Source organism: Acidisoma sp., assembly GCF_035492295.1.
In the GTDB taxonomy this organism is placed as follows: domain Bacteria; phylum Pseudomonadota; class Alphaproteobacteria; order Acetobacterales; family Acetobacteraceae; genus Acidisoma.
Genome location: NZ_DATJJK010000198.1, coordinates 1 through 56,878, shown reverse-complemented (window position 1 = coordinate 56,878; position 56,878 = coordinate 1). Strand labels below are relative to the sequence as shown.

The 56,878-nt window shown below is 65.0% G+C and carries 53 protein-coding genes (1 of these 53 cut by a window edge); 32 read left to right on the top strand and 21 right to left on the bottom strand.

What is annotated here, in order from left to right; all coding sequences use genetic code 11:
- The 3 genes from VL752_RS15355 to ahpC all read right to left on the bottom strand — a co-directional run.
- A protein-coding gene (locus tag VL752_RS15355) for a LysR substrate-binding domain-containing protein (RefSeq protein ID WP_325356733.1) crosses the window boundary here: on the bottom strand, positions 1-316 show its 5' end (the start). The gene continues 605 nt to the left of window position 1, outside the view; 316 of the gene's 921 nt are visible here — the first part of the coding sequence; its start codon is at positions 314-316; its stop codon lies beyond the left edge, outside the window.
- 38 nt (positions 317-354) lie between these two features.
- Positions 355-1,950 (bottom strand): alkyl hydroperoxide reductase subunit F, encoded by a 1,596-nt coding sequence (gene ahpF, locus VL752_RS15350; RefSeq protein ID WP_325356732.1) that lies wholly within the window; start codon positions 1,948-1,950, stop codon positions 355-357.
- 90 nt (positions 1,951-2,040) lie between these two features.
- The gene (gene ahpC / locus VL752_RS15345; RefSeq protein WP_325356731.1) at positions 2,041-2,604 is read right to left on the bottom strand and encodes an alkyl hydroperoxide reductase subunit C; all 564 of its coding nucleotides are present in this window, start codon (positions 2,602-2,604) and stop codon (positions 2,041-2,043) included.
- Between the two features lie 322 nt (positions 2,605-2,926).
- Here ahpC and VL752_RS15340 point away from each other — a divergent pair, with 322 nt between their 5' ends.
- Positions 2,927-3,790, top strand: coding sequence for a GGDEF domain-containing protein (locus tag VL752_RS15340; protein ID WP_325356730.1), 864 nt, complete (start codon positions 2,927-2,929; stop codon positions 3,788-3,790).
- Here VL752_RS15340 and VL752_RS15335 read toward each other — a convergent pair.
- The 5 genes from VL752_RS15335 to VL752_RS15315 form a co-directional block, all read right to left on the bottom strand.
- Entirely contained in the window at positions 3,762-5,030 is a 1,269-nt protein-coding gene (locus VL752_RS15335) for a DUF763 domain-containing protein (protein ID WP_325356729.1), read from the bottom strand. The two genes, VL752_RS15340 and VL752_RS15335, sit on opposite strands and share 29 nt — an antisense overlap.
- Positions 5,031-5,092: 62 nt before the next feature.
- Complete coding sequence (locus VL752_RS15330) at positions 5,093-5,848, bottom strand: amino acid ABC transporter ATP-binding protein (RefSeq protein ID WP_325356728.1); 756 nt, start codon at positions 5,846-5,848, stop codon at positions 5,093-5,095.
- Entirely contained in the window at positions 5,808-6,515 is a 708-nt protein-coding gene (locus VL752_RS15325; RefSeq protein WP_325356727.1) for an amino acid ABC transporter permease, read from the bottom strand. Before VL752_RS15325 ends, VL752_RS15330 begins: the two co-directional genes overlap by 41 nt.
- Positions 6,515-7,186 carry an amino acid ABC transporter permease gene (locus tag VL752_RS15320; protein WP_325356726.1) on the bottom strand — a complete coding sequence of 224 codons (672 nt, stop codon included), beginning with the start codon at positions 7,184-7,186 and terminating at the stop codon, positions 6,515-6,517. Before VL752_RS15320 ends, VL752_RS15325 begins: the two co-directional genes overlap by 1 nt.
- A 28-nt stretch (positions 7,187-7,214) precedes the next feature.
- Positions 7,215-8,024, bottom strand: coding sequence for a transporter substrate-binding domain-containing protein (locus VL752_RS15315; RefSeq protein ID WP_325356725.1), 810 nt, complete (start codon positions 8,022-8,024; stop codon positions 7,215-7,217).
- 94 nt (positions 8,025-8,118) lie between these two features.
- Between VL752_RS15315 and VL752_RS15310 the strand changes: the two genes are divergently transcribed.
- From VL752_RS15310 to VL752_RS15275, 8 genes are all read left to right on the top strand, one after another.
- Positions 8,119-8,430, top strand: coding sequence for a (2Fe-2S)-binding protein (locus VL752_RS15310; RefSeq protein WP_325356724.1), 312 nt, complete (start codon positions 8,119-8,121; stop codon positions 8,428-8,430).
- On the top strand, positions 8,427-9,851 hold the full coding sequence (locus VL752_RS15305; protein ID WP_325356723.1) for an NAD(P)/FAD-dependent oxidoreductase: 1,425 nt from the start codon (positions 8,427-8,429) through the stop codon (positions 9,849-9,851). Before VL752_RS15310 ends, VL752_RS15305 begins: the two co-directional genes overlap by 4 nt.
- A gap of 11 nt (positions 9,852-9,862) precedes the next feature.
- Positions 9,863-10,996, top strand: coding sequence for an NAD(P)/FAD-dependent oxidoreductase (locus VL752_RS15300; RefSeq protein ID WP_325356722.1), 1,134 nt, complete (start codon positions 9,863-9,865; stop codon positions 10,994-10,996).
- A complete protein-coding gene (locus VL752_RS15295) occupies positions 10,993-11,937 on the top strand; it encodes a dihydrodipicolinate synthase family protein (RefSeq protein WP_325356721.1) in 945 nt (314 codons plus the stop codon). The genes VL752_RS15300 and VL752_RS15295 overlap by 4 nt, the downstream gene beginning before the upstream one ends.
- Positions 11,934-12,623 (top strand): GntR family transcriptional regulator, encoded by a 690-nt coding sequence (locus tag VL752_RS15290; protein WP_325356720.1) that lies wholly within the window; start codon positions 11,934-11,936, stop codon positions 12,621-12,623. The genes VL752_RS15295 and VL752_RS15290 overlap by 4 nt, the downstream gene beginning before the upstream one ends.
- Positions 12,620-14,062 carry a dihydropyrimidinase gene (gene hydA / locus VL752_RS15285; protein WP_325356719.1) on the top strand — a complete coding sequence of 481 codons (1,443 nt, stop codon included), beginning with the start codon at positions 12,620-12,622 and terminating at the stop codon, positions 14,060-14,062. The genes VL752_RS15290 and hydA overlap by 4 nt, the downstream gene beginning before the upstream one ends.
- Positions 14,063-14,428: 366 nt before the next feature.
- Positions 14,429-14,725 carry a hypothetical protein gene (locus VL752_RS15280; RefSeq protein ID WP_325356718.1) on the top strand — a complete coding sequence of 99 codons (297 nt, stop codon included), beginning with the start codon at positions 14,429-14,431 and terminating at the stop codon, positions 14,723-14,725.
- A 148-nt stretch (positions 14,726-14,873) separates the two neighbouring features.
- Entirely contained in the window at positions 14,874-15,533 is a 660-nt protein-coding gene (locus tag VL752_RS15275) for a hypothetical protein (protein ID WP_325356717.1), read from the top strand.
- Here VL752_RS15275 and VL752_RS15270 read toward each other — a convergent pair.
- Positions 15,500-17,269 carry a putative bifunctional diguanylate cyclase/phosphodiesterase gene (locus VL752_RS15270; protein ID WP_325356716.1) on the bottom strand — a complete coding sequence of 590 codons (1,770 nt, stop codon included), beginning with the start codon at positions 17,267-17,269 and terminating at the stop codon, positions 15,500-15,502. The genes VL752_RS15275 and VL752_RS15270 overlap by 34 nt on opposite strands.
- Before the next feature lie 280 nt (positions 17,270-17,549).
- On the opposite strand from VL752_RS15270, the gene guaD reads away from it, so the two are divergent.
- From guaD to VL752_RS15240, 6 genes are all read left to right on the top strand, one after another.
- Positions 17,550-18,989, top strand: a complete 1,440-nt coding sequence (guaD, locus tag VL752_RS15265) for a guanine deaminase (protein WP_325356715.1) — start codon at positions 17,550-17,552, stop codon at positions 18,987-18,989.
- 103 nt (positions 18,990-19,092) lie between these two features.
- Entirely contained in the window at positions 19,093-20,073 is a 981-nt protein-coding gene (locus VL752_RS15260) for an isopenicillin N synthase family dioxygenase (RefSeq protein WP_325356714.1), read from the top strand.
- 64 nt (positions 20,074-20,137) lie between these two features.
- Entirely contained in the window at positions 20,138-21,226 is a 1,089-nt protein-coding gene (locus VL752_RS15255) for a BMP family ABC transporter substrate-binding protein (protein ID WP_325356713.1), read from the top strand.
- A gap of 5 nt (positions 21,227-21,231) precedes the next feature.
- Entirely contained in the window at positions 21,232-22,791 is a 1,560-nt protein-coding gene (locus tag VL752_RS15250) for an ABC transporter ATP-binding protein (protein ID WP_325356712.1), read from the top strand.
- Entirely contained in the window at positions 22,784-23,899 is a 1,116-nt protein-coding gene (locus tag VL752_RS15245; RefSeq protein WP_325356711.1) for an ABC transporter permease, read from the top strand. The genes VL752_RS15250 and VL752_RS15245 overlap by 8 nt, the downstream gene beginning before the upstream one ends.
- Positions 23,896-24,834, top strand: a complete 939-nt coding sequence (locus tag VL752_RS15240) for an ABC transporter permease (protein ID WP_325356710.1) — start codon at positions 23,896-23,898, stop codon at positions 24,832-24,834. Before VL752_RS15245 ends, VL752_RS15240 begins: the two co-directional genes overlap by 4 nt.
- 3 nt (positions 24,835-24,837) lie before the next feature.
- Here the strand turns inward: VL752_RS15240 and VL752_RS15235 are convergent, their stop codons facing one another.
- Genes VL752_RS15235 through VL752_RS15215 form a run of 5 tightly spaced genes read right to left on the bottom strand, consistent with a single transcriptional unit; the run spans position 24,838 to position 29,769 of the window.
- Positions 24,838-26,130, bottom strand: a complete 1,293-nt coding sequence (locus VL752_RS15235; RefSeq protein ID WP_325356709.1) for an amidohydrolase family protein — start codon at positions 26,128-26,130, stop codon at positions 24,838-24,840.
- A 2-nt stretch (positions 26,131-26,132) separates the two neighbouring features.
- Positions 26,133-27,086 carry an isopenicillin N synthase family dioxygenase gene (locus VL752_RS15230; RefSeq protein ID WP_325356708.1) on the bottom strand — a complete coding sequence of 318 codons (954 nt, stop codon included), beginning with the start codon at positions 27,084-27,086 and terminating at the stop codon, positions 26,133-26,135.
- 43 nt (positions 27,087-27,129) lie between these two features.
- Entirely contained in the window at positions 27,130-27,930 is an 801-nt protein-coding gene (locus VL752_RS15225; RefSeq protein WP_325356707.1) for an ABC transporter permease, read from the bottom strand.
- Positions 27,927-28,535 carry an ABC transporter ATP-binding protein gene (locus VL752_RS15220; RefSeq protein ID WP_325356706.1) on the bottom strand — a complete coding sequence of 203 codons (609 nt, stop codon included), beginning with the start codon at positions 28,533-28,535 and terminating at the stop codon, positions 27,927-27,929. The genes VL752_RS15225 and VL752_RS15220 overlap by 4 nt, the downstream gene beginning before the upstream one ends.
- Before the next feature lie 10 nt (positions 28,536-28,545).
- On the bottom strand, positions 28,546-29,769 hold the full coding sequence (locus tag VL752_RS15215; RefSeq protein WP_325356705.1) for a CaiB/BaiF CoA transferase family protein: 1,224 nt from the start codon (positions 29,767-29,769) through the stop codon (positions 28,546-28,548).
- Between the two features lie 120 nt (positions 29,770-29,889).
- On the opposite strand from VL752_RS15215, the gene speB reads away from it, so the two are divergent.
- Both speB and VL752_RS15205 read left to right on the top strand, forming a co-directional pair.
- Positions 29,890-30,837 carry an agmatinase gene (speB, locus tag VL752_RS15210; protein ID WP_325356704.1) on the top strand — a complete coding sequence of 316 codons (948 nt, stop codon included), beginning with the start codon at positions 29,890-29,892 and terminating at the stop codon, positions 30,835-30,837.
- Positions 30,838-30,845: 8 nt separating this feature from the next.
- A complete protein-coding gene (locus tag VL752_RS15205; protein ID WP_325356703.1) occupies positions 30,846-31,457 on the top strand; it encodes a flavin reductase family protein in 612 nt (203 codons plus the stop codon).
- 40 nt (positions 31,458-31,497) lie between these two features.
- On the opposite strand, the gene VL752_RS15200 is transcribed toward VL752_RS15205, so the two are convergent.
- Positions 31,498-32,007, bottom strand: coding sequence for a hypothetical protein (locus VL752_RS15200; protein ID WP_325356702.1), 510 nt, complete (start codon positions 32,005-32,007; stop codon positions 31,498-31,500).
- A gap of 175 nt (positions 32,008-32,182) precedes the next feature.
- Between VL752_RS15200 and VL752_RS15195 the strand changes: the two genes are divergently transcribed.
- Genes VL752_RS15195 through VL752_RS15185 form a run of 3 tightly spaced genes read left to right on the top strand, consistent with a single transcriptional unit; the run spans position 32,183 to position 35,756 of the window.
- A complete protein-coding gene (locus VL752_RS15195) occupies positions 32,183-33,493 on the top strand; it encodes a paraquat-inducible protein A (RefSeq protein ID WP_325356701.1) in 1,311 nt (436 codons plus the stop codon).
- Positions 33,490-35,181 carry an intermembrane transport protein PqiB gene (locus tag VL752_RS15190; RefSeq protein ID WP_325356700.1) on the top strand — a complete coding sequence of 564 codons (1,692 nt, stop codon included), beginning with the start codon at positions 33,490-33,492 and terminating at the stop codon, positions 35,179-35,181. Before VL752_RS15195 ends, VL752_RS15190 begins: the two co-directional genes overlap by 4 nt.
- On the top strand, positions 35,178-35,756 hold the full coding sequence (locus tag VL752_RS15185) for a PqiC family protein (protein WP_325356699.1): 579 nt from the start codon (positions 35,178-35,180) through the stop codon (positions 35,754-35,756). Before VL752_RS15190 ends, VL752_RS15185 begins: the two co-directional genes overlap by 4 nt.
- A 41-nt stretch (positions 35,757-35,797) precedes the next feature.
- Here the strand turns inward: VL752_RS15185 and VL752_RS15180 are convergent, their stop codons facing one another.
- Positions 35,798-36,622 carry a sugar phosphate isomerase/epimerase family protein gene (locus VL752_RS15180; RefSeq protein ID WP_325356698.1) on the bottom strand — a complete coding sequence of 275 codons (825 nt, stop codon included), beginning with the start codon at positions 36,620-36,622 and terminating at the stop codon, positions 35,798-35,800.
- 10 nt (positions 36,623-36,632) lie between these two features.
- Complete coding sequence (gene iolG, locus VL752_RS15175; RefSeq protein ID WP_325356697.1) at positions 36,633-37,625, bottom strand: inositol 2-dehydrogenase; 993 nt, start codon at positions 37,623-37,625, stop codon at positions 36,633-36,635.
- A gap of 237 nt (positions 37,626-37,862) precedes the next feature.
- On the opposite strand from iolG, the gene VL752_RS15170 reads away from it, so the two are divergent.
- The 10 genes from VL752_RS15170 to VL752_RS15125 all read left to right on the top strand — a co-directional run bounded on the left by VL752_RS15170 (position 37,863) and on the right by VL752_RS15125 (position 50,356).
- The gene (locus VL752_RS15170) at positions 37,863-38,840 is read left to right on the top strand and encodes a MurR/RpiR family transcriptional regulator (RefSeq protein ID WP_325356696.1); all 978 of its coding nucleotides are present in this window, start codon (positions 37,863-37,865) and stop codon (positions 38,838-38,840) included.
- Between the two features lie 115 nt (positions 38,841-38,955).
- Positions 38,956-40,869: a bifunctional 5-dehydro-2-deoxygluconokinase/5-dehydro-2-deoxyphosphogluconate aldolase gene (locus VL752_RS15165; RefSeq protein ID WP_325356695.1), complete on the top strand. Its 1,914-nt coding sequence runs from the start codon at positions 38,956-38,958 to the stop codon at positions 40,867-40,869.
- A gap of 26 nt (positions 40,870-40,895) precedes the next feature.
- Positions 40,896-42,767 carry a 3D-(3,5/4)-trihydroxycyclohexane-1,2-dione acylhydrolase (decyclizing) gene (gene iolD, locus VL752_RS15160; RefSeq protein ID WP_325356694.1) on the top strand — a complete coding sequence of 624 codons (1,872 nt, stop codon included), beginning with the start codon at positions 40,896-40,898 and terminating at the stop codon, positions 42,765-42,767.
- Between the two features lie 52 nt (positions 42,768-42,819).
- Positions 42,820-43,704, top strand: coding sequence for a myo-inosose-2 dehydratase (iolE, locus tag VL752_RS15155; protein WP_325356693.1), 885 nt, complete (start codon positions 42,820-42,822; stop codon positions 43,702-43,704).
- Complete coding sequence (gene iolB / locus VL752_RS15150; RefSeq protein ID WP_325356692.1) at positions 43,704-44,504, top strand: 5-deoxy-glucuronate isomerase; 801 nt, start codon at positions 43,704-43,706, stop codon at positions 44,502-44,504. The genes iolE and iolB overlap by 1 nt, the downstream gene beginning before the upstream one ends.
- A 29-nt stretch (positions 44,505-44,533) precedes the next feature.
- A complete protein-coding gene (locus VL752_RS15145) occupies positions 44,534-46,027 on the top strand; it encodes a CoA-acylating methylmalonate-semialdehyde dehydrogenase (protein ID WP_325356746.1) in 1,494 nt (497 codons plus the stop codon).
- Positions 46,028-46,203: 176 nt separating this feature from the next.
- Positions 46,204-47,790, top strand: coding sequence for a sugar ABC transporter ATP-binding protein (locus VL752_RS15140; RefSeq protein WP_325356691.1), 1,587 nt, complete (start codon positions 46,204-46,206; stop codon positions 47,788-47,790).
- 165 nt (positions 47,791-47,955) lie between these two features.
- Positions 47,956-48,957 carry an ABC transporter permease subunit gene (locus VL752_RS15135; RefSeq protein ID WP_325356690.1) on the top strand — a complete coding sequence of 334 codons (1,002 nt, stop codon included), beginning with the start codon at positions 47,956-47,958 and terminating at the stop codon, positions 48,955-48,957.
- Between the two features lie 107 nt (positions 48,958-49,064).
- Positions 49,065-50,027, top strand: a complete 963-nt coding sequence (locus VL752_RS15130) for an ABC transporter substrate-binding protein (RefSeq protein ID WP_325356689.1) — start codon at positions 49,065-49,067, stop codon at positions 50,025-50,027.
- Between the two features lie 188 nt (positions 50,028-50,215).
- Positions 50,216-50,356 (top strand): hypothetical protein, encoded by a 141-nt coding sequence (locus tag VL752_RS15125; protein ID WP_325356688.1) that lies wholly within the window; start codon positions 50,216-50,218, stop codon positions 50,354-50,356.
- A 24-nt stretch (positions 50,357-50,380) separates the two neighbouring features.
- Here the strand turns inward: VL752_RS15125 and VL752_RS15120 are convergent, their stop codons facing one another.
- Positions 50,381-51,502: a Gfo/Idh/MocA family protein gene (locus VL752_RS15120; RefSeq protein WP_325356687.1), complete on the bottom strand. Its 1,122-nt coding sequence runs from the start codon at positions 51,500-51,502 to the stop codon at positions 50,381-50,383.
- A 119-nt stretch (positions 51,503-51,621) separates the two neighbouring features.
- Between VL752_RS15120 and VL752_RS15115 the strand changes: the two genes are divergently transcribed.
- On the top strand, positions 51,622-52,698 hold the full coding sequence (locus VL752_RS15115) for a threonine aldolase family protein (RefSeq protein ID WP_325356686.1): 1,077 nt from the start codon (positions 51,622-51,624) through the stop codon (positions 52,696-52,698).
- A gap of 76 nt (positions 52,699-52,774) precedes the next feature.
- Here the strand turns inward: VL752_RS15115 and VL752_RS15110 are convergent, their stop codons facing one another.
- Genes VL752_RS15110 through VL752_RS15100 form a run of 3 tightly spaced genes read right to left on the bottom strand, consistent with a single transcriptional unit; the run spans position 52,775 to position 55,938 of the window.
- A complete protein-coding gene (locus VL752_RS15110) occupies positions 52,775-53,605 on the bottom strand; it encodes a carbohydrate ABC transporter permease (protein ID WP_325356685.1) in 831 nt (276 codons plus the stop codon).
- Positions 53,605-54,525, bottom strand: a complete 921-nt coding sequence (locus VL752_RS15105; RefSeq protein WP_325356684.1) for a carbohydrate ABC transporter permease — start codon at positions 54,523-54,525, stop codon at positions 53,605-53,607. Before VL752_RS15105 ends, VL752_RS15110 begins: the two co-directional genes overlap by 1 nt.
- Positions 54,526-54,579: 54 nt before the next feature.
- Positions 54,580-55,938: an ABC transporter substrate-binding protein gene (locus tag VL752_RS15100; protein WP_408863139.1), complete on the bottom strand. Its 1,359-nt coding sequence runs from the start codon at positions 55,936-55,938 to the stop codon at positions 54,580-54,582.
- A 194-nt stretch (positions 55,939-56,132) separates the two neighbouring features.
- Here VL752_RS15100 and VL752_RS15095 point away from each other — a divergent pair.
- Positions 56,133-56,878: ABC transporter ATP-binding protein (locus tag VL752_RS15095; RefSeq protein WP_325356682.1), on the top strand; the 746-nt coding region annotated here is incomplete at its 3' end.

The following is a 56,878-nucleotide window of genomic DNA, read 5'->3' as shown; positions in this document are numbered from 1 at the left end:
GGAGATAGGGGCCGATGGTCGGGAAGACGCCAAGATGCACGGCGCCGGCTTCGGGCTGGCTCAGCCGCTTCGCCTGTTCGCGCATGGCCGCGACCTCGCTCAGGATCCGCCGGGCACGCGCGGCGGCATCCTGCCCCGCAGCTGTCAGCATGACCGCCTTGGGCAAGCGCTCGAAGAGATCCACGCCCAATTCCTCTTCCAGCTTCCGGATCTGGGTGGAGAGGGTCGGCTGGCTCACCAAACATGCCTCTGCCGCGCGCCGGAAATTCCGGTGTTCGGCGAGTGCTACGAGATATTGCAGTTCGCGTAGGTTCATCGGGGGGCGGGCGGCAGCCGGGGCTGCCGCCCTTGTCCTCAGGCGGCCCTCACCGCATGCAGCGCCTGCGCTTCCTTCTCGGTCGCGGGGGCCGAGGTACGGATCAGGTAGTCGAAGGCGGAGAGCGAGGCTTTCGCCCCTTCACCGGCGGCGATGATGATCTGCTTGTAGGGGACTGTCGTGCAGTCCCCGGCCGCGAAGACGCCGTGCAGCGAGGTCTGGCCGTGACCGTCGATCACGATCTCGCCGCGCGGCGAAAGATCCAGCGTGCCCTTCAACCATTCGGTGTTCGGCAGCAGGCCGATCTGGACGAAGATGCCTTCCAGATCGAGGGTGCGGTGCTGGCCGGTCACGCGATCCTCGTAGATGAGGCCGGTCACCTTCTGGCCGTCGCCCCTTACCTCGGTGCTGCGGGCGGAGACGAGAACGGTCACATTCGGCAGGCTGTGCAGCTTGCGCTGCAATACGGCATCGGCGCGGAGCTTGGTGTCGAACTCGATCAGCGTGACATGCTTGACGATACCCGCGAGGTCGATTGCCGCCTCGACACCGGAATTGCCGCCGCCGATGACGGCGACGCGCTTGCCCTTGAAGAGCGGACCGTCGCAATGCGGGCAATAGGCGACGCCCTTGTTGCGATAGGCATCCTCGCCCGGCACGCCCATCTGTCGCCAGCGCGCGCCGGTGGAGAGGATCACGGTTTTGGATTTCAGCACGGCACCGCTTTCCATGCGCACCGCGAAATGGTCGCCTTCGCGGTTCAGCTCGGCTGCCTTCTGAAGGTTCATGATCCTGACGTCATTTTCGCGCACATGCGTCTCGAGTGCCTGCGCGAGCTTCGGCCCTTCGGTATGGGGGACCGAGATGAAATTCTCGATGCCCATCGTGTCCATCACCTGGCCGCCGAAACGCTCGGCCGCGACACCGGTGCGGATTCCCTTGCGCGCTGCATAAACAGCGGCGGCGGCACCCGCCGGGCCGCCACCTACGATCAGCACCTCGAAGGGCGCCTCCTCGGAGAGTTTTTGGGCCTCGCGCGTTGCGGCACCGGTATCGAGTTTGGCGATGATCTCTTCCACGCCCATGCGGCCCTGGCCGAAGACCGCGCCGTTGAGGAAGATGGTGGGCACCGACATCACCTGCCGGGCCTCAACCTCATCCTGGAACAGCGCGCCATCGATCGCCGTGTGGCGGATGCGGGGGTTGAGCACCGCCATCAGGTTCAGTGCCTGCACCACATCCGGGCAATTCTGGCAGGAGAGCGAGAAATAGGTCTCGAAGGTGAAGTCGCCGTCGAGGCCCTTCACCTGCTCGATCACCGCCTGTTCGAGCTTAGGTGGGTGGCCGCCGACCTGGAGGAGCGCGAGGACGAGGGAGGTAAATTCGTGACCGAGCGGAATGCCCGCGAAGCGCAGATTGATCGTCTCGCCCGGGGTCGAGAGCGCGAAGGAGGGCGTGCGCTCTGCCGCTTCGGTGGTGAGGGAGATCTGCGGCGAGAGGCCCTGCAATTCCTGCAGAAGCTCCATCATCTCGTTGGATTTTGGGCTCTCATTGACGGAGGCGGTGATCTGGATGGGACGGACCACCCGCTCCAGATAGGCCTTGAGCTGAGTTTTCAGATTGGCATCCAGCACGCGACGATACTCCGGCTGCGAGGTCGGGGAGAAAGGCGAGAATCGGGAAGTGAAGCCGCCCAACCGGTCGGGGCCGGGCGGCGGGCAGGCTCAGATCTTGCCGACGAGGTCGAGCGAGGGAGCGAGCGTCTTCTCGCCCTCTTCCCACTTCGCGGGGCAGACTTCGCCCGGGTGGGCTGCGACATACTGCGCGGCCTTGATCTTGCGGACCAGGTCCTTCGCGTTGCGGCCGATGCCCTCGGCGGTGATCTCGATCGCCTGGATCACGCCCTCGGGATCGACGATGAAGGTCGCGCGGTCGGCGAGGCCCTGACCCTCACGCATCACGCCGAAATTATTGGTCACGGTGCCGGAGGGATCGCCCAGCATGGTGTATTGGATCTTGCCAATGGTGTCGGACGCGTCATGCCAGGCCTTGTGCACGAAATGCGTGTCGGTGGAGACGGAATAGACCTCCACGTCCATGCGGCGCAGTTCTTCGTAATGGTCGGCAACGTCGCCGAGTTCGGTCGGGCAGACGAAGGTGAAATCGGCCGGATAGAAGAAGAAGACGGCCCAGCTGCCGAGGACGTCCTGCTCGGACACTTCGATGAACTTGCCCTGCTTGAAAGCCTGGGTCTTGAAGGGCTTGATCTTGCTGTTGATGACGGACATGCGATCTCCTGTTGACGAGAGGGCGCCGTCTGGCGCTGCACCGCAACATAGTGCACTGCACCATATAGTCCAAATAGATAAATCTGACAAAATTGATAGCTTCTATCTATGAGCGCGACATGATCGCAGAACCGCCGGCGAAAATTGGTTCGGTTAAAGAATTTTAGTTGTCACGAACCACAACCTGCAGGACACCCGACTTTTGACGGAAGGAAACTCGCTGGGTTCGCGCGCCATCGCGGCGCAACGCCCAGCAGGGCCAGGGAGAAGCAGGCAGATCGATCACCCTTTGTTAAATCGCTGGAGCTCTGAGGAGGCGATTTTGCCTGACGGCCATTTCGTCGGCGTTGGGGCGTGGGAGTATGATCTGCGGGGAGATCGGCTGAGCTGGACGGGCGGTGTCTACGACCTTTTCGGCCTGCCGCACGGCGCACCGCTCGAACGCGCCGCCATCGTGGACATGTATCATGATGAGAGCCGCGACAAGATGGAGGCGCTGCGCGCCCATGTGCTGAGGCATGGCGGCGCCTTCACGATGGAGGCGCGAATCTGGACCGCGGGCGGCACGCAGCGTTGGATGCGACTCAATGCTGGCGTCGCGATCGAGAACGGCCAGCCCGTCCGTCTTTTCGGCACCAAGCAGGACATTTCGCACGAGCGGGAGGCTCTGGCGCGGCTGCGCGAACGTGCCGAATACGATGCCCTGACCGGCCTGCCCAATCGCGGCGCCTTCGAGGCGCAGTGGCATGACGTGATCCATGGCCGGGCGCCCGAGGTGACGGCGCTGGGCCTCGTCGATCTCGACCATTTCAAGCAGATCAACGACAATTGGGGCCACGAGGCCGGGGATGAGTGCCTGCGCGTGATGGCCGACCGCTTGCGGCGGAGCTTCTCCGGCCTCGCTTTCCTCGCTCGTTATGGCGGGGACGAATTCGCCCTGCTCTGGCGCGGGCGCATCGACCGGACTTTTCTCGACTGGCGATTCAGGCGGGCGGAGCTCGCGCTCTCCCAGCCGATCCCCTGGGAAGGCCATCTCATCCCCATCACCGCGTCGATCGGACTCGCCCTGCGGACGCCGGAGATGCTGCCGCGAGACCTGTTCCGTCGGGCCGACCAAGCGCTCTATCGCGCCAAAGCGGCGGGCCGCTGCGCGACCGTCATCGAAGCGGCCTTCTCCCCGGCCTGACGCTGGAGAGCGGCGGTTCCGGGCCAAAGACGCTCATGCCGCCGTAGTCGTGGGAGCGCGCGATGTCCGCGGCGATCACCGTCTCAACCAGCCTGTCATCGGCAGCCACCTCCAGCCGGCGCGCTTCGGCGTCCAGCCGGCGGAGCGCGGCCAGCTCGTCCGAATGGCCGAGATGAGCGCGGGTGATCGCCGATTTCAGCACGCGAATGGTCTGATCGTAGACTCTCAGCGGCACCGGGAAGGGGTGGCGATCCTTGCCGCCGTGGGCGAGGGAGAAGCGCGCCGGGTCACCAAAGCGATAGGGCGCGCCGTGCACGACCTCTGCCACCTGGGCGAGCGCCCGCACCGTGCGGGCGCCGACGCCGGGGACGAGCAGGAGATTGGCGAAATCGCGTGGCCCGCATTCGGCCGCCGCGCGCAGGTTGCCCTGAAGACGGCGTGCAACCACATCCTCGGCCCGGACGTCGTGATGGGCCGGCATGGTGAGATGCGGCAGGAAAAGCTCTCCCTGGGGGGCGGGAGGCGCCGGTTTCGCTTCCAGCTTCGCCGCTTCGCGTGCGATCCGGTCCGGCCCGAGATCGGCGAGCAGGTCGAGCTGCCGCTGGCGTGACGTGTCCGCCCGGCGGTCCGCGAGGTTGACGATCTCGCCTGTGCTCTGACCTTCGATGGCAGCATGAGGATCGTCCAAAAAGCTCGTGAGCCCTTCGGACAGCCAATGGTAGCGCCGAGCCTGGCGTGTCTCCTCGTTCATCCCTTGCTGAACCACAACCCACTGCCCGTCATCGGTCACGATGAAGCCGTGCAGATAAAGGCCGAAACCGTCCTGTACGGCCGCGCTGTCCACCTTCGCGACGAGGCGGCTCGCCCGGCCGAGGGCGCCGCCGTCCAGCCCGACCCGCTCGGCCACCGCCAGCAACTCGGCCGGCGTCTTGCGGGAATGGCTGCCGCGGCCGCCGCAAACATGGATCCCGAGATCCTTCGCTCGCGGCGCAAGGCCACGCTTGAGCGCGCCGATGACGCTGGTGGTGATGCCGGAGGAATGCCAGTCCATGCCCATGACAGCGCCGAAGGACTGGAACCAGAAGGGATGGGCGAGGCGCCGCAGCATCTCCTCCCGCCCGTATTCGATGACGATGGCTTCCGTGATGATCGCGCCAAGGCGCGTCATTCGCTCGCCGAGCCAGGCGGGCACACGCCCCCCATGCAGCGGCAGGTCAGCGCTGCCGGCGCGCTGAGCCATGGCAAGTGTCCCGAAGCGTCATGCGCCCCATCATGCCTGGGAGCGGCGGCGGGAGCCAGAGTTCAGGCGTCGGACGCGGCGCCGTGGCGCATGATGCGGCTGACGAAGGCCTGGGTGCGCGGCATCTGCGGCGCATCGAAAATCTGCGCCGGCGGTCCCGCTTCCTGAACGCGACCATCGGCCATGAACACCACCCGGTTCGACACCTCGCGCACGAAGCTCATCTCGTGGCTGACGATGAGGAGCGTCATATGCTCGGCCGCCAGCAGCTTGATGGTGTCCAGCACCTCGCCCACACGCTCGGGATCGAGCGCGGAGGTTACCTCGTCCAGCAGCAGGATGTCCGGTTTCAGGCAGAGGGCGCGGGCGATGGCGACGCGCTGCTGCTGGCCGCCGGAAAGCTCGTCCGGATAGGCATCCAGCTTGTCGCCGAGGCCAACCTTGCCGAGCAGCAGGCGGGCCTCCGTTTCGACCTCGGCTCGCGCCCGCTTCTTGATGGTTACGGGTGCCACCATCACGTTGCGCAGCACGCTCATATTGCCGAACAGGTTGTACTGCTGGAAGACGATGGCGAGTTTCTCCCGCGCGCGACGGAGCGAGCGGCGGTCGCCGTAGTCGATCGCCTCGCCGCCGATGGAAACCGCGCCCGCGCGCGGGCGCAGCAGGCCGGTGATGACGCGCAGCAGCGTGCTCTTGCCCGAGCCTGAAGGCCCGATGAGGCTGACGATCTCGCCGCGTTCGACGGTGAGGTCGATCCCGTCGAGCACCGTGGTGTCGTTATACCGCGCGACGAGGCCGCGAATGTCGAGTTGCGCCAAGGCGGCTCTCCAGATGGGTCCCGAGGCGGGCCAGGGGATAGGAAATCACGAAATAGAGGATCAGCACGGCGCCATAGACGAGGGAGGCCGAGAACCCCTTGGTGGTGAGGATCTTGCCGGCCTGGGTCAGTTCCAGCACGCCGGCCTGGGAAGCCAGCGCCGTGTCCTTGATGAAGAGCACGAAGTAGCTGAACACGGGCGGCAGGATGAGCGGCCAGGCCTGGGGCAGGCGGACCTGCCAGAAGCTCTGCCAGGCCGAAAAATTCATGACCGCCGCCGCCTCGATCTGCGCCGGTCTCACTGCCAACAATCCGGCACGTACGATTTCGGCGACGAAGGCGGTGGAGATCACCGAGGTTGCGATGAAGGCGGTGAGCAGGGGCGAGAAGTTGAAGCCCAGAACCTGCGCGCCGAAGAAGAACATCATCAGCGTGATCAGGAAGGGCACGCGGCGAACGATCTCGACATAGAGCAGCGCGAGGATCTTTAAGGGCCACAGGATCGGGCGGCGGGAGGTGCGCGCGAGGCTCAGGGCGAAGCCGAGCAGCAGGCCCACGACGCAGCCGACCGCCGAAAGGGCGAGTGTGACGAGCGCCGCGTGCAGCAGAAGGATGATATTGTAGCTTGTGAAAAGGCGCGGAATTTCCGCGAGCAGGAAGCTCAGCATCACAGCACCGGAACCCGGGCGCGGAAGGCGAAGCGGCCGAAGAGAGCAAGTAGAATGGTCGCGATGAAGGTGACGATCACGTAAAGACCCGCGACCGTCGTGAAGATTTCGATCGAGCGGAAGGTGGTGGAATTGATGTTGAAGGCACGACCGGTGAGTTCCTCCACGCCGAAAATCGCGGCCATGGAGGTGCCCAGCGTCATGAGAATGTATTGATTGGTCAGGGCCGGCATGGTGACGCGGAAAAGATGCGGCAAGATAACATGGTGCAGCGTCTGCCAACGGTTCATGTTGAGCGTCTCCGCGGCATCGAGTTCCTGGGTGTGAACGGAAGCGAGGCCCGCGCGCAGGATCTCGGTGAGATAGCCCGCCGCATTCAGCGTCATGCCGATGAGCACGGCGGCGAAGGGCGAGAACAGAATTCCGAAATCGGGCAGGCCGAAATAGATCACGTAGATCTGCACGAGCTGCGGCGTATTGGTGAAGAAGGCGACATAGCAACGCACCAGGCGGGAGAGTATCCCTCCTTCGTTACGTAGGATGGCGAAGAAAAGGCCGAGGACCATGCCCCCGGCGAAGGACAGGATACTGAGCGCGAGGCTGATCAGCATCCCGCCCATCAGATAGGGCAGGTAAGGCGCAATCTGGCCGTAGTGCAGAACGTAATGCATGGACCCGATGCGCCCTCCTTCGTCGCTCTTAGAAATATGGCGTGACGGGGATCGGATAGGCCGGCGCCATGCCGAACCATTTCTTATAGGTGTCGTTCAGGAAGCCGTCCGTCTCGATCTCGTAGAGCGCCACGTTGAGCCAGGATTTCAGCGCCGCATTGCCGAAGGCGAGGCCGATGCAGTCATAGTCCACCGACGCATTCTTGTCCGTCAGCACCCGGGTCTTGGCCGGATACTGCTTCGTATAGGTGCCGAGATAATCGACCACGTCCACGATCGCGTCGCCACGGCCCTGTTCGAAGGCGCGGACGGCATCGGGGTAGTTGTCATAGAGCGTAACCTGTGCCTTGGGCAGGTTCTGCTTCACGTAGTCGAGCGGCGTGGTGCCGCGCACCTCGACCAGCTTGACGCTGGCGGAGTTCAGATCGGACATCGTCTTGTAGGCTGCGCTGTCCTTCACCAGGGCGCTGATTGCTTCCGTCTGGATCGGCAGCGAAAAGTCGATGACCTGGGCGCGGGCCGGGGTGCGAGTGAGGGCGCCCATCATCACATCGGCCTTTCCGGTGACGAGATAGGGCACGCGGTCGGCCGAGTTCACCTGCACGAACTGCACCTTCACGCCCAGCATGGTGCCGAGCTTGTCGGCGAGGTCGACATCGAACCCCTGGATCTTGTTCTGAGCATCGAAGGAGCCGAGCGGCGGCAGGTTGGGATTGATGCCCACAACCAGCGTCTTGGCTGAGAGGATTTCGTCGAGGCTATGGGCTTCGGCGGCGGCAGGCGCGGCAAGAAGGCAGGCGAGGCCGGCAATTCGGCCGATCCAGGTGAAGGCACCCATGGTAGTCACCCCTTTCAAGGTTGCATCGCGTCGCTCGTCGGTATACCAATCGTATACCAATCGTATACCGTTCGTCGACAAAAGAACCATCGGAATGGAAGAAAGTCAATCATCGCGAAAGCCGAAAACGCTTCGTGCGGCCGGCGTGAAGAGAGGCGAGGCTGTTCGCTTCTTCTTCGATGGCAGGCCGATCGATGCCTATCGGGGCGAATCCGTGGCGACCGCTTTGCGGGCCGCCGGCATCCTGGTGTTGCGCCGTAGCCCGCGGATTGATGCGCCGCGCGGCAGCTTCTGCTGGATGGGTCTCTGCCAGGAATGTACCGTGGTCGCGGATGGCGTGCGCCGCCCGGCCTGCCGGTTGGAGGTAGCCGAGGGCATGGTGGTTGCGTCGGGGACCGTCCCGTGAGCGAGGCCGATCTCATTGTCGTCGGCGGCGGTCCGGCCGGCGTGGAAGCGGCAATCGAAGCGGCGCGGCATGGGCTTGCGGTGACGCTGATGGACGAGGCGCCCGAGGCGGGTGGACAGGTCTATCGCGCCACGCCGCGCGCCTTCTCCGGCGAGCTCGTACGGAAGGCCGATCCCACCGGCGTTGGCCTACGTGACAGGCTGCGGGAAAGTCGGGCGATCACGCTGTTCGACCATACCGTCTGGTCCGTCTCGCCGGGTTTCCGGGTCGATGCGCTGAGCCCCGAGGGGCCAGTCTCTCGCAAGGCCCCCGCGGTCATTGCCGCCTCCGGCGCGCAGGAACGGGTGGTGCCCTTCCCAGGCTGGACGCGGCCAGAAGTGGTGGGTCTCGCAGCTGCCACCATCATGTTGAAGTCCCAGGGTATTCTGCCGGGGCAGCTGACACTGCTTGCAGGGCAGGGGCCGCTGCTGCTGGCGGTCGCCATCGGAATCCTCAAGGCCGGCGGCAGGGTCGCGGCGATCATCGATCTCGCCTCCCGCAGCGAATGGCTGGCCGACTGGCCGGCGCTCGCCTCCCGGCCGGATCTGGCGCTGCGCGGCTTCCTCTGGCAGGCAAAGCTTCGGAACGCGGGCGTGCCGATCCTCTACCGTCATGCGATCCGCCTGGTGGAGGAGGTAGCGGAAGGCCAGGTGCAAGTAACGGTCGGGCCGGTCGCCGCCAATGGTGCGGCGCTCGACGACATCGACCGCATCTTTCAGGTCGATGCCGTCGCCGTGGGGAATGGGCTCACCGCCTCCACCGACATCACCCGCCTGCTCCGGGCCACGCATCATTTCGAAGCGCTGCGCGGCGGCTGGGTGCCCACGCTCGACGCCGAATACCGCAGTTCCGTGCCTGGCCTTTACGTTGCGGGCGACGGGGCGGGGCTGGCGGGTGCGGCGGCCGCCGCCTGCGATGGCAGGCTTGCCGGGCTGGTCGCAGCTCGCGACCTCGGCGCCCTTTCGCAGCAGGCCTATGAGACGGCGGCCGCGCCGTTGCGGCGCAGTGCGGCGCGCGCGCGGCGTTTCGGCACCGCCATGGCGCGGCTCATGGCGCTCCGCCCGGCGCAGGTGGAGGCGATTCCGCCCGAGACCGTGCTCTGCCGTTGCGAGGATGTGACGCGGGCCGACATCACGGCCGCCGCCGCCGAAGGAGCACGCACGCTGAACCAGCTGAAAGCCTGGACACGCTGCGGCATGGGTCCCTGCCAGGGGCGCATCTGCGGCGACGTGATCGGCGCGGCGCTGGCCGCGGAAGGTTGCAGCCGCGAACAGGCTGGGTACTTCACCGGACGCACGCCCTTCCGCCCGCTGCCGTTGGATCAGCTGGCGGGTACTGTCGCCTATGCCGATCTCAAATTGCCGCCCCCGGCGCCGGTATGAGGGGTTCGGGGATGGAACAGGAGGTCGATGTCGCGGTGATCGGTGCGGGCGCCATGGGGGCGACCGCCGCCCTTTGGCTCGCACGCGGAGGGATGCGCACGGCGCTGATCGACCGCGGCGAGATCTGCCGCGAGGCTTCGGGCGTGAATGCCGGCACGCTGACACTGCACATGACGCGCGCCGCCCTCATCCCCTATGCCATGAAGGGGCGGGAACTGTGGCTGGATGCGCAGCGCTGGCTCGGCCGTGACGTTGGTGCCCGTTCGGCCCCGGGCTTCTCCCTTGCCTTCACGGAGGCCGAGGAGGAGATGCTGTTCAAGCGCGCCGACGCGCGTTCCGCCATGGGAGCGCCCATCCGCATCGTGACCCCGGAAGAGGTCCGCGCGATCGAACCCGGCATCAATCCCGCAGTCCGCGCCGCCGCCTTCTGCGCCTTGGACGGGCATGTGACGGCCTATCTCACCGGCCGCGCCTATCGGGCGGCGCTGACCGAGGCCGGCGTCTCGCTTCTCGAAGGCCATGGCGTCGAAGGGATCGAGGTCTCCGACGCAGGCTACGTCATCCGCCCTGCCGGCGCGCCCGCGCTCCGCGCGCGCAGGCTGGTGCTCGCGGGCGGGGTCTGGCTGGAAACCATGCTCGCCTGGCTTGGATTCCATGTGCGGATCAAGTGCCTCGTCAACCAGCTGGTGGTGACGGAACGGATGCGGCCCGTGATGCGCTCTGTTGTTGGTATCGCCAATGGCCTTCTCTCGCTCAAGCAGTTCGAGAACGGCACGGTGTTGATTGGCGGCGGCTGGCAGGGAAAGGGAGACCCGGTGCGTGGCGGCGTGGAGCCGATCCCCGACAATCTCATCGGCAATATCCAACTCGCCCGCCATGCGATTCCCGCGCTCGGCGAGACGCGGGTGGTGCGCATCTGGCTCGGCCTCGAATCCGAAACTGCGGATGCCATGCCGATGATCGGTCCATTGCCCGGTCTGGCAGAGGCCTACGTCATAGGCTGCGTCCATTCCGGCTATACCAGCGCGCCCTATATGGGCCACTTGCTTGCGGAGCGCATCCTGGGACGCGAGCCCGAATTGCCTCTGTTCGACCCGGCGCGGTTGATGAAGCCCGCCCCAGCTAAGCTTGAGGAAACAGCGTGATCCCTTCCCACGAGCATCCCTTCCACGGCATCTATGTCGCGACGCTGACGCCCTTTCGGGCGGATGGCACGATCGACGAGCCGCTGCTGGCCACGCATTTCCGGAGCTTCGTCGGCATTCCAGGCATCGTGGGCGTGCTGTGCAACGGCCATGCGGGAGAGAATTTCCTGCTCAGCCGAGAGGAACGGCGCCGTGTGACGGAGATTGCGGCCGAGATGATCGGGCACCGGCACATTATCGTCTCGGGTGTGGTCGCGGAAGCGACGGAGGAGGCGGCGCGGGATGCACAGGATGCGGCCGAAGCCGGGGCGGACGTTGTGCTGGTCTTTCCGCCCTTTTCCTGGTCGCTGTCCCAGGACACGCAGATGGCGGTGACCCATCACCGCCGCATCGGCGAGGCCTGCGGCCGGCCGCTGATGCTCTATCAGGCGGGGGCTTCCTCCGCTATGGCCTATGGACCGGAGGTGCTGGAGGCGCTCGTGCAACTGCCCGGAGTTGTCGGCATCAAGGAAGGCAGCTGGGAGAGCAACCGTTACGACCAGAACCGCCGCCTGGTGCAGAAGGCGGCGCCGCATGTGGCGATGATGGCCTCGGGCGACGAGCACATGCTCTCCTGCTTCGTGGTGGGGAGCGACGGCAGCCTCGTCAGCCTCGCCGTCCTGATGCCGCGTGAGATCGTGGCACTCGACACCGCCGTGCGGGCGGGGGATCTCGCCGGCGCCCGTGCGCTGCATGCCCGCATCCAGCCGCTGGCCAATGCCATCTACGGCCGCGCGCCGACGGGGCTGGCGACCGCGCGGCTCAAGGCGTGCATGGCGTTGCTCGGCCTCTGGGATAATCCCCTGCCGCGCCCGCCCATCACGGCGCTTCCGGAGGCGGAAATCGCGGCGCTGCGAACGGCGTTGATCGAGGCCGGGCTTATTGCGGAGGGCAAAGCTTGAGCGGACAAACGGAAAGCCTTGAGGGCGAGGGCAGTCTGGCCGAACGCGCTTATGACGCGCTGAGCCGTCTCGTCCTTACGCGCAAGCTGCCGGGTGGCAGCCTTGTCGTGGAGGGGCGGTTGGCGGAGCAGCTGGAGATTTCCCGCACCCCGATCCGTGAGGCGATCCTGCGTCTGGCGGCCGAAGGTCTGCTGATCAAGCAGGGGTCGCGCTCCTATGCCGTGCGCCGCGTTCAGGCGGTGGAATTCTTCCAGGCTTTGAAGGTGCGCGAGCTGATCGAGGGCGAGGCGGTGGAGCTTGCCATTGGCCGTGTGCCGCAGCCATTGCTCCAGGCGATGCGCGATGAGGTGGTCGCACTCGGCCGGGAGGAGGTCCAGAACGAAGCCCATTGGGAGATGGACGACCGGCTGCATCTGCTTTTCCCCGAGGCGCTCAACAACGGTGTCATGGTCCGCATCATCCGCGAGCTGCGACGGGCAACACGGCTTTTCGAATTGACCAGCCCCTCGGGCCGTGTCGCACGGGATGCCGCCGAACATCTTGCCATTCTGGATGCCGTCCTCGAAGGCAGCGTGCGCCGCGCCCGCGCGGCGATGGTGACGCATCTGCGCAATGTGGCGGCCGAGATGCTGGATGTCATGAGCGGCCGCGATGCCGCCGCCCCCAAAAGGAGATCCCGTTCATGAGCTATGACATCGTCATTCGCGGCGGCACCGTGGTGACCGCCGGGGACACCTTCTGCGCCGATGTCGGGATCCGCGGTGAGACGATCGCCGCAATCGGCGTCGATCTCGACGGCGACCGGGTGCTCGACGCCACCGGCCGCCTGGTGCTGCCCGGTGGCATCGACAGCCACTGCCATGTCGAGCAGCTGGAAGGCGACGGCTCGGTGCATGAGGAGAGTTTCGCAAGCGCCGCGCGCTCGGCCTTCGCGGGTGGCACGACGACGCTTATTCCGTTCGCACCCCAGTTCAAAGGCCAGCCGATCGGCGCGCATGCGGCGGAATACGCTGCCCGTGCCGCCCGTTCTCCGATCGACTATGCACTGCATCAGATCATCACCGACCCGACCGAGGCGGTTCTGCGCGGCGAGCTGCCGGGCATCATTGCCGGCGGTGTGCGCAGCCTGAAGATGTTTCTGACCTACGATCCCTTCCATGTGACCGATGCGGAGTATCTGAAGGTCCTGGCCGTTGCGAAGCGCCTGGGGGCAACCGTCTGCGTCCATTGCGAGAACTACGAGGCCATCCGCTGGCGCTCGGCGGCGCTGCTGCGCGCCGGCCGCCCGGAGCCGGCCTCCCACGCCCTGTCACGGCCGAAGGTCGTGGAACGGGAAGCGACGCATCGCGCCATCGCGCTGGCCGAACTGGTCGATCAGCCGATCCACATCTTCCACGTCTCTTGTGCCGAGGTGGCGGAGGAGATCGCCCGCGCCCAGGCACGCGGCGTGAAGGTGACCGGCGAGACCTGTCCGCAATACCTGGTGCTGACGGCGGTCGAGATGGCGCGTGCCGGGCGTGAGGGGGCCAAATTCATGTGCAGCCCAAGCCCGCGCGAGGCCGGGGATGCGGAGGGGCTTTGGGCCGCGATCCGCGCCGGTACGCTCGACATTATTTCATCGGATCATTGCGGCTATAGCTATGAGGGTCCGAATGGCAAGGCGATCAACGGCGAGACGGCTGATTTCACCCGTATCCCGAACGGCGTGCCAGGGCTGGCCGCCCGCATGGCCATCACCTTCAGCGAGGGCGTGGCGAAGGGGCGCATCACGGCGAACGCGTTCGTGGCGCTGACCGCGACCACGCCGGCGAAGCGCTTCGGCCTCTATGGGCGCAAGGGCAGCATTGCGCCGGGCTTCGATGCCGATCTTGTGATCTGGGATGCCGGCCGCGCCGTGACGCTGACGAATGCCCTGATGCAGCATGCGATCGACTACACCCCCTATGAAGGACTGGAGGTCACAGGCTGGCCGCTCATGACCCTCGCCCGGGGCCGGGTGGTGATGGAGGATGGTCGGGTGACGGTCCCGGAAGGGCAGGGGCGCTTTGTAGCGGCTGAGCTTTCGCCGGATGCGCGGCCGCGAGGCCTGGTGCCAGGGGGGTTCGATGCCGCTCTGGTAGACTGAGGGAGACTGACGGCACTGTCGCGCCGGGACCGTCTGCCTCGCATCAAGATTTGACGAGACAACCTATGCGTCGATTTATGCTCTCTTGGGCAGAAGTGTCATGCGTCATGCCTGCGATGCGGCATCCCCCTTGTCTCCGGCCGCGGCAGATGTGCAGAAATTGCGCGCACCACCGGATGGCGGGTGCCATTTGGCGCATTTCGTCCTGCGGCCATCGCGTGGCGGTTTCACGCGGTTCGGGGATGCTCCCGCGCGGCCTTTGGCGGCTTGCCTCTGGCGGTTTTGTGATCGGCAGAGACCGGCCCGTGATGTTTTGCAACACGGCCGCAACATGAAGATGTCATCAGATGTCCGGGAGGAAGAAGCATGAGCACGATGAGACCTCGAGACGTCGCCCATATTGAAGGCCACTCCGTCACCAATCCCGTCATGGAACACGGCGCCTTCGCGGAACTCAGCCATATGGCTGCGCTTGCCGCACGCCGACTGCAGCCCGGGCGTGTGCCCTCTTCTGAAGATGTGAAGAATATCCTCATGATTTTGAGAGGCATCGAAAATCTTGGATTGGTCAGCTTTCTGCGCCGCCATGGCACGGAGGAGGACTACAAGGCGGTCGGCGAATCCGTCACGCGTCGCTATGCCGGGCCCGTTCGTCGTCAATAGGTTCGTGTGCGGGGCAATGACCAGGCCTGTGACATGAGACTAATGAGTTCGGACGCGGAAGCGGTTTCTCACCGGCTTCGGCACAATGACGACAAAAGAGCCAGTCACATAAAGCGACAATCACACGATGCCGAACGATCTAGATGATATGAGGGAGCTTCCTCTGCGCGATCCGAGCGAGGTGATCGGCGGAGGCGCCGGGGCTTATGCCTATGATGGCGCGGAGCCTTTCGCGGCCCTCGTCGGCCGCACCGTCGTCACCGCCAATGACGTCGTCGGCGCCTGGGCCATGCTCTATGCGACGATTTCCGGCCACAGCCTGCCTTATGTCGGATCGCTCTTCGACAGATGGGCACGCGAATCCGTGCAGCGCCGTCACCTCGCAGAGATGGCCCGCGACTTCCTCGGCAAGCTGCCGCACGAAATGGAGCAGGTCGACGCGCTGCTGGAGCGCGCGGAGGAGCTTGCACATGAGCGCGACATGTTGGTGGGCCAGCCCTGGAGCATCGGCCATCTGCACGCCGTGCCCATCGCTGGGGACGACACGGGTTCCGTGCGCTTCGCGATGCAGGAGGACGTCGTTCTGGAGCAGGGGGCGCAGTTCGAACTTCTGCTCTCGGCGCTGCGCGCCCTGCGTGCCGATGTGATGGAACTGGTGCAGGACTTCGCCCAGTCGCGGGATGTCGAGAAGGCCCGCGTGCTCAACCGCAGTTCCGTGCTGGCCGCCGAGCTGAAATTCGGCCGCAAGGCCGCGCGGCCCAAGGCCGGCCCGCGTCACAAGGAGTGGGTGCCCTCGCTCCGCGCCTGAGCGAGCCAGACGGTCAGCGCCTCTGGCGCCATGGGCCGGGCGAAATAGTAGCCCTGGCCCTGATCGCAGCCGATGCGGCTGACAGCGGCCACGTTCTCTGCCGTTTCCAGCCCTTCCGCGACCACCCGGTAGCCGAGTTCCTGGCAGAGCATTGTCGTGGTGCTGACCAGCGCTACCTTGCGCGGCTCGGTTTCCAGCCCCTGCATGAAGCTGCGGTCGAGCTTGACCGTCTGGACCGGCAGTTGCTGCAGATAGGAGAGGCTGCTGTACCCGGTGCCGAAATCGTCAATGGCAAGCGGCACGCCGGCGTCGGAAAGCCGTGCCAGGGTGCGGCCGATCACTGGGTCATTGAGGGTGAAGGTCTGCTCCGTTACCTCGAGTTCGACCGCCGTGACGGGCAGATTCCGTGCGCCGAGCTTGCCGAGCAGCCGGTCCGCAAAAGTCTCGTGACGCAGATTATTGGGCGAGACATTGATTGAGACTGCGAGCTCTGGATGGCGGGTGCGCCAGCGGGCGACCTGATCCAGCGCGTGAGTGAGGACCCAATCGGTCAGCTCATGGATCATGGGCGTCGGTTCGATCAGGGGCACGAATTCCCCGGGCGAGACGGTCCCGAGCCCGGGATGCGCCCAGCGCAGCAGCGCCTCGGCGACCGTGCAGGCGCCGCTCCGCAAGTCGATGCGCGGCTGGAAATGCAGCAAGAGCTGGCGCGGAGCCTTGAGTGCCTGGGTGAAACTCTGCACGAGTTCGAAGCGGCGGCGGTGGGCGTCGTCGGCCGTCTGGGAAAAGATCCGCAACGGCTCGCGGTGCAGCCGCGCGTCCTGCACTGCGCTATTGGCCATGCGCAGAACGTCCCGCGCATCGGTCTTACCGAGGATGAACGGAGCGAGACCGACGGCGACAGCTCCCCCGAAATCCTGCCGCAACGACTGAGCTGCCTCGCCCAGCCGCTGAAAGGACAGCTTGATATAGTCGTCGAGGCTCATCCCCATGGGGGAGAGGAGGGCGAATTGCGTCGGCGAGACGTGGTAGACGGTGCGGTTCGCTTCGACGCTGCGCCGGACGAGGCGACCGAGGTTGGTCACCATCTGGTCGAGATAGGCGGGCCCCATGACCCGCATGATGGCGTTGACCTGTTCAGCTGGTGCGATGTCAATCAGCGAGGCGATGAGGGGCATGCCGGGATGCGTATCGGCGCGTTCCGCGACATCCTCGGCGAATTGGGCGCGATTGGCGAGACCGCTCACCGGATCGATCCGGCCGAGGCTTAGATTCTGGTCGAGCTGTGCCATCGCGATGGTACCGAGATCGGCGAGGATGGCGAGGTCGCGCGGCGTGACCTGTCGGGGAACCGTGTCGAGCACGCAGATCGTGCCGATGCCGATACCGTCCCGTGTCACCAGCGGAACGCCGGCATAGAAACGCATGCCGGCCTCGCTGAGATGGCTGTCCCGATAGACCGGGTGGGCCAGGAGATCCGGAACCACGAGCGGCGTCCGGCTCAGCGCCGCCTCCAGGCAGGGCGCCCGGTGACGGGGTATGGAGTCAATCGCGAGGCCGACGACGGACGTGAGCCACTGCCGCTCGCAATCGGTGAGCGAGATCGCGGCATAAGGCACTTGGAAGACTGCGGCGGCGATCTGCGTCAGCCTGTCCAGCGTGCCGTGGCGATGCAGTGCCGAATCCTTGATCTGGCGCAGGATATAGCTGCGGGCGGCCTCACTGGCCTGCGTCATCCAGCTACCACGGCCTGGCTCGTTCGCAGGTGTGGGCAGAAACGTTTCGACTTCATGACTACAATCGCCCCGCCCTTTGATTACCAGTTGATCACGGGTCATGCCTGCAAGTCGATAGACGCGATCCGCCGAACGGATCGGGTCGTCAAAGTCCCCCGGTGTTGCTGTTCGGCCGGCGGTGCAGCCCCCGCCTCGAGCGGAAATCCTGCCGGGGACAGATGCTCTCATGCCCGGGGTGGGAAGGAAATAGGGTCATGACGAATTTCGCGCAGAGACCTGGATGGCGACGGCCCGCCGGGCGGATTCCCTTGCCCGGCGGGCACCTGCCGCTCATCCTCTGGCCGGTTCAGCGCAGGAGAGGCCAGTGCCAGGGGATTGGGCGATTTGGGGCAGGGCCGTGCATGCGCCGGTGTCCGGCGCGGTGGAGGTTCTACCCCGTGCGCTGATGATTGTGGATGCGCAAGGTACGATCCGGGAGATGCGGCCCGATGTCTCCGCCCATGACCAGTCTCTCGGCTCGTGGCGTGCCCGGGGCCGGCTCACCGAACTCTCTCCCGCCCAGATGCTGCTGCCCGGCATGGTCGATCTCCATGTCCATGCGCCGCAATTCCCCCAGGCCGGCACGGCGCTGGACGTGCCGCTGGAGGACTGGCTGCAGCGCTCTACCTTCCCGCTCGAAAGCCGTTATGCCGACCTGGACTTCGCAACCGAGGTCTATGGGCAGCTGGTCGAGACGCTGCTTGCCCACGGCACCACGACGGCGCTTTATTTCGCAACGATCCATCTGCCCGCGACGCAGCGTCTGGCCCAAATTTGCCTTGAGAGAGGACAGCGCGCCCTGGTCGGCCGGGTCGCCATGGACCATCCCGATCAATGTCCGCCGTTCTACCGGGATCCCTCGGCCGCGCAGGCAATCGCCGATACCCGGGCCCTGATCGATTTCATCCGCGCGATGCCGGGGAACGAGGCGGGCTTGGTCTGCCCGGTGGTGACACCCCGTTTCGTACCCGCCTGTACCGATGCGCTGCTTGAGGGCTTGGGCGGGCTCGCCCGGGCCTGCGGCTGCCATGTGCAGACCCATTGCTCCGAAAGCGATTGGGAGCACGCCCATGTGCTGGCGCGGACGGGCCTGACGGATTCAGCGGTGCTGGACCGCCACGGCCTGCTCGGCCGGCACAGCGTATTGGCGCATGCGAATTTTCTGGAGCCGGCGGATCGTGCCCTGATCCATCGGCAGGGTGCGGGTATCGCGCATTGCCCGCTATCCAACGCCTTCTTCGCGGGCGCCGTGCTGCCGCTGCGCGAGATGCTGGCGGAGGGGCTGCATATCGGTCTCGGCAGCGACATCGCGGGCGGCCCCAGCGCCTCGCTCTTCGCTCAGGCGCGGATGGCGGTGGTGGCCTCCCGCCTGCGCGAAACCGGTACCGACAGCCGGAAGCCCGCGTCCACGCGCGGCACGCCTGGGGCGCGTATCGACTTTCGCACCGCGTTTCGCCTGGCAACGGCAGGCGGGGGCGAAGTGCTTGACCTGCCCGTCGGTCTTTTCCGGCCGGGTTATGCCTTTGACGCTCTTGTCGTCGAGTCGGGGCTGCCGGAAGGGGATCTCCGCTTCCAGCCCGAGGAGCCGGCCGAGACGATGCTGGAGAAAATCGTGATGACGGCAGGACGCGCCGATATCGCCCGGGTCTGGGTCGCGGGCAGGCTCGTCAAATCCCGGTGACTATGGTCATTTTGGCGGCATGGCCTGGCGGTTGTCACCCGCGGTCTGGCATGACACTTGCGTGAGCTCGGCGGTGCGCCTGACCGCCTGATAGGGAGACAACGTGGCTTTCCAGGAAATTCCGATTATCGATTTCGCCCCTATGCTGGGATCGGACCCGGCGGCGAAGCGTGCGCTGGCGGCCGAACTCCGGGCAGCCTGTACGGAAATTGGCTTCTTCTATATTAAGAATCATGGTGTAGCGCAGACGCTGATCGACGCGACCTTCGCCGAGTGCCCGCGCTTCTTTGGGCTTCCGCTCGAAGAGAAGATGGCGATCCACGTCCGTCGCTCGAAGAACAACAGCGGTTATACCCCGCTCCTGGAAGAGAATACGGACCCGACCGCCAAGGGCGATCTGCACGAGGCCTTCGATATCGCCCATGAACTGCCCGAAAGCGATCCGGATCGGGTGAACCACCCGACCCATTACGGCCCCAACCAGTGGCCGGCCGGTCTCGCTGGTTTCCAGGCCCAGCTGGAAGCCTATTACGCCGCGATGCTCGATCTCGGCCAGCGCCTCTTCAGCGCCTTTGCCCTTGCCCTTGATCTGCCTGAGGATTATTTCGCGCCGCTCGCTGACAAGCCGACGGCGATCATGCGCATCATCTCCTATCCGAGCCAGGACGGGCCGATCGACCCGAAGCAGATCGGGATTGGCGCGCATTCGGACTACGAGTGCTTCACTATCCTCTGCCAGGAAACGGTGCCGGCGCTGCAAGTGCAGAATCAGCAGGGCGAGTGGGTGGACGCGCCACCCATCCGCGGCACTTTCGTGATCAACATCGGCGACCAGATGGCGCGCTGGACCAACGACCTCTTCGCTTCCACCGTGCATCGCGCGATGAACGTCTCGGGCCGGGCGCGCTACTCCATTCCCTGCTTCGTCGGCTCCAATTTCGACACGCTGATCAAGGCGCTGCCCGGCACCGTCACGGCCGAGCGTCCGGCGAAATACCCGCCGGTCCTGGCCGGCGATTACGTTCAGGGGCGCCTCGACGCGACTTATGCCTATCGCCAGGAAGGACCCGAGACCGTGGGCTGAGCCCCGCCCGGCCCACTTCCTGCCAGCCTCTCTCCCAAGCCGCCTTAATCCTAGGAGGATCTTCGTGAAACGGCTTTCCCTGCTTGCTTCGGTCTTCGGCCTTTTCGGCTCTGTTGTCCTTGCGTCCCAGGCGCATGCGCAGGTCAAGCTTGATGGCCCACCGAAGGTTGCCTTCATCTATCTCGGCGCCATCAGCGACGGCGGCTGGACCGGCGCGCAGAACCGCGCGCGCCTCGTGCTCCAGAAGGAGTTCGGCAAGAAGATCCCCTATGTGGAGAACATCCCCGAGCAGACCGAGAAGGTCGAGCAGACGGTCGAACTCTTCATCAACCGCGGCTACAACGTGATCATCGGCGGCACCTACGGCTATGGTGACGCCTTCAAGGCCGAAGCCAAGGCTCATCCGAACGTGGCCTTCGTGAACATGGCCGGGGTCACCACCGCGCCGAACCTGGAAAGCCCGTATCCCAAAACCTTCCAGGGCTGGTACCTCGCGGGCTATGCCGCGGGCTCGGTGACGAAATCCAAGGTCATCGGCATGATCGAGGGCTTCCCGATTCCGACCGTGCTGTGGGACATCAACGCTTTCGCCCTCGGCGCCAAGGCTGCCAATCCCGGGACCGTGGCGAAGGTCGCCTTCGTCAATGCCTGGGACGATCCGGTGAAGGAAGGCCAGCTCGCCAACGCCATGATCGAGCAGGGCGCGGACGTCATCGCGACCGACATGGACAGCCCCGCCGCCATCGTGCAGGCGGAGAAGGCCGGTAAGTATTCGATTGGATATGAGAACGACATGTCGGCCGCCGCGCCGAAGACGATCATGACCTCGGTCGTCTTCCATTGGGACAAGATGCTGGTGCCGATGGTCCAGGCGCTGAAGGCCGGTACGTGGAAGAGCGCGGGCACCAGCCTCTACGGCATGGATGACGGCATGGTGGAGATCACCGAGCCTGTGAACCATGTCAGCGCCGATGTTCAAAAGAAGATCGACGACATGAAGGCGGAGATGATCGCCGGGAAGTTCGATCCCTTCACCGGCCCGATCAAGGCTCAGGACGGATCCGTCAAGGTCGACGCCGGCAAGGTGATGACGCTCGACCAGCTCTTCGGCATGAACTATCTGGTCGACAACGTCCAGGGCTCGATCAAGTAGGCAGCATGACCGTCTCGACCACCGACCGCACAACGATGGCCGCGGAGGATGCCGCGGCCGCTTTCCCGGTCGCGGTGCGCATGCTGGGCGTGACCAAGTCCTTCGGGGACCGCGTGGCACTTGCCGGGGCAGATCTCTCCGTGGCCTGGGGGGAAGTGCATGCCCTTCTCGGTGAGAACGGCGCCGGCAAATCCAGCTTGATGAACATCCTCGCCGGTTTCTACGGCGCGGATGGCGGGATCGTGGAGGTGTCGGGTCAACCTGTCGCCTTTGCTGAGCCCCGTGCGGCCTCGGCCGCCGGCATCGGCATGATCCATCAGCATTTCAAGCTCGTGGGGCCGCTCACCGTGCTTGAAAACCTGCGTCTCGCCTGCGCCGCCACTGCCGACTGGCGTACGCGTGACGCGGCGGTCTCCGCGATCAACGCGATGGCCGCCGATCTGGGTTTCGTCCTGCCTCTGGACGTGCGGGTGGACCAACTCTCGGTCTCCGAGCAGCAGAAGGTGGAAATCCTCAAGGTTCTGCTCGGCGGCGCGCGAATCCTGATCATGGACGAGCCGACGGCGGTGCTCGCCGAAAGCGAGGCGGCGGGCATGCTGCAACTCGCGCGGCGACTGGCCGATGACGGCCGTGCCGTTATCCTGATCACCCATAAGCTGCGTGACGTGAGTGCGACCGCCGATCGCGTGACGGTAATGCGTGCCGGCCGCACCGTGATCGACGGCGCGCCGGCCCAGGGCCTTTCGGCGGGCGAACTCGCGCGCGCCATGGTGGGCGGCGAGACGGCGGTGGTCCGCCGTGGGGCCGCCTCGGTCTCGGCCAAGGTCGTGATGGAGTTGAAGGATGTCTCCACACCGGCGGCGGAGCATGACGTACCCCTTCGCGATCTCTCGCTACGGCTGCATGTGGGCGAAATTCTCGGCATCGCGGGCCTCGGCGGCAACGGCCAGTCCGAACTGCTCGAAGCCATCATCGGCCTGCGCACGCCCACGTCCGGAGACATCATCATGCATGGGGAAAGCGCGCCCCTGGCACCCGCCGCCCGGCGGGAGGCGGGGCTGCGCTTCGTGCCCGCGGACCGGTTTCATCTTGGCCTCTTCGGCAGCCTGACACTCGCCGAAAATCTCGCCGTGCCGGCGCTCTCGGCCGCGCGGCCGGAGAAGCGCTGGTGGGTCACGCGCAGTTGGATGCGCGGCCGGGCGGAAGGCTCGATCCGCGATTACGAGATCGCCGGGGGTGTGGCGGACACCCAGGCGCGCCTGCTCTCGGGCGGCAATGCCCAGAAGCTGATCCTGGCGCGAGAATTCGAGGGCGATTTCTCCATCCTCGTCGTTCACTCGCCGGTGCGCGGGCTCGATGTGCGGGCTGCCGCCGCCGTGCAGAACCGCCTGCTGGAGGCCGCGGCGCGCGGCGCCGGGGTGCTCATGATCTCCGAGGATCTGGACGAGGTGCTGGCGCTTTCCAGCCGTGTCGCCGTCCTCTCCCATGGCCGCCTTTCAGAGGCCATGCCGATCGAACAGACCGACCGGGCCGAACTCGGCCGCCTGATCCTGGAAGGTGCCTGAATTGTCCGCGCTTCCCTATCGCCTCGTCCTCTCGCCGCGGCTCGCGGTGCCGCGCTGGCTAACGGCCGCGACGCTCGTCGGTGGCATCCTGTTCGGCCTGCTCTGCTGCGCCATCCTTCTCATCGCCTTCGGCGTGCCGGCGAACGACCTTGGCAACGAGTTCATCCTCTATGTCTTCGGCAACAAGGCCGGGCTGGACCAGACGTTTACGCGGGCGATTTCCCTCGTGCTCGTCTCCATGTCGGTGGCACTCTGCCTGCGCATCCGCTTCTGGAACATCGGCGTCGAGGGCCAGCTCTGGATGGGTGCGTTGGGGGCGACCGCCGTCAGCTTCTATCATGTCGGACCGTGGTTCCTGCGCATGCCGCTGATGATCCTGGCGGCGGCGGCGGGTGGCGCGCTCTGGTGCGGCATCGCGGCCGTCGCCAAGGTCCGCCTGCGTGCGGATGAGGTCATCACCACGCTGCTGCTGAACTACGTGGCCTATCTCCTGGCGCAGGACCTGCTCTACGGCATCTGGCGCAACCCATCGGACAGTTTTCCTGTGTCGCCGCCTTTCGCTTCCTATGAGCGACTGCCCGATTTCCCTGGCTGGCACTTGCATTACGGCCTCTTCATCGCCCTTATCGTCACCGTCTTCTGCTGGTGGCTGTGCCGCTACAGCCGCTTCGGCCTGCTCTCCAAGGCGGTGGCGGAGAATCGCACGGCCTCCCGTGCGCTCGGCATTCCGGTCGCCCGCATCACACTGATGACGGCCTGCCTCGCGGGGGCGGTGTCGGGCCTTGCCGGGTTCAGCATCACGGCCGGGGAGGAGCATCGGCTGACCCAGTTCGTGGGCAACGACTATATCTTTCCCTCCATCGCCATCGCCTATCTCGGCCGCGCCAATCCGGTCGGCGTGTTCATTGCCGCCTTGGCGGTCGCGGGCCTCTATACGGCGGGTGATTCGCTCAAAGCCTTCTATCAGCTGCCCAATACGATGGTGGTGACGATGGAGGCTTTCCTTCTCCTGACGGTCGCGGCTTTCGACGTCTTCGTGCGCTACCGCATCACCCTCATCAAAGCACGGCCGAAGCCGGTCGCGGCGGTGGGGGAGCGCGCGGCATGAGCGGCGTGATGAACGGTTTTCTGGGGGATTGGATCGGCGCGATCCCGGTTTTCGCGGCGCCCTATCTGCTGGCGACCACCGGCCTGATCATCAATGAGCGCGCGGGCGTGATGAATCTCGGCGCCGAGGGCATCATGTCCATGGGCGCCGTCGCCTCCGTCATCGCCATGCTGTCGGGTCTCGGCCTGCCGCTCGCGATCTTGCTCGGCTGCGTCTCGGCGCTCGGCATGACGATCCTCTTCGCGCTACTCACCGTGGTGTTGCGCCTGGAACAGGTGCTCTCGGGCCTTGTCATCTTCGCCTTCGGCGTCGGGCTTTCGGGCGTCATCGGCGACAGTTTCGCGAACCAGCCGATCAAGGCACTGGGACCGATCTTTCCCTCGCTCTTTGCGGGACTGCCGCGATGGCTGGCACGGCTGATCGACCAGGATCCGCTGACCTATCTCGCCTTCATTCTGCCCTTCATCCTTTGGTGGGTGCTGGAGCGGACGGAGCTTGGGCTGCGCCTGCGCTCGGTGGGCGAGAACGCGCCGGCCGCCGACGCGGCGGGGATCAATGTCATGGGCATGCGCTTCGGCGCGGTGCTCGTAGGCGGGATCGTGCTCGGCCTAGCGGGCGCGCATCTCAGTCTCGTGGGCTCCCAGGTCTGGGTCAGCGGCATGGTGAGCGGGCGCGGCTGGATCGCCGTCGCCCTCGTGACCTTCGCGCGCTGGAACAGCATTCGCGCGATCGGCGCGGCGGTGCTTTTCGGTGCCGTGCAGGCCATCATCCCGCTCGTTCTGTCGAGCGGCGCCCATGTGCCGATCTATCTCATCCAGATGCTGCCATATCTGGCGACGATCGCGGTACTGGCGGCTTCCGGCCTCGGGCGGCGGCGCTTCAGCGCCCAGCCCGAGGATCTCGCGCGGCCTTTCCTGCGCGAAGAGCGGCGGTAAGCCTCAGCCGAGCTTCGGCGCGTAGGCGGCGGCATCCACCATCGGCGGGCGGCCATCGAGGAAAAGGGATGCTTCGCGGGCCGGCGTCCGGGCGATGACGCGGCCGGATCTGACCACGACCAGGCGGGTGGCGCGCAGCCGGATCGCCTCGCTCGGGCTTTTCGCCTGCAGCAGCACGAAATCGGCGCGGCAGCCCGGCGCGATGCCGTAGCCTTCCAATCCCATCACCTGCGCGCCATGCGTCGTCACCGCCTCGAAACAGGTCCGCTGCGCCTCTTGCGACGTCATCTGCGCGACATGCAGGCCCATATGGGCGACTTCCAGCATGTCGCCCGAACCGAGCGAGTACCAGGGGTCCATGGTGCAATCCTGGCCGAAGGCGACGTTGACGCCGGCGGCAAGCAGTTCCGGCACCCGCGTCAGGCCGCGCCGCTTCGGATAGGTCTCCATCCGGCCTTGCAGCGTGATGTTGATGAGCGGGTTGGCGATGATGTTCATGCCGCTTTCGGCGATCAGCGCGATGAGCTTGGCCGCGTAGTAATTGTCCATCGAATGCATCGACGTCGTGTGCGAGGCGGTGGCGCGGTCGGCTAAGCCGAAGCGCAGGGCCTCCGACGCCATGGTCTCGACATGGCGGGAGAGGGGATCGTCGGTCTCGTCACAATGGATGTCGATGCGCAGTCCACGGTCGGCGGCGATGCGGAACAGGGCCTCCACGGATTGCCGGCCGGCTTCCATGGTGCGTTCGAAATGCGGAATGCCGCCGACGATTTCGATGCCTTTGTCGAGCGCGCGTTCGAGAAGGTCCACGGCCCCCGGCGAACGGTAGTAGCCGTCCTGCGGGAAAGCCACGAGTTGCAGGTCGATATAGGATTTCACCCGTTCGCGGACATCGAGCAGGGCGTCGACGGTGACGAGCCGGGGATCGCTGATATCGACATGGCTGCGAATGGCGAGCAGCCCATGCGAGACGGCGAGGTCGCAATAGCGCAGCGCGCGTTCCACCACAGCCTCGTGCGTCAGCATAGGCTTGAGTTCGCCCCAGAGCGCGATGCCCTCGAGCAGCGTGCCGGAGCGGTTGACGCGCGGAATCCCCAGCGACAGCGTCGCGTCCATGTGGAAATGCGGATCGACGAAGGGAGGCGAGAGGAGATGGCCGCCGGCCGCGAGCTCTTCCCGCGCTTCGGCCGCGAGCTTGGGCTCCACCGCGACGATGCGGCCCCCGGCGACGCCGATATCCTGGCCGGTGCGGCCGTCCGGGAGAATGGCGTCGCGGATGATGAGGTCGAGCGTCACGGTCAGCTTCCCGGCTTAAGGTGGTCGTAGGTCGCGGTCAGGCGTTCGCGCAGATAGTCGGCGCAGGAGATGGGGGCGTAGCGCGGCCTCTCCCCCGGCGCCAGACAGGTGGGCAGGGTCTCGACCACGGCATCCGGATTGGCATCCGCGAAGAAGGCGACGGAGTAACGCTCGGCCTTCGGGCGCGCTACGCGATGCGGGGTTGAGACATAAACGTCATTGGTCCAGCGCATCAGGCAGTCGCCGATATTGCAGACGAAGGCGCCGTCCACATGCGGTGCGTCGAGCCAGACGCCGTCCCGGCGGCGGACCTGCAGACCGGCGACGCCGTCGGTCGCCAGGATGGTGACATTGCCGTAGTCGGTATGTTCGCCGGCGCCGATCTCGGCGCCCTCTGTGGGTTCGCCTGCCGGGTAGTGCAGCAGGCGCAGCGTCGCGATCGGCCGGTCCATCTTGTCGGCGAAGAAATCCTCCGCGATGCCGAGATCGAGCGCGAAGCCGCGATGGATGGTGAGCTGGAGGGTCATGCAAGCGTCGTAATAGGCGAGCACCTGGTCCCGCCAGCCGGGCAGGTCGGGCCACAGATTGACGCCGCGAAACGGCTTGGCCGCCAGCACCTCGGGGTCATCGGCGGGCAGGTCGAAGCCGATGTTGAAGGCTTCCTTCTGGTCGGGGCTCGCCTTCGTATCCAGCCGCTCCCCCGCCACGCCGACATAGCCGCGGTTATGCGGCGACCGCTTGATGGACAGTTTTTCCTTTTCGGCCGCGGGCTGCGCGAAAAGCCGATGGGCTGCGGTGAAGATGCCCTTTGCCACCATCTCGGGGATGCCGTGGTTCTTGACGTAGAAGAAGCCGACATGGCGGCAGGCGGCACCGAGCCGGCCCGCCACGGCTTGGCGCTCCGAGAGATCGTTCGACCGCAGGCCGGCAAGGTCGATGATGGGAATTTCGTTCATGAAACCGTCCTTGCGTGCCCGGGCCTTGCGATGTCCGGCCATGTCACCCGCGCGGACGCAGCCTGTCCAGTCGTAGACGGTGCCGATCATCCGTCAGGCGGGTGGCGGCGAGCTTCAGCGCCAGCAGCGCGCCTGCGAAACTGCCTGAGAGCATCAGCCCCATGAGCAGGATTTGGTATTTCGCGGCGCCGATCGGGTCCATCCCCGCCAGCAACTGGCCGGTCATGATGCCGGGAAGGGTGATGATCCCAGCGGCGGCCATCTGGTTGATGGTGGGAATGAGGGCGGTGCGCAGCGCCTGGGTGGAGACGCCGTGCAGCGCCTGGCCTTTCGTGGCGCCGAGCGCAAGCCGCGCCTCGATTGCCCCGCGTTCACGCACCGCCGCAGAGAAAAAGACGTTAAGCGCAAGGCTGACGGCATTCATGACATTGCCGAGGATGATTCCAGCGAGCGGGATCGCCACCCGCGCATCGTACCAGGGCGACGGGCTGAGCGCGGTGAGCAGCGCCAGCACGACGATCGCGAAGCCGCAGACGACCGTGGGCAGGCCGCCCGCCATGTAGTGCCAGAGCCCGGCGAGCCGCCGTTCGGGCCGCGCACCCACCTCATAAACGACCGCCGCCGCCATGACCGCAAGCACGGCAAGAGTTACGATCGGATGGCCAATGCGGAAGACGATTCGCAGCACCTGGCCTACCAGGAGCAGTTGCGCCACCATCCGCAGGCTGGCCACCACCATCGGCCGGTGGATGCGGAAATCGAGCAGGAGCGACAGGCCGGCGCTGGCCAGCACCAGCGCCGCCGCAAGTGCGAGATCGGCTGGGGTGAGCGAGGGTGCGTTCACGGCCCGGCCAGTTCGGTCAACTGTCCAGCGGTCATGGCGAAGCGGCGGGTGGCGATGCGTGCGGCCTGTTCGGGATTATGCGAGACGATGATGGCGCCCATGCCGGCCGCCCGCCGCTCGGCGATCAGTGCTTCCACCAGCGTCGTCGATGCCGGGTCCAGCGCGCTGGTTGGCTCGTCCAACAGCAGGACCCGCGGATTTCGGATCAGGGCGCGAATGAGGCTCAGGCGTTGCCGCTCGCCGGAGGAAAGCTGGGAGACGGGTGCCTCCAGGATATCGGGACGCAGGCCGAGGCGGGAGAGCAGGGGGGCCGCTGCCATGCGGGGCGCCATGTGTTCGATGACCGTCTCGGCCCACCAGCCGGATTCGGCTGCGAGATAGCTCACCCGGGCACGCCAGGCGGGGGCGCTCATCTCCGCCCGTGTCTGGCCTTCGAGCTGCAGCACCCCCTCATTCGGGTCGAGATCGGCGATCATGCGCAGCAGCAGGCTCTTGCCGATCCCTGAAGGACCGGAGATCACCAGGCATTCCCCCGCCTCCAGATGAAAGGCGAAAGGCCCGCCGGGCAGACCATGCAGATCCCGGACATCGAGCAGCAGCGTCATCGAGAGAGCCCTATATCACGCCCTTCTCAGCCAGCGCGTCGATCTCCCCCGCAGGCAGCCCCAGTCGCCCGGCGAGCACGCTTCGGGTGTGCTCACCGAGTGTCGGCGGTGCGCTGCGGTATTCGGGCGGGGTTTCGGACATGCGGATGGGGTTTGCAACGAGCGCCACATCCACCCCCGTCGCATGGGGCAGGGAGATCTTCGCGCCGCGGGAGATGACTTGCGGGTCCTCGAACACCTCGCGCAGATTGTTGATCGGTCCGCAGGGCACCCCAGCCGTTTCGAGGTCTGAAATCCAGGCCTTGGTCGTGCGGGTGAGAGAGACGGCGGTGAAGGCCTCCACAAAGGCCGTCCGGTTCTCGACCCGGGCCCGGTTAGTCGCGAAGTCAGGCGAGACCGCCCATTCAGGATGCCCGGCGACGAGCGCGAGTTTCGCGAACTGGCTGTCATTGCCGACGGCCAGGATCATGGCGCCGTCCTGGGTCGGGAAATCCTGATAAGGCACGATATTCGGGTGGGCATTGCCCATGCGCTGAGGCGGGTTGCCGGTCGTCAGGTAGTTCATCGTCTGATTGGCGAGGCTCGCCACCTGCACGTCGAGCAAGGCGAGGTCGATATATTGCCCGCGGCCGGACGTTTCACGATGCGCAAGTGCGGCGAGGATGGCGTTCGAGGCATAGAGCCCGGTCAGTACGTCAGTGAGTGCCACGCCCACCTTCTGCGGCCCGGCGCCGGGCTCGCCATCCCGCCTGCCGGTAATGCTCATCAGGCCGCCCATGCCTTGGATGAGAAAGTCGTAGCCCGCCCGTTCGGCATAGGGCCCGGTCTGGCCGAAGCCGGTGATGGAGCAATAGACGAGGCGGGGATTGATGGGTGCGAGGCTCTCGTAATCGAGGCCGTACTGCTTCAACCCGCCGAGCTTGAAATTCTCGAGCACGACATCGGACTGGGCGGCGAGCGCGCGGACCAGGGCCTGGCCCTCGGGGCGGGTGAAATCGACCGTGACGGACTGCTTATTGCGGTTGGCACAGAGGAAATAGGCGGCGTCCCGCGTGTCCCGGCCTTGCGGATCCTTCAGGAAGGGCGGCCCCCAGGCGCGGGTATCGTCCCCGGTCACCGGCCGCTCGATCTTGATCACGTCCGCGCCGAGATCGCCGAGCAACTGGCTTGCCCAAGGGCCAGCCAGAACGCGGGAGAGGTCTAGTACGCGAATATGCGACAGCGCGCCGGCCATGGGTCATCCTTGATAGGCTATGCCCACCCACAGGATACCAGGGCGCGCGGTTGATCAAGCCGTGCGCCCGTGCTCTGTCGCCCGAAGACGATCGCTGAAGCCACCCGAGGAGTGCCCGCGATGACAGAATTCAACCAGCCGGTCGATGCCGCACTCGTGCCGCGCTTTGCGGGCCATTCCACCTTCATGCGCCTGCCGACGGTCACCTCGGCCGTGGGTCTGGACGTGGCACTCATCGGCGTGCCCTTCGACGGCGGCACGACCAATCGCGCCGGCGCCCGCCACGGGCCACGGGAGATTCGCAACCAGTCGAGCCTGATGCGCCGCTTCAACCACGCGACGCAGATCTCGCCCTATGACGTGCTGCAGGTCGCCGATCTGGGCGATTGCCCGGTGAACCCGATCGACCTGCGCGATTCGCTCAGCCGCATCGAGGGCTTCTTTGCCGAGGTCGTAGCGGCGGGGGCGGTGCCGCTGACGGCGGGGGGCGACCATCTTATCACCTATCCCATCCTACGCGCGGTGGGAAAAGCGGCGCCAGTCGGCCTCATCCATTTCGACGCCCATTCCGACACCAACGACACCTATTTCGGCGACAACCCCTATACTCACGGCTCGCCCTTCCGCCGGGCGATTGAGGATGGCGTGCTGGACCCCCGGCGCATAGTGCAGATCGGCCTGCGCGGCTCGCTCTACACGGCGGAGGATCATGCCTGGGCCCGCACCCAGGGCATTCGCCAAATCTATGTCGAGGAATTCGTGTCCCGTGGTGTCGATGCGGTGATGGACGAGGCGCTGGAGATCGCAGGCACGGGCCCCACCTATGTCTCCTTCGACATCGACAGCATTGACCCCTCGATGGCGATCGGCACGGGAACGCCGGAGATCGGCGGCTTCACCACGCGAGAGGCGCAGTTCATGCTGCGGCGCCTCGGCGCGGTTCGGATCGTGGGCGCTGATGTGGTCGAGGTGGCACCACCCTTCGACCCCTCGGGACTGACCGCGTTGACCGGCGCCACCATGATGTTCGAACTGCTCTGTGCCATCGCGGCCGGACGACGGGAGTAAGAGTAAGGATGAGCGAGAGCTACTTCTATGAGCAGGCTTCGGGTCACGGTCTGCCGCATGATCCGCTGAAGGCAATCATCGCGCCGCGACCCATCGGCTGGATTTCGAGCGTCGACGCGGAGGGGCGGGTGAACCTCGCCCCCTACAGTTTTTTCAATATGGTCTCGGACAGGCCGCCCATGGTCATGTTCTCCAGCAACGGCTGGAAAGACAGTGTGCGGAATGTGGAGGAGACGGGCGAGTTCGTGGCCAATCTCGCAGGCTTCGCGCTCGCCCAGGCGATGAACACCACCTCGGCCTCCGTTCCCCATGAAGTGGACGAGATGGAACTGGCCGAGCTCGCGAAGGCGCCGTCCCGGCTCGTGCGGCCGCCCCGCGTCGCCGCCGCGGCAGCCGCGCTCGAATGCCGGCGGATTTCCATCACCCATTTGCGTGGGCTCGATGGCGCGCCCTCCTCGAACTACATGGTAGTGGGCCAGGTCGTCGCCGTGCATATCGACCCGGCCTTCCTCAAAAACGGGCGCTTCGATACCGCTGCCGCGGCACCCTTGGGTCGCTGCGGCTATCGTGGCGACTACGCCACCGCCGACCGGATTTTCGAAATGATCCGCCCCACCTGAGGGAAACGGGTCGGGGCGTGCCGTGGCACGCCCCAGCACCTCATTTCATCTGGATGAGGATCACGTCTCCCCCCAGGCTGAGCATGAGGCCGGTGCGCTTCGCGGCGAGATGCAGGACGACGCCGGCATCGTTCTTCAGCCAGAGGTCGCCGTGGCTTTCTGTGCCGAAGGCATAGCCCATGCGGCCCTGCACGTAGGAGCCCGGGAACTGCGCCACGGACTTCAGGTTGTAGACCTCGCCCGTCGCGTCGATTGTGGAAGCGCCGATGCCGCCCACGCCGAGACCGCCGATGACGAAGGGATAGGTGCGGCCCTGATAGGTGAGGGTGCCATCGCCGCCATTGCCGCTGCCGATGAAGGCGGCCTGCACCTGGTGCATGACGATAGTACCATCCGGTATCTTACCTGCGGCGGCATTTTGCGCGCCGTTGTTCCCAGCGCAGCCGGCGAGAAGTGCCAGTGCGGGGAGCAGGGCCAGGAGGCCAAGACGCCGCCGCTGCGGCGTCGGGCCACAAGTCTCAGGATGACGTTTGACGAAGGGTCTGGTCATGCTCTCTCTTCCATCATCGAAACGGGGATGGCCGCACGCCGTTGTCATCGAACAACGCCACCGACTTGCGGCTTGACGCCCTCGCCGAAACGCTATCAGGTCGTGACGAATGTGAAAACAGGCGGCAGGACCGTCAACCAGGGATTCAGCATGTGAGGTTCGGGCGTCTTCCCTGATGGCATTCTCATCTCTCGTCGAGGATGCCCCGTCCGATACGACGACGGAACCGCATCCCCTCATCTGCCGTCACTGCGGATTGCTGCAGCGCGTACCGGCAATGACGCCGCCGGCGGTGGTTCTCTGCGCGCGCTGTGGTGTGACGCTCAGGCGGGTGCAGCACGATTCTCTCGGCCGCTGCCTGGCCATGACGCTGACGGCGCTTCTCTGCTTCGCCATCGCCTGCTCCATGCCGCTGATGCGGGTGAGCACATCGGGCATCTCGCTGGGCGCCGATCTCTTCAGCGGGCCGGAACGGCTGACCCAACAAGGCATCTGGGAACTCGCCCTGGTCGTGATCTTCACAACGGTCGGCGCACCCTTTCTGAAACTCCTCGGTACCGCCTATGTTCTCATTGGGTTGCGCTTGCCGCGGCCGCCGCGCCACCTGCCTCGCGTCTTCGGCCTGGTGGAGCGCCTGCGCGCCTGGGCGATGGTGGAAGTCTATCTGCTCGGCGTTTTTGTTGCCTACGTCAAACTTGTCGACATGGTGCACATCGACGTAGGCTATGCCGTTTTTGCTCTGGTCGGGCTGATGATCGCCATGGTGGCGGCGGACGCGACGCTCGACCGGCAGGCAGTCTGGGAGGAGATGGAACGGCGCGGCATCACGCAACATCCCCCGGCCCCCACGCCGGCCGGCACGGCGATGCAGGCAGGCCGCCAGCGGACGTTCCTCGCCTGCGAGACCTGCGAGAAAGTCGCCGTCGCCGAAGGTGCAGGGCCGCATGAATGCCGGCGCTGCGGCAGCCTGCTCCATGATCGCAAGCCGCGCGGCATCGCGCGTTGCTGGGCGCTTCTGATCGCCGCTGCCGTGCTCTACATTCCCGCCAATGTCTATCCGGTGCTGACCGTCGTGCAGATGGGATCGGGCATGCCGAGCACGATCCTGGGCGGGGTGGAGGAGCTGGTCGCGGCAAAAATGTATCCGCTCGCCGCCATTGTCTTCATCGCCAGCATCATGGTGCCGATGCTGAAGTTGCTCGGCCTCGCCATCCTGCTTGTGATGACGCAGTTCAGCCGTGATGAGCGGCTGGTCGATCGCGTGCGGCTCTATCGCATCATCGCTGTTATCGGCCGCTGGTCGATGATCGACATTTTCATGGAATCCATTCTTGTGGCGCTGGTCCAGTTCGGCGCCATCGTGACGATCGAGCCGGGTGTCGGCGCGGTCGCCTTCGCGGGGGTCGTGATCCTCACGATCTTCGCAGCGGAAGCCTTCGATCCCCGGGTGATGTGGGATGCAGCCAGCGCCGGCAGGAGCCAATGAGCGAAGCCCCCATGGAAACAGCCGCCGTTAGAACGCGAGGGCGGCGCCGCATCTCCCTCATCTGGGCGATCCCCGCCATCAGCCTCGCCGTCGGCGGTTGGCTGGTCTGGGACACCTATGCGAAGCGTGGCCCCAAGGTCACCATCACCTTCGACCAGGGCGATGGGCTGACGGCGGGGCAATCCGTCGTCAAGCACCGGGATGTGACGCTCGGCACCGTGACCGCGGTGAAGCTCACCCCGGACATGAACCATGTGAACGTCACGGTACAGATGACGCGGGATGCGACGCCGCTGATCTCGGACCAAACCAAATTCTGGATCGTGCGGCCGCGCTTCTTCGCGGGCAGTTTTTCCGGTCTCGGCACGCTGCTCTCGGGTCCCTATATCGATCTTCTGCCGGGTGCCGCGCGCGGCAAGTCCGCGACCCATTTCGTCGGCCTCGAAGACCCGCCCGTGCTGCAATCCGCAATCCCCGGCCGCACCTTTCTTCTGCAGGCCAAGCGCATCGGCTCCGTCTCGCTGGGCGCGCCGGTGTTCTTCCGGGATCTCCAGGTCGGCCAGATTCTTGGCTGGGACATCGGGGACATGGCGCGGGAGGTGACGATTCATGCCTTCGTCCGCGCGCCGTATGACGCCTACGTCCAAGACGACAGCCAGTTCTGGAATGCCTCCGGGCTTTCCATCAATCTCGGTGCGGAGGGGGTGCAGGTTCAGGTGCAGTCGCTCAATGCGCTGCTGCTCGGCGGGGTTGCCTTCTCGACGCCCGACGAATCGACGCAGAACGCCGAGAGCGCTCCCAACCATGAATTTCCGCTCTATCTCAGTCAGGATGACGCCAAGCAGGCGGTTTATGACCGCAAGGTCAATTTCGTCTCCTATTTCACCGGATCTGTCGCGGGGCTTGGACCCGGTTCGCCCGTCACCCTGCACGGGCTCAAAATCGGCGAGGTCACTGGCGTCGACATGGTCTACGATGCCAAATCACACCAGATCCTGGCGCCGGTGCATTTCGAGATTCAGCCCCAGCGCATCAAGAACATCAACCAGGAGGTGGTGGCCGCCGGCCCGCTCACCAATCTGCGCATCCTCGTCGCTCGCGGCGCCCGCGCCCAGATCCAGAAGGCTAATCTGCTCACCGGGCAGAGCGAGATCGCGATTGTCGACGTGCCCGACGCGCCCAAGGCCGACGTGACGGTCCAGGGCACGGATATCGTTTTCCCGACCGCGCCGGGCGCCTTCGATTCGATCAGTTCTTCAGTCACCAGCCTGCTCAACAAGATCAACGCCATGCCGTTCGACCAGATGTCCGCGAGCCTGACATCGATGCTCGACGGGCTGAACAAGATCACGAACGGGCCTGAGACCAAGCAGGCAGTGAGTGCGCTGTCGAAAACGCTGGTTCAGTCGGAAACGCTCGTCAAGCAGCTCAATACGGATGTCGGGCCGGCTCTCAAAAGCCTGCCGCAGTTGACGAAGCAGTTGAAGACCGCCGTCGGCAGCCTCAACACCGTGCTGGTGTCCGCCAATACGGGCTATGGCGCGGACAGCCATTTCAGCCGCCAGCTTGATCGCTTGATGGCGCAATTCAATGACATGGCTCAGTCCTTCCGGACGCTGGCCGATTTGCTCGCGAGCCATCCGGAAGCGTTGCTCCGCGGCCGCACGAACACGGGAATGGAGAAATGATGCCGACGCGCCGACAGTTTTCTCTCAGTCTCCTGGTCCTCGCAGCTCTTCCGGCGGGGTGCGGCTCGCCCAATCCCGACCTCCTCACGCTTGACGCCGTGCCGGGCGTGGTGCGGCCTGGCGGACCGCACACCGTGCTGCTGCAGGATATCGCGGTCGCCCCCTATCTCGATCGCAAGGCGATCGTCCGTTCCTCGGAGGGGTATCACATCGAGGTCGCGACCAACGACTGGTGGGGCGAACCCTTTACCGCCATGCTCGGGCGCGTGCTGTCGGCCGAAATCGAGCAGCGCCTGCCCGCCACAACCGTGTTCACGGAGGCGAGCGCCGTCGATGTCCGCCCGAATGCAACCGTCGCGATCAACATCACGCGCTTCGACGAGGCCGTGAACGGCAGCGTCGTGTTAGTCGCGCAGATGGGGGTCAGCTTCGCGCACAAGCCGCGCGCGACGGTGACGGAGGGGATTCGCTTCGTCGTCCCCGTGACAGGCAAGGGTGTAACGGCGCAGGCCGCGTCTATGAGCGTCGCTCTGGGCCGCCTCTCCGACCGTGTCGCCGAGGCGCTTGCCCGCTAGGCGCCCCGGCTGGGTACCCCCAAGCGGGGGACACCGGCGGCTCAGGCGGCGGCAAGCCACTCGCGGCTTTCGCGGAGAAAGGTCTCCTGCATCGCCAAATAGTCCGGCCCTTTCACGGGGGTGAAAGGGTTGGGGCCTGTCGCCGTGCATTCGACGATAATGGGACCGGCATAGGCCGCCGCATCCAAGGCCGCGATGATCGCCGGGAAGTCAGTATGGCCCCGGCCAATCGCCTCGCGGTTCGAATCAGCGACATGAAAAAGACCCAGCTTCGACCCGACCTGCAGGATGGCGGCTGGCAGGTCACGTTCCTCGATATTCATGTGATAGGCGTCCAGCAGCACGGTCATGGCCTTCGCGCCGGCCTCTTGCAGCAGGGCCAGCGCCTGGGCGCCGGTGTTGATCTGATGCGATTCGTAGCGGTTGAGCACTTCATAGACCATCGGCACACCCGCCGCTGTCGCGTGGGCGTCCACCGCCCGCACGGAATCCACCAGATGGCGATCCTCTTCCTCCTGGCTTGCGATTGGCTTGATGCGGGTGACGAGGCCGTGGAAGGAGACGACGGGGGCGCCGCCCGCCACCTCCCGCGCCTCGGCCGCGAAGTCGATCAGGCGGCGGTAATAATCGACCGCCGCCGCTCTCACGGCCTGATCGGGATGGGAAGGGTCGCAATCCGCGGGCGTGAGAGAGAGGATGGAAAGGCCGTGATCGGCGAGCAGCCGCGCGGTGTCACCCGCGCGGAAGGTTTCGAGATCGCCGTGCAGTTCCACGCCGTCATAGCCGAGGGCCGCAAGGGATGCTGCAATCTCGGCCAGCGGTCGCGGCCCGTAGGTCCAGGTGCAGACGCCAAGCTTGCGAGCCATGATCCTCTCCTCAGCCGAGTTTCACGACGCGGCCGGTAGAAAGGCTTTCGAGCGCCGCATCGGCAAGCCGCAGCGCTTCTGCCCCATCCCGGAAGCTCGTGAGCGGCGTGGTGCGGGCTGCGACGCTCTCCACGAAATGGCCGACTTCGGCGGCATAGGCCTCGGCATAACGCTCGATGAAGAAGGGCAGAACGACATCGCCCTGACCAGTGCCGCTGGCGGAGAAGGACTGTACCGTCGTCGCCGTGCGGTTGCCGGCGATCAGCATGCCCTTTTCGCCGAAAACCTCGAGCCTCTGGTCGTAGCCGTAGGAGGCGCGGCGGCTGTTATTGATGTGGACGAGGGCGCCGGAGGCGGCCCGCATCGTCACCATCGCGGCGTCGATATCGCCGGCTGCCTTGATCGCGGGGTCCACGAGATTGGCGCCGAAGGCCTGCACTTCCACGATCTCGCCGGCGAAGTAGCGGGCGAGGTCGAAGTCGTGGATGGTCATGTCGCGGAACAGACCGCCAGAGACGTTAATATAGGCGATCGGCGGCGGGCCGGGGTCGCGGCTGGTGATGATGACCTGCTCCAGCTTGCCGATCTCGCCCGCCATCATGCGGTCATGCACGGCGCGAAAGGAGGGATCGAAACGGCGGTTGAAGCCGATCATGACGGTCGCGCCGAGATCGCGAATCTCGCCCCAGCACTGCTCGACCTTGGCCATGTCGAGCGCGATCGGCTTCTCGCAAAGGATAGCCTTGCCGGCGCGGGCAGCGCGGGTGATCAGCTCGACATGGGTGTCGGTCGAGGTCGCGATGAGCACGGCATCGACCTCGGGGTCGGCCAATACCTCGTCGATCGAGGCAGCGGCCTTGACGCCGAGCTCGGCGGCCATGGCGTCCGAGGCCTTGGTGAAGACGTCGAAGACCGAGGTGAGGCGGGCCTGCGGATGCCGGGCGAGGTTGCGGGCGTGCATGGTGCCGATGCGGCCGCAGCCGAGGACGGAAAAGCGGATCATGGTGACGTTTCTTTCGTGTTGGGCGTGTCTTCTTGGGACGTAGTCGGTGCCGGACCCTCTAACTCCACGGCGCGGACACCTTCCATCCGGGCCGCGACCGGGGCATCAGGAGCCTGAGGTGGGGTCTTCGGTAAGCCGGCGCCTCCCAGTGCGCTTGGAGCGTCTTTATTTCTTGATGGAATATATGGAAGAAACATTCCATTTGGTCTATCGGTTGTCAACGGGAGATGCAGCTGCATGACGATTGAGGATGGCGGAGGGTCCCATGGCGGGGGTTCGCCGCAGAGCTTTGGCGAGGCTGAGGAGGAGGCGATGACGGCGGCGCCGCAGGAGGGCGCAGTGCCGCGTGATTTCCGCGCGCTGCGGGCGCTCATTCTCGAGAGACGGGACAGTCTGCCCAAGCGGCTGGTGCAGGTCGCGGATTTCGCGGTCCAGCACCCGCAGGAGATCGCCTTCGGTCGCGTCGCCGAACTCGCCAAGCTCGCTCATGTGCAGCCTTCCACCATGATCCGCTTCGCCCAGGCGCTGGGCTATTCAGGCTTTTCCGAGCTGCAACTCGTCTTCCAGTCCCATGCCCGAAATCGCTGGCCTGACTACAACCTGCGCCTCGAGGCGCTGCATGAGGACAATCAGGGTGGCGACGCGCTGAGCCTGCTGGACGGGCTGGTCGAAGCTTCCTGCGCGTCTGCGCGGGACTTTCGGCAGAGTGTCGATGTCGACGCGCTGGAGCAGGCGGTCGAGCGGCTGGCCGCCGCGCACACCATCCATATCGTGGGCGTCCGGCGAGCCTTTCCGGTTGCGGTCTATCTCCTTTATGCGCTGCAGAAGCTTGGCGCGCGCTGCGATCTGGTGGACCAGCTCGGCGGCCTCGGCGCGCGGCAGACCGATCTGATCGAACCTGAGGACGTGTTGCTTGCCGTCAGCTTCACGCCTTACGCGACGGAGACGCTGGCGACGGCGCGCGCGGCCTTCCAGCGCGGCGTTCCCGTGGTCGGCATTACCGATTCGCCCTTTTCGCCGCTGGTCCAGGTCTCCTCCGTCTGGTTGGAGGTGGCTGAGGCCGATTATGGCGGTTTCCGGTCGCTTTCGGCCTCCTTCGCCCTGGCCACGACGCTTGCCATCGCGCTGGTCAGCAAGCGTTCGGGCGATCTGCCGCCAATTCGGCGGGATGAGAAAAAGGAAAATTCGGACCGGATTGACGAGGATTTGGAATAGTGGTTTTATTTTTCCAGAAGCAAAGGCGGCGTGAAGCCGCTGTTCCAGGAAACGCCTAACCCTTCCGCGCCGCTGCCATGGCCGGTTGGACCGATCCGCCAGAAAGGGATTCCCCATGGCCGCTCCCACGCTCGACCTCATCACGATCGGCCGCTGCTCCCTGGATCTCTACGGGCAGCAGATCGGCGGGCGTCTCGAGGATATGGGCTCCTTCAGCAAAGCGATCGGCGGCTGCCCCGCCAATATCGCGGTCGGCACCGCGCGTCTCGGCCTGCGCTCTGCCCTGCTGACCCGGGTCGGGGATGAGCAGGTCGGCCGCTTCATCCTCGAGCAATTGGCGCGCGAAGGAGTGGAGACGCGCGGCGTCACCGTCGATCCCAAGCGGCTCACCGCCCTCGTCCTACTCGGCGTGCGCGACAGCAGTACCTTTCCGCTTATCTTCTATCGCGACAACTGCGCGGACATGGCGCTGTGCGAGGCGGATGTGGACGAGGGGTTCGTCGCCTCGGCCGGCGCTGTCGTTGTCACCGGCACCCATTTCGCGCGCGAGGATACGGCGGCCGCGCAGTTCAAGGCGATGCGCATCGCGAAGCAGCATGGCAGGCGGGTCATCTTCGATGTCGATTATCGCCCCAACCTCTGGGGGCTGGCGGGCCACGATGCGGGCGAGAGCCGCTATATCCGCTCTGATGCGGTGACTGCGCATCTGGCGCCCGTGCTGCCGCTTTGCGACCTCATCGTCGGCACCGAGGAAGAGCTGCATGTGGCCGGCGGGTCCGAGGATACGCTGGAGGCGATCCGCAAGATCCGCGCGGCTTCCGCCGCCGTCATCGTTTGCAAGCGTGGGCCGATGGGTTGCGTGGTCTTCCCTGATGCCATTCCCGATAGTCTGGAGGAGGGCGTGCGCGGTCCGGGCTTCCCCGTGGAGGTCTATAATGTGCTCGGGGCGGGGGACAGTTTCATGTCCGGCTTCCTGCGCGGCTGGCTGCGTGGGGAAACGCTCGAAACCTGCTGTGCCTATGCCAATGCCTGCGGCGCCTTCGCGGTGTCCCGGCTGCTCTGCTCGCCCGAAATCCCGACCTTTCCCGAACTCGAATATTTCCTCGCACACGGCAGCAAGCAGCGGGCGCTGCGTTTCGACGCGGATCTGAACCATATCCATTGGGCGACGACGCGGACTGCGAGCCCACCCGGCATCATGGCACTCGCCATCGACCATCGCGTGCAACTCGAAACGGTCGCAAGCGAAGTTGGCGCGCCGTTCGAGAAGATTTCGGATTTCAAGGTGCTTGCCGTGCAGGCGGCGGCGCGGGTGGCGGCCGGCCGGCCGGGTTTCGGCATGTTCATCGACGGCCGCTACGGGCGCGAAGCGCTGTTCCGCGCCGCTGATCACAATCTCTGGACCGCGCGGCCGGTGGAGCGCACCGGCTCCCGGCCGCTGGATTTCGAGGCCGGCGGCAGCCTCGGTGCTCATCTTACCGAGTGGCCGATGGCGCAGGTCGTGAAATGCCTCTGCTTCTACCACCCTGACGATCCGGAGGATCTGCGTCTGCGGCAGGAGCGGGAGCTTGCTCGCGTCTATGACGCCTGTCGGATCCAGGGGCGCGATCTTCTGATCGAGATCATCGCTGGCAAGCACGGTTCGCTGATTGACGACACCATTCCCCGGGTCATCCAGCGGATCTACGATCTTGGCATCAAACCCGACTGGTGGAAGCTCGAGCCGCAGAAAAGCGCCGCCGCCTGGAGCCGGATCAATGAGACGATCACGGCGAATGACGTCTATTGCCGCGGCGTGCTGGTGCTGGGTCTGGAGGCGCCGATGGCCGATCTCGCCGAATCCTTCCGGGCCTGCGCCGGTGTCCCGGTGGTGAAGGGCTTCGCGGTGGGCCGCACCATCCATATCGAGCCGGCGCGGGCCTGGCTCTCGGGGCAGATTTCTGACGCCGAGGCGGTGGAGCAGATGGCGAACCGCTTCCAGGAACTGGTCGCGGCATGGGAGAATGGGCGCCGGGTTCGCGCCGCCTGAAGAAAGAAAAACGGGAAACGCTCACGATGCGCACAATTCGCCTCACCATGGCCCAGGCTTTGGTTCGCGCCATGGCAGCCCAGAAGACGGTGGTGGACACGGCGGCGGGGGAAACCCGCACGCTTCCCTTCTTCGGGGGTGTCTGGGGCATTTTCGGCCATGGCAATGTCGCTGCGATGGGCGAGGCGCTTTACGGCGCTCGGGACCAACTGCCGACCTTCCGCGCCCATAACGAGCAGGCCATGGCCCATGCCGCCATCGCCTATACCAAGGCGCTGCGCCGCCGCCGCGTCATGGCCTGCACCACCTCCATCGGCCCCGGTGCCCTGAACATGGTCACGGCCGCTGCCGTCGCCCATGTCAACCGCCTGCCGCTGCTGCTGCTGCCGGGCGATGTCTTCGCGAGCCGCCGACCGGACCCTGTGCTGCAGCAGATCGAGGTTTGGGCGGACGGCACGGTGAGCGCCAATGACGCGTTCCGCCCGGTCTCCCGCTATTTCGACCGCATCACCCGGCCTGAGCAGATCATCCCCGCCTTCGCGCGCGCCATGCAGGTGCTGACTGACCCGGCCGAGTGCGGCCCGGTAACCTTGGGGCTGTGCCAGGACGTGCAGGCCGAGGCCTACGATTTTCCGATGTCCTTCTTCGAGGAGCGGATCTGGCAGCCGCGCCGGCCGCGCCCGGATGCAGTGGAACTGGCGGCCGCGGTTATGCTGCTGCGGGAGGCGAAGCGCCCCTTCATCCTCTGTGGCGGCGGCACGCTTTATGCGGAGGCCGAGCGCGAACTGGCGGCCTTCGCCGAGGCCCATGGCATTCCCGTGGGCGAGACCCAGGCCGGAAAATCGGCGCTGCCGGCAAGCCATCCGATGAATATGGGTGCGGTGGGCGTGACCGGAACGGGAGCAGCGAACGAGATGGCGTCCGGGGCGGACGTCATTCTCGCGGTCGGCACGCGGCTGCAGGATTTCACCACCGGCTCCTGGGCGCTCTTCCAGGGTGAGGGCAGGCGGATCATCGGCCTCAACACCCAGGGTTTTGATGCGGCCAAGCATCACGCCCAGCCGCTGCTGGCGGATGCGCGTGCGGGATTGATGGAACTCGGCGCCGCCCTCGGCGGATGGACGGCGCCTGGCTCATGGACCGCGAAGGCGGCCGGAGTGAAGGCCGCCTGGTTCAATGTGGCGCGCGGCTATACCGACGCGCCCGAGCCCGCCGGCAATGCGCTGCCCTCGGACGCTCAAGTGGTCGGTGCCGTGCAGCGGCAGAGCCGGGTTTCGGACGTGGTGCTCTGTGCCGCCGGCGGATTGCCGGGCGAACTGCACAAGCTGTGGCAGGCGGAGCGCCCCGGCGGCTACCACATGGAATACGGCTTCTCCTGCATGGGCTACGAGATCGCAGGGGGGCTGGGCGTGAAGATGGCGGAACCGGCGCGTGAGGTCATCGTGATGGTGGGGGACGGTTCCTACCTCATGCTCAATTCCGAACTCGCCACCAGTGTTATGCTCGGCCTCAAGCTCACCCTCGTTATCCTCGACAATCGCGGGTTCGGCTGCATCAATCGCCTGCAGCATGCGACTGGCGGGGCGGGCTTCAACAATCTGCTCAAGGACGCGCGGCACGAGGTTCTGCCCGAGGTCGATTTTGCCCTCCATGCCCGCAGCCTCGGCGCGGTTTCGGAGAAGGTTGAAAACCTCGCGGGGCTGATGGATGCCCTGAAGCGCGCCCGCGCCAGCGACCGCAGCTATGCGATCGTCATCGACACGGATCCGCTGCCCAGCACTGATGCCGGCGGCCATTGGTGGGATGTGGCGGTTCCGGAGGTCTCGGAACGGGCCGAGGTCCGCGCGGCGCGCGAAGAATACGTGGCCGCGCTCGGCCGCCAGTTCATTGGCAATTGAAGCGAGGCGGGGCGGCCGAACCGCCCCGTATCTTTGAGGAGACGTTCTGGCCATGGCCATCCGCATTGGGGCGAACCCCATCTGCTGGGCGAATGACGACATGCCCGAATTGGGCGGAGAGACGACGCTCGAAACCATCCTGAGCGAGGCGAAGCAGGTAGGCTTCGAGGGGATGGAACTCGGCAAGAAGTTCCCCCGCACGCCGGAGGCGCTGACGGCGGCACTGGCCCCCTACGGCCTCGCCTGCATCTCCGGCTGGTATTCGGCGAAACTGCTGACACGGGACGGCGATGCCGAATTCGCCGCCATGCAGAAGCATCTCGGCCTGCTCAAATCCCAGGGCTCCGAAGTCATGGTTCTGTGCGAGACATCCAACACGGTCCAGGGCGAGATCGAGACGCCGCTCTCCCGCCGGCCGAAGCTCGTGGGCGACGGCTGGAAGACCTTCGGCGCGCGGATGACGCGGTTGGCCGACCTCATGCGAGCCCAAGGCATGCGCCTAGTCTATCATCATCACATGGGCAGCGTGGTGCAGAGCGCGGAGGATATCGACGCCTTCATGGCCCATACCGGGCCGTCCGTGGAACTGCTGCTCGATACCGGCCATGCGGTCTGGGGCGGGGATGATCCGGCCCGCCTTGCCAGCCGCTACCGCGACCGCGTTGGCCATGTGCACACAAAGGACATTCGGTCCGCGGTGCGCGCACAGTCGGAAGCCGAGGACTGGAGTTTCCTGAAAAGCGTGCTGAATGGCATCTATACCGTGCCTGGAGACGGCACGATTGACTTCGTCTCGATCTTCCGCGCACTGCCGGGCTATGCCGGCTGGGTGGTCCTGGAGGCCGAGCAGGATCCGGCGAAAGCCAATCCGCTTCAGTACGCGACCATGGGCTATGCCAATCTGCGAACCTATCTGCGCGAGGGAGGGCTTCTCTGATGGCATCGAAATTGTTGGTTCATCCGAGCGCACCCGACCGCGACGGATTCATCCATCACATCACTCCGGCTTCGGCCGGCTGGAGTTATGTCGGCTTTTCCGTCCTGAAACTGCCGCCCGGCAAGGTCGTCTCGCGCCCCACCGAAGGGAACGAGGTCTGCCTCGTCATCCTCTCGGGCCGCGTGCGCATCGCCGCAGGCGATCAGGATTTCGGCCTGCTCGGGGAGCGGAACTCGGTCTTCGAAGGTCTGCCCTGGTCGGTCTATGTTCCGGCCCATTCCGAGTGGACGCTGGAGGCCGAGGGCGAAGCCGAGGTCGCGGTCTGCAGCTCGCCGGCTGAAGGAAGGCTTCCCGCCCGCATCATCCCGCCCACGGACGTGGGGGAGGAGGTGCGCGGCAAGGGCACCAATACGCGCCACGTTCGCAACATCCTGCCCGACACTGCGACCGCGGAATCCCTGCTGGTCGTGGAAGTGGTGACGCCGGGGGGCAACTGGTCTAGCTATCCGCCCCACAAGCACGATGTGAACGACCCGCCGCGTGAGACCTATTTGGAAGAGACCTATTACCACCGCCTCAAGCGTGGCTCCGGCTTTGCCCTGCAGCGTGTCTATACCGACGACCGCTCGCTCGACGAAACCATGGCCATCGGCGACGGAGATGTGGTCTTGGTTCCCCGAGGCTACCACCCGGTTGGGGCGCCGCATGGGTTTGATCTCTTCTACCTCAATGTGATGGCGGGACCGGTGCGCGAATGGCGCTTCACCATGTCCCCAGATCACGCCTTTCTCACCTGGTAACGGCCCGGACCTCGGACCTGGAGACGATGATGGACATTGTTCAGCACTATATCGGAGGGGAACTGACCTCCGGCACCTCGACCCGCACCGCCAATGTCTATCAGCCGGCCGATGGCTCGGTCGCCCGTCAGGTCGTGCTGGGTACGCCCAAGGACGTCGACACCGCCGTGAAGGCGGCCGAGGCGGCCTGGCCGAAATGGGCGGCGATGCCGCCGCTCGCGCGTGCGCGCGTCATGTTCCGCTTCCGCGACCTGATCGAGCAGAAGGCGAAGGACCTCGCCGCCATCATCACCTCCGAGCATGGCAAGGTGCTGTCGGATGCGCTGGGGGAGGTCACCCGCGGCATGGAGGTCATCGAATTCGCGACCGGCGTGCCGGAACTGCTGAAGGGCGATTTCACCGAGCAGGTAGGCCGCGATATCGACGCCTATTCCATGCGCCAGCCGCTGGGCGTTTGCGCCGGGATTACGCCCTTCAACTTCCCGGCCATGGTGCCGCTCTGGATGCTGCCGACCGCGCTTGCCTGCGGCAACTGCTTTATCCTCAAGCCTTCCGAACGCGACCCTTCGGCCTCGCTCTTCATCGCCGATCTGCTCAAGCAGGCCGGCCTGCCGGATGGCGTCTTCGGCGTCGTTCATGGTGACAAGGAAGTGGTGGACGCGATCCTGGAGCATCCCGGCATCCATGCCGTGAGCTTTGTGGGGTCCACGCCCATCGCCGAATATATCTACAATACGGGGATCAAGCACGGTAAGCGCGTGCAGGCGCTGGGCGGCGCCAAGAACCATGCCATCGTCATGCCGGATTGCGACCTGGACAAGACGGCGGACGCGTTGATGGGCGCGGCCTACGGCTCTGCCGGCGAGCGCTGCATGGCGATTTCGGTCGCGGTTGCCGTGGGCGGCATCGGCGACAAGCTGATCGAGACCCTGGCCCCGCGGGTGCGTGCGCTGAAGATCGGGCCGGGCACGGACAATACCAACGAGATGGGTCCGCTGGTGACCAAGACGCATCTTGAGAAGGTCACCGGCTATATCGATGCCGGCGTCGCGGAAGGGGCCAAACTCGTTGTCGACGGTCGTGGGCTCAAGCTCCAGGGCTATGAGAACGGGAATTTCATCGGCGGCACGCTGTTTGATGAGGTGAAGCCCGACATGAAGATCTATCGTGAAGAGATCTTCGGGCCAGTGCTGGCGGTGGTTCGCGCGGATGACTTCGAAACCGCGATTGACCTTGTCAACAAACACGAATTCGGCAACGGCACCGCGATCTTCACGCGCGACGGCGATTCCGCACGCAACTTCGCACATCGTGTGCAGGCGGGCATGATCGGTATCAACGTGCCGATCCCGGTGCCGATGGCCTTCCACAGCTTCGGCGGCTGGAAGCGCTCGCTCTTCGGCGACCACCACATGCATGGGCCGGAGGGCATTCGCTTCTTCACCCGCTATAAGGCGGTGACCTCGCGCTGGCCGACGGGCATCCGTGCGGGCGCTGACTTCATCATGCCGACGCTGGGCTGACCTCCGCCCGATTTCCGTCTCCGGCGGCCCCGCACGCGGCCGGAGACTTTTCATTTGACGCAGCGCAACCAGTTTGGAGTCCTGTGATTTTGGGCTAGTGGCTTGACTCTGATGCCGTGCCTGTCTCACCTCATGTGAGAGTAATAATCAGCGTAATACGGCTGAGGGGGAAATAAATGAGCGATTCAGCTGCAAATGTGCAGGATGAAGCCGCGACGGAGAGCAAGACAGCGCGTGGTGGCGCGGTGGCGCTCGAAATGAGCGGCATCAGCAAGACTTTCGGAATGGTGTCCGCCCTGCGGGACGTCTCGCTCACTGCCTATTCCGGCGAAATCCACGCCCTGATGGGCGAGAACGGCGCTGGCAAATCCACCCTCATGAAGATTCTCTCCGGGGCCTATCACGCCGATCCGGGCGGTGAGATCCGCATCGACGGCAAGAAGCTTGAAATCGGTGATCCGCTCGCCGGCCGCCGCAGCGGCATCGCCGTCATCTATCAGGAACTGGCGCTGGCACCGAACCTGACGGTTGCTGAGAACATGTTCCTGGGAGAGGAGATGCGCCGTCACGGCATGATCGACCGCGCGGCCATGAATGCGGCCGCTCAGCCCTATTTGGAACGGCTGGCCGCGCCCTTCGGCCCGGCCGACAAGGTCGCGAGCCTCTCCATCGCCGAGCGTCAGCTGGTCGAGATCGCCCGCGCGCTCGCGGGTCATCCCCATATCCTGGTGATGGATGAACCAACGACCGCACTCTCCGCGCGCGAAGCTGACAAGCTCTTCACCATCATCCGTACACTGCGCAACGAAGGCATCGCCATCATCTACATCAGCCACCGCATGGCCGAGGTCTACGAGCTTTCGGACCGGGTGAGCGTGCTGCGGGACGGTGCAATGGTCGGCACCTTGATGCGCGCCGAGCTTAACCCGCAAACCCTGGTCCGCATGATGGTCGGGCGCGAATCCTCCTCCTTCTACAAGAAGGAACATCGTGCGCCGGCCGAAGGCCGCAAGATCGCGCTTGAAGTCCGCAACATGGATGACGGAGATCGCGTGCACGATTGTTCCTTCCAGGTTGCGGAAGGGGAAGTTCTGGGCATTGCGGGGCTGGTGGGTTCCGGCCGGACAGAGTTGGCCCGCCTTGTTTATGGCGCCGATCCGAAGACGCATGGCCAGGTTATCGTGGCCGGTCAGGAGCGGCATATCACCAGCCCGCAAGAGGCGATTGCTGCCGGCATCGTCTATCTCACCGAAGATCGCAAGGTCCTCGGTCTGTTTCTCGACATGAGCATCAGCGGCAATGTCAACATCAACGTCATCGAGCAGGACGCCAAGGCCGGCGGCGTGCTCAATCTCGGCGCCGCGCGCCGTCGGGCGGCGGAGGCGATCAAGAAGCTCGCCGTACGGGCACCGAATGCCGATATCAATGTCGGCGTCCTCTCGGGCGGCAATCAACAAAAGGTATTACTCTCGCGCCTGCTTGAAACAAATCCACGGGTGCTGATCCTGGATGAGCCGACCCGCGGCGTGGACATCGGCGCCAAGTCCGAGATCTATCGCATCATCGACCAGTTGGCCCGCACGGGAGCCGCCATCGTTGTGATCTCCAGCGAATTGCCCGAGGTCATCGGCGTATCGGACCGTGTCGTCGTGATGCGGGACGGGCATCTGGTGGGCGAGGTCACGAGCCACCCGGACAGGCCCATTACCCAGGAGGCGATCATGGAACTGGTGACGGACATATCAGCTGCCGAAGCGGCCTGACCGCTACGTTTGGTTCCTTTTGAAAAGCTATTCAGGCTATATCGTGTTGAAAGTTACGATGTATGCCCGGATTGGGTAGAAAAGTTCTAAAGTGCGGCTTGCGTCCGTCGCTTTCGTCGGGCTACCGCTTTTGACACGAAACGATAAAAACTGTGAGGACGTTCCATGGCTGAGGTTGCGAGTGGGCCGGGTGCGACGACCAAGGCGTCGCTGTCGCATCAGCAACGTGTGCGGGCCCTGCTCCAATATGCAGGCATGCTGCCGGTGCTCATTCTTCTCTGCATCGGTTTCGGGCTGGAGAACGAGCGCTTCTTCAGCCTGACCAATGCCTCGATCGTCCTGCAGCAGGCGGCGATCAATACGGTTCTGGCTGCAGGCATGACCTTCGTCATCCTGACTGCGGGTATCGACCTCTCGGTGGGCTCGATCCTCGCGGCCTCGGCCATGGGTGCCCTGATCTTCTCGCTGGTGCCGGGCTTCGGCATGCTGGGCGTGGTGGCGGGCCTACTCATCGGCCTTGGCTTCGGCCTGATCAACGGATTCCTGATTTCCGTCATCCGCTTGCCACCCTTCATCGTGACCCTCGGCTCGCTCACCGCCGTGCGCGGCATCGCGCGCCTGCTCGGCGCAGATCGCACCATCTTCAATCCCAACCTGCCCTTCGCTTTCATCGGCAATGCGACGCTCTTCGGCGTCTCCTGGCTCGTTATCATCGCGATGGTCGTGGTGTTGGTCTCGTGGTTCATTCTCAGGCGGACGGTGCTCGGCACGCGCATTTACGCGGTCGGCGGCAATCCAGACGCCGCGCGGCTGACCGGCATCAAGGTCGGGCGCATCCTGATGTTCGTTTATGCGACATCGGGTTTTCTCGCCGGCCTTGGGGGCGTCATGTCCGCCGCCCGGCTTTACGCCGCGAACGGGTTGCAGCTCGGCCAAAGCTACGAACTCGATGCGATTGCCGCGGTCATTCTCGGCGGCACTAGCTTCACGGGCGGCATCGGCTCCATCTGGGGCACGCTGATCGGCGCGCTGATCATCGCAATCCTCACCAACGGTCTCGTTCTTTCGGGCGTGTCCGATATTTGGCAATTCATCGTTAAAGGTCTGGTGATCATCGGTGCCGTCGCGCTCGACCGCTATCGCCTCGACCACAAGGGTCGCACCTGAAAGGCTGCGCCTTCTGCTGAGGTTTCGCATGCGCGGGCCCGGGGTCCGCGCATGAGGAGAGGTGGCGAGTGCCACTGGCTTCCCAATATTCAAAACGAGGAACGACAATGAAGTTTGCACGTAACGGAGTGTCGGCGGTGGCGCTCGGCGCTGTCCTGGTCGCCGGCCTTTCTTCCGCCGCCATGGCGAAGGACGTCACCATGGTGGGCATCACCGTGGGCTCGCTCGGCAACCCCTATTTCGCCGCGACCGACAAGGGCATCATCGCCAAGGCCAAGGAGATCACCCCGGGTGCCAAGATCACCGCGGTCTCCTCCGACTACGATCTCAACAAGCAGTTCACGCAGATCGACAATTTCATCGCGGCTGGCGCGCAGGTCATCATGGTCAATGCGGCCGACCCGGTGGCGATCGCCCCGGCGCTGATGAAGGCGCATAACGCGGGTATCGCCATCGGCGCCTTCGACGTCGCGGCGACGGGCGCGGATGTGACGGTGATGACCGACAACGTTCAGGCCGGTCAGGAATCCTGCCAGTACATCGTCGATCATCTGCCGAACAAGACCGGCAACGTCGTCATCGTCAACGGCCCGCAGGTGTCTTCCGTCATCGACCGCGTCAATGGCTGCGAGAAGGTGCTGAAGGCCAATCCGGGCATCAAGATCCTGTCCGACAACCAGAACGCCATGGGTTCGCGCGATGGCGGCTTCGCCGTGGGGCAAAGCCTGCTGACCCGCTATTCGAAGATCGACGCTGTTTTCGCGATCAACGACCCGACGGCGATCGGTTTCGAACTGGCGGCCAAGCAGCAGAACCGCAAGGAGTTCTTCATCACCTCGGTGGACGGCGCGCCCGATATCGTACCGGAAATCAAGAACAAGGATGGTCTGATCAAGGCCTCTGCGGCGCAGGACCCCTACGGCATGGCGGCCAAGGCCTATGCCTATGCGGTGGATATCGTCAACGGCAAGGCGCCCCCCTCCAAAGTGGTGCTGCTGCCGCCGACCCTGATCACCATCGACAATGTCAACAGCTATGGGGGCTGGGACCCGACCCAGGCGACGAAGTAACCTCGCCGGATGCGAACACCCCGGGGATGCTTCCCCGGGGTGTTCGCGTGCCCGAACCCCGGGCTAGTCATCTGAGGCCAGGTTCAGGCCTAGCCGAAGTGATAATTGACTTTGCCCATTAACCGACCGCCAAATGCATGGAGAACAAAAAACCGCAGTTTTTAGCGGCCTTTTGAAGAGGAACCGCCGTGGACGAGGAAGACCTCGCCATCCAGAAAAGGCAATTGGCCGACGCGAAGCTCGGGCGATTGATAACGCCAATCGCCATGATCGCCTTCCTGGCTCTCATGATTTGGATTGCGCTCCATTACCACGGTATTAGTGGGTAGCCTTCCCACGCCGGGTATCGGCTCTTAAAGCCGCACCCAGCGCTCCTCGCGCCCCGAAAGCAGGGCGGCGTCGATCACCCGCTGCACTTCATAGGCTTCGCGGAAATCGGCGAAGGGTTTCGGACCGCCCGCGAGGGCCGCAAGAAAATTCCGAATTTCGATGACCTTGAGATCGTTGAAGCCGATCTGATGGCCGCCGGCGATGCAGAACGCGCCATAGGGCGGATGTTCCGGGCCGGCCAGGATGGTCCGGAAGCCGTTGCGGCTCCGATCCGGCTCCACCTTGTAGTAGCGGAGTTCGTTGAACCGCTCCTGACTGAAGACGAGTGCGCCCTTTTCACCGATGACCTCGAATTCCAGCTGCATCTGTCGCCCGGAAGACAGCCAGCTGGTCTCGATCGTGCCCCGGCAGCCCCGGGCGAAACGCACCAGCAGCCTTGCCTGGTCATCGACCGCGACGGCGCGGCGCGCGTCTGGCTGGCCGGGCAGGGGCCTTTCGCCGATGACCGTCTCGACGTCGGCGGCAAGTGCCGCGATGGGGCCAAGGAGGAATCGCGCGATGCCGATGATGTGGCTGCCGATGTCGGCAATGGCGCCGGCGCCGCCTGCAGGGTCCAGCCGCCAAGTCCAGGGCGTGCGGCGGTCGATCATGAAATCCTCCGCATGGATGCCGCGAAACCCCCAGATCTGTCCGAGTTCCCCGGCCTCGATCATCTCCCGCGCCAAAGCGAGGATGGGATTGCAGATGTAGTTGAAGCCCACTTGCGTCACGACGCCGGCGCGTTCCGCGGCCTGGACCATGGCGAAGGCGTCCTCCGCCGTGGGGGCGAGCGGCTTCTCGCAATAGACCGGCTTGCCAAGCGCCAGGGCGGCGAGCGCGATCGGTGCATGCAGCTTGTTCGGCGCCGTGATGTCCACCACATCGACTGCCGGATCGGCAACCAGCGCCTGCCAGTCTCCCGTGGCGCGGGCAAAGCCGAAACGGGAGGCGGCCGTTTCGGCGGCCTCTTGGCTGATATCGGCGAGCAGTTCGAGGCTAGGTTCTAGGGGCAGGTCGAAGACACCGCCGACGGCGCGAAAGCCCAGTGCATGGGTGCGGCCCATGAAGCCGGAACCCACGAGGCCGATACGAAGTTTTTGTTTCATATTTTTGGTGTCCTGGAACGTCTGATCGATATTGCCACGTCCCGGGCCGCCGGTCATGTGCATTTGGGAAATGCCTCCACCCATGGCAAAGGTGACTTTCTTCAGTAGGAGACTCTGCCGTGGCTGGCCCGATCCCGATTAAGAGCGCCTGGAATTTCTGCAGCGACAATGTGGCGCCCATTGCGCCTGAAATCATGGCGGCAGTCGCTGCCGCCAACGAAGGCAACGTCTCCTCCTATGGCGGCGATACCTGGACCGACCGCCTGACAGACCGTTTGGCGGTCATCTTTGAGACCGATCTCGTGGTCTTCCCGGTGGCGACCGGCACCGCCGCGAATGCCCTCGCGCTGAGCACGCTGGTGCCGCCTTACGGCAGCGTGCTCTGCGCCGAAGAGGCGCATATCAACACCGACGAATGCGGTGCGCCCGAATTCTTCACGGGCGGCGCCAAGCTCGTGGGGCTGCCAACCGAGGACGGGCGGCTCACGGTTGAGCAACTCGAGGGCCCGGTGAACCATGCGCGGGCGATGGGTGTGCATTACATGCAGCCCCATGCCGTCAGCATCACCCAGTCCACGGAATGGGGTGCTGTCTACGGGCTGGAGGAACTGCGCGACCTCGGTGCCGCGACGAGGAACCAGGGCATCGCGCTCCACATGGATGGCGCCCGCTTCGCCAATGCCCTCGTCCATCTCGGCTGCTCGCCGGCGGAGATGACCTGGCGGGCCGGCGTGACCGCGCTCTCCTTCGGCGCCACCAAAAATGGGGCCATGGCGGCTGAAGCCGTGATCTTCTTCGACCGCGCCCGCGCGCGCGGCTTTGCTGAGCGGCGCAAGCGGGCAGCCCATCTCTGGTCCAAGCAGCGCTTCATGAGCGCCCAGCTGCTCGCCTATCTGGAAGACGATCTCTGGCTGCGCCATGCGCGCCACGCCAATGCGCAAGCCGCGCGGCTTTCGGAAGGGCTCGGCGCTGTACCCGGCGTCTCCATGCTGCATGCCGTGCAGGCGAACGAACTCTTCGTGGTCATGCCGGAAGGGGTTGTGACAGCGCTGGAGGCGGAGGGCTTCGGCTTCTACCGCTGGACAGGCCGGGTCGGCGGTGAGCAGGCGGTGATCCGTCTCGTCACCTCCTATGCAACCGAGCGACAGGCGGTGGAGGACTTCATTTCCGCTGCCGCGCGCTTCGGCAATCGCTGAGGGCCTGATCGGTTTGGATGAAGCGCGATGGCGGTTCGTCCAAACCGTGAATCAGGTCCTTTTCTAGCTTCGACGGTTATTTCACCGCACCCATGGTGAGGCCCCGGGCGATGTATTTGTGGACAATGATGCCGCCGATGATCACAGGCGCGCAGACCATGGTGGACGTCGCCATCACCTGCGGCCAGGGGATGACATAGCCGCCGAGATAGTTCAGCACGACGGTCGGTGCCGTGCGGGCATCGGGTGAGGGCGTCAGGATGAAGGCATAGAGCATGTCGTTCCAGGCAAAGATGCCTGAGAGGATGGCGGCGACCGCGATGCCGGGCTTGACCAGCGGCAGGGAGATTTTGAGGAAGATCTTCACCCGGCTCAGCCCGTCGAGCTGGGCCGCCTCCTCCAGCGCCACCGGCACCGCGCTGAACTGGTCCACCAGCAGCCAGACGACCAGCGGCACGATGAAGACCTGGTAGACCAGGATCAGCACCACGGGGTTGTTGATCAGGCCGAGCCAGGAGGCGGTGAGGTAGAAGGGGATGAGCACCACCACCGGCACCAGCATCCAGTTCGTGACGTACCAGAACCAGACGTCGCGCCGGCCGCGGAATCGGTAGCGCGCAATGCCATAGGCAGCGGGGGCGCCCACCAGCAGGCCGAGCGCCACGGCCGAGACGGTCACCAGTACCGAATTGAGCAGATTGCCCAGCACCTCGGTGTTCTCGATCGCATCCGCATAGGCGGCGAGGGTCGGCGCGAAGAACCATTTCGGCGGCATGGAGAAGAGGTCGTTCTCCGTCTTCAGCGAGGCCGTGACCATCCAGTAGAGCGGAAAGAGGATGAGGAGCAGCGTGACGACGAGACCGACCGCTTGCAGCAGGCGGAGCAGCGGCGCGCGCAGATCGGACATCAGTCCATCTCCCGGTAGAAGACGCGGATATAGATGCGGGCCAGCAGGATCGACAGCACCAGCATGAGGATCGATTCCGCGGCGGCCAGACCCACGTCGAAACCACGGAAGGCCATACGCTCGATCTGCATGACCGCCGTTTCCGTGGCGGTCCCCGGGCCTCCTTTCTCGATCGTATAGATCATGTCGAATTCCTTGATCGTGAAGGCGGTCTGGAAGACGAGGGCCGCGGTGATGCCGGGCCACATGAAGGGCAGCTGAATGGAGCGGAAGCGCGGCCACCAGCGCTCGGTTTCGAGTACGGCTGCCTCGTCGATGTCCTGCGGCACGGTGGAGAGAGCGGCCGAAAGGACAAGGGCGACGAAGGGTGTCCATTCCCAGATCTGGACAATGAGCACGGTCGTATAGGCCGAGAGTGGCCGGCCCAGCCAGTCAAGCGCGGGAATGCCGATATAACCCAGCAGGTGATTGATGATGCCGAGCTGCTGGTTGAACATGAGCTGAGTGAGCAGGCCGACGACGGACGGCGTGATGGCGATCGGGATGACCAGGCAAATTTGCAGCAGGCGCCGCAGAACCAGGAAATTCTGAGAGTCGAGCGCGAGCGCGATCATCATCCCGAGCGCGAGTTCGATCGGCAGCGTGATGACGATCAGCACCAGGGTGCGCAGCACTGAATGGCCGAAATCGCTGGAGGTGAAGGCGTGGGCATAGTTTTGCAGGCCGCCGAAGCTCGGCGGCCCCATGCCCATCACCCAGGACTGAAGCGAGGCGACCAGCGTGTAGATGACGGGATAGAGGCCGATCGCCAGCAACAGGATGACGGAAGGAAGGATGAAGAACCAAGGCTCCATCTTCTCACGCCAGCTGGGTGGAGCAACAGCCATGGGCGGCGCGCGGTCTTGCACTCTGTCACTCATCCTGAAACTCCGCGCGCCGTCTTGGATCGGGTCGTCGGTATCCGTTGACCGTCCTTACTTATATTGCGCCATCGCCGCTTCGGGGTTGTTGATCTTGCCCCAGCAATTCGAGGATTTCATGTAGCCGGTGAGATCCTTCTCCATGCTGTCGAGACCGGCCTGCACCGCGACCTGGCCAAGCTCGATACGCGAACCCCAGTCGGAGACGATGTCCGAGAAGCGCGGGTAGCAACCGAGCTGCGGCCGCCAGTCGGGCACAGTGGAGTGCTCCCAGGTGTCGACCATCGGCGCCAGGTTCGGGAACTTGGCCTGGACGGAGGAATCCTCGTCCGCGCTCTGCCGCGCGACCACCGCACCGCCCTCGATCAGCGGTTTGGCCATTGCCTTCGAGGTTAGCCATTGGATGAACAAATACGTTGCGTCCTGGTGCTTCTTGTTGATCTGCGAACTCACCATATAGGCGAAGCCGCCGAAGGCCGAGTAGCCGCCCTTGGGACCCTTGGGCTCGGGAGCGATGCCGAGATCGTCACCGAGGTTGGAGGCGGCGAGCGTCGGGTAGAAGGCCGACCATTCGGTGATCATGGCAACCTTCTTCTGCGCGAAGAGTTGCACGACCTGACTGTGATCGTCGGAGACGATGCCGTCGGGCATGTATTTCAGCAGGCTCTGACGGAAGGTGATGCCGGCGACCGAATTGGGTGCGTTCACCGAAATCGTCTTGTTGTCATAGTCGATGAAGCGGCCGCCCCATGGCCAGAGGAAACGGGCGAAGGCATCGGCCGTCTGCGTCTCGCCGCGGGCCGATTGCAACGCATAGCCCCAGACACCCTTGGACTTGTCGGAGAGCTTCGGCAGATAGGTGTTCTCGAGCTCGTCCCAGCTGGCGGGCGGCTTGTCGAACCCGGCCGCCTTCAGCATCGACTTGTTGTAGTACAGCAGGCCGGCATAGGAATCGAAGGGCAGGCCATAGAGTTTATTGTCTACCGTGAAGCTTGCGAGCCAGACGGGGAAGAAATCCTTGAGGTCGAGATCGGGATCGGCGAGCTTGTCATCCGACGTGAACTTGCTGAGCGGCAAGACCCAGCCCGGATCGGCGAAGTTCACCGGCCAGACGACGTCGGAAAGGATCGCGTCGAACTGCTGGCTGTTGGAGATGAAGTTCAGCGTCTCTTCCTTGAGCGTGTCCTCATAGGGGAAGATGTTCCAATGCACATGGATGCCCGTTTCCTTTTCGAATTCGGGCGTCAACTGCTGCGCGATCTTGTAGCTCGGGCGGTCGAGACCGACCACGGTGATGGTCGTGCCCTTGTAGGGGGCGGAGGCTTCCTTGAGCGACCATGCATGGGCATGACCGACGCCGGCATAAAGCGCCGCCACGGTCGCGAGACCTAGAGACCAGCTTTTCACGCGCATTCCTCCCCGGTTTGTCCGACGCGTTGATCGCGTTCGGTCGTTTGATGGTTATCGACGCCCGCACTTCCCGGACGTCGGGGGAAGCGCGCTCCCGCGGGCGCGGCGAATTGTTATCCGTAACACAATCCTGTAAGGGAGCGGCAGCAAGAGTGTCAACCGGACCGTTTCGGTAAGATACCCGAAGGGAGGATTGAATGGCTGAAGTCGGCATCGAACGCCTGCATAAGACCTTCGGCGAGACCCAGGTTCTGAACGACATTTCGATGCAGATTCGCCACGGGGAATTCATGGTCTTCGTAGGTCCCTCCGGCTGCGGCAAGACCACGCTGCTGCGCAGCATCGCGGGCCTCGAGAAACCGAGCGCCGGCCGTATCCTGATCGGCGGCGACGACGTGACGCGCTGGCCGCCGGCCCGCCGCGGCGTTTCCATGGTGTTCCAATCCTACGCCCTCTATCCGCATATGACGGTGCGCGAAAACATCGCTTTCGGACTCAAAGTGGCCGAGGTGCCGAAGGAGGAAATCGCGAAACGTGTCACCGAGGCCGCCGCGATCCTCCAGATCGGCCATCTGCTGGAACGTCGGCCGAAGGAGTTGTCGGGCGGTCAGCGCCAGCGCGTCGCTATCGGCCGCTCGATCGTGAAGCAGCCGAAAGCGTTCCTGTTCGACGAACCGCTTTCCAATCTCGACGCCGAACTACGCGTGCAGATGCGCGTCGAACTGGTGGGCCTGCACGACCGGCTGGGCGCCACGATGATCTATGTGACGCATGATCAGGTGGAAGCCATGACCATGGCTGACCGCATCGCGGTGTTGAACAAAGGCGCGGTGGAGCAGATCGGCGCGCCGCTCGAACTCTATCGCCAACCGCGCAACCTCTTCGTCGCGAGTTTCATCGGCTCACCCAAGATGAACTTACTGCCGAGCGCCGTGCAGGCAAC

Excerpts from the sequence above, each read along its gene's own strand:
- ahpC (WP_325356731.1), bottom strand. The coding sequence starts at position 2,604 with ATGTCCGTCATCAACAGCAAGATCAAGCCCTTCAAGACCCAGGCTTTC.
- VL752_RS15335 (WP_325356729.1), bottom strand. The coding sequence starts at position 5,030 with ATGGCTCAGCGCGCCGGCAGCGCTGACCTGCCGCTGCATGGGGGGCGT.
- VL752_RS15325 (WP_325356727.1), bottom strand. The coding sequence starts at position 6,515 with ATGCTGAGCTTCCTGCTCGCGGAAATTCCGCGCCTTTTCACAAGCTAC.
- VL752_RS15320 (WP_325356726.1), bottom strand. The coding sequence starts at position 7,186 with ATGCATTACGTTCTGCACTACGGCCAGATTGCGCCTTACCTGCCCTAT.
- VL752_RS15315 (WP_325356725.1), bottom strand. The coding sequence starts at position 8,024 with ATGGGTGCCTTCACCTGGATCGGCCGAATTGCCGGCCTCGCCTGCCTT.
- VL752_RS15310 (WP_325356724.1), top strand. The coding sequence starts at position 8,119 with ATGGAAGAAAGTCAATCATCGCGAAAGCCGAAAACGCTTCGTGCGGCC.
- VL752_RS15300 (WP_325356722.1), top strand. The coding sequence starts at position 9,863 with ATGGAACAGGAGGTCGATGTCGCGGTGATCGGTGCGGGCGCCATGGGG.
- hydA (WP_325356719.1), top strand. The coding sequence starts at position 12,620 with ATGAGCTATGACATCGTCATTCGCGGCGGCACCGTGGTGACCGCCGGG.
- VL752_RS15280 (WP_325356718.1), top strand. The coding sequence starts at position 14,429 with ATGAGCACGATGAGACCTCGAGACGTCGCCCATATTGAAGGCCACTCC.
- VL752_RS15275 (WP_325356717.1), top strand. The coding sequence starts at position 14,874 with ATGAGGGAGCTTCCTCTGCGCGATCCGAGCGAGGTGATCGGCGGAGGC.
- VL752_RS15270 (WP_325356716.1), bottom strand. The coding sequence starts at position 17,269 with ATGACGCAGGCCAGTGAGGCCGCCCGCAGCTATATCCTGCGCCAGATC.
- guaD (WP_325356715.1), top strand. The coding sequence starts at position 17,550 with ATGGCGACGGCCCGCCGGGCGGATTCCCTTGCCCGGCGGGCACCTGCC.
- VL752_RS15250 (WP_325356712.1), top strand. The coding sequence starts at position 21,232 with ATGACCGTCTCGACCACCGACCGCACAACGATGGCCGCGGAGGATGCC.
- VL752_RS15240 (WP_325356710.1), top strand. The coding sequence starts at position 23,896 with ATGAGCGGCGTGATGAACGGTTTTCTGGGGGATTGGATCGGCGCGATC.
- VL752_RS15230 (WP_325356708.1), bottom strand. The coding sequence starts at position 27,086 with ATGAACGAAATTCCCATCATCGACCTTGCCGGCCTGCGGTCGAACGAT.
- VL752_RS15220 (WP_325356706.1), bottom strand. The coding sequence starts at position 28,535 with ATGACGCTGCTGCTCGATGTCCGGGATCTGCATGGTCTGCCCGGCGGG.
- VL752_RS15215 (WP_325356705.1), bottom strand. The coding sequence starts at position 29,769 with ATGGCCGGCGCGCTGTCGCATATTCGCGTACTAGACCTCTCCCGCGTT.
- speB (WP_325356704.1), top strand. The coding sequence starts at position 29,890 with ATGACAGAATTCAACCAGCCGGTCGATGCCGCACTCGTGCCGCGCTTT.
- VL752_RS15205 (WP_325356703.1), top strand. The coding sequence starts at position 30,846 with ATGAGCGAGAGCTACTTCTATGAGCAGGCTTCGGGTCACGGTCTGCCG.
- VL752_RS15200 (WP_325356702.1), bottom strand. The coding sequence starts at position 32,007 with ATGACCAGACCCTTCGTCAAACGTCATCCTGAGACTTGTGGCCCGACG.
- VL752_RS15195 (WP_325356701.1), top strand. The coding sequence starts at position 32,183 with ATGGCATTCTCATCTCTCGTCGAGGATGCCCCGTCCGATACGACGACG.
- VL752_RS15190 (WP_325356700.1), top strand. The coding sequence starts at position 33,490 with ATGAGCGAAGCCCCCATGGAAACAGCCGCCGTTAGAACGCGAGGGCGG.
- VL752_RS15185 (WP_325356699.1), top strand. The coding sequence starts at position 35,178 with ATGATGCCGACGCGCCGACAGTTTTCTCTCAGTCTCCTGGTCCTCGCA.
- VL752_RS15180 (WP_325356698.1), bottom strand. The coding sequence starts at position 36,622 with ATGGCTCGCAAGCTTGGCGTCTGCACCTGGACCTACGGGCCGCGACCG.
- iolG (WP_325356697.1), bottom strand. The coding sequence starts at position 37,625 with ATGATCCGCTTTTCCGTCCTCGGCTGCGGCCGCATCGGCACCATGCAC.
- VL752_RS15170 (WP_325356696.1), top strand. The coding sequence starts at position 37,863 with ATGACGATTGAGGATGGCGGAGGGTCCCATGGCGGGGGTTCGCCGCAG.
- VL752_RS15165 (WP_325356695.1), top strand. The coding sequence starts at position 38,956 with ATGGCCGCTCCCACGCTCGACCTCATCACGATCGGCCGCTGCTCCCTG.
- iolD (WP_325356694.1), top strand. The coding sequence starts at position 40,896 with ATGCGCACAATTCGCCTCACCATGGCCCAGGCTTTGGTTCGCGCCATG.
- iolE (WP_325356693.1), top strand. The coding sequence starts at position 42,820 with ATGGCCATCCGCATTGGGGCGAACCCCATCTGCTGGGCGAATGACGAC.
- iolB (WP_325356692.1), top strand. The coding sequence starts at position 43,704 with ATGGCATCGAAATTGTTGGTTCATCCGAGCGCACCCGACCGCGACGGA.
- VL752_RS15145 (WP_325356746.1), top strand. The coding sequence starts at position 44,534 with ATGGACATTGTTCAGCACTATATCGGAGGGGAACTGACCTCCGGCACC.
- VL752_RS15140 (WP_325356691.1), top strand. The coding sequence starts at position 46,204 with ATGAGCGATTCAGCTGCAAATGTGCAGGATGAAGCCGCGACGGAGAGC.
- VL752_RS15135 (WP_325356690.1), top strand. The coding sequence starts at position 47,956 with ATGGCTGAGGTTGCGAGTGGGCCGGGTGCGACGACCAAGGCGTCGCTG.
- VL752_RS15130 (WP_325356689.1), top strand. The coding sequence starts at position 49,065 with ATGAAGTTTGCACGTAACGGAGTGTCGGCGGTGGCGCTCGGCGCTGTC.
- VL752_RS15120 (WP_325356687.1), bottom strand. The coding sequence starts at position 51,502 with ATGAAACAAAAACTTCGTATCGGCCTCGTGGGTTCCGGCTTCATGGGC.
- VL752_RS15110 (WP_325356685.1), bottom strand. The coding sequence starts at position 53,605 with ATGTCCGATCTGCGCGCGCCGCTGCTCCGCCTGCTGCAAGCGGTCGGT.
- VL752_RS15105 (WP_325356684.1), bottom strand. The coding sequence starts at position 54,525 with ATGAGTGACAGAGTGCAAGACCGCGCGCCGCCCATGGCTGTTGCTCCA.
- VL752_RS15100 (WP_408863139.1), bottom strand. The coding sequence starts at position 55,938 with ATGCGCGTGAAAAGCTGGTCTCTAGGTCTCGCGACCGTGGCGGCGCTT.